This is a genomic window from Parasphingorhabdus sp., assembly GCF_036964565.1.
GTDB lineage: Bacteria > Pseudomonadota > Alphaproteobacteria > Sphingomonadales > Sphingomonadaceae > Parasphingorhabdus.
Genome location: NZ_JBALTN010000006.1, coordinates 57,672 through 113,559, shown reverse-complemented (window position 1 = coordinate 113,559; position 55,888 = coordinate 57,672). Strand labels below are relative to the sequence as shown.

Genomic DNA, 55,888 nt, shown 5'->3' with positions numbered 1-55,888 from the left:
CTGCTGCAGCCCAGCGACCGCATGCAGGTCAAGTTGCTGGCATCCTATGAAAACAGCAAGCCGGCGGATTCGGGACTGACCAATCCCAATCTCGGCAAGTTCGTGCGCAATTCCGACCGGCCCGACCTGTTTCAGGGCGAGCTGATCAATTTCAACGCGACGATCAACTATGAATTTGATTTCGCCGAGTTGATCAGTTCTACGACCTTGTCGACCTATGACGCGTCCTTCTTTGTCGATCTGGCCGGCACCTATAACCAGGCCTTTCCCTTCGCACTCGACGCCTTCGGCTCGGACGACCTGTTTGTGCAGGAAACCCGGCTGGTATCGCGCGGTTCGGGTCCGTTCGAGTGGGTCGCCGGCTTTTTCTATTATGACAAGCGGCGCAGCGTTGATTTCGACTATCGATCGACCCAGGAGTATCTGGATGCCAATGGCCTGGTCGGCTTGCCGGATGAATATTATTCCCGCTTCAACGCCTATACCGACCAGACCGAGATCGCCGGATTCGGTGAGTTGACCTACCGGTTCAGCGACAGTTTCTGGGTTACCGGCGGCCTGCGCTATGGCAACACCGAGGTGCAGAGCTTTACCCGCGGCGGCGGCTACAACAGCAACTATCTGACAGCGGCCTTTTGCAGGGAACTGTTCCCCGCCTGCGGCTTTTTCTTTCCACAGATTGCCGTAACCCCGGTCAATTATGCCGAGGGCCTCAAGGTGTCTGATGACCGCATGTCTTGGAAGGCTAGCGTGTCGTGGAAGCCGAATAGCGATCTGACGACCTATGCCACCGTCTCGACCGGTTTCCGTACGCCAGTCGTCAACGCCCGGGCTGGTCTCGCCCCGCCTGCGGCGTCTCCGAACGACATCGTCATCCCAGACGGCGCAAAGTCGGACAGCGTCACCAATTATGAAGTAGGTCTCAAGGGAAGCTGGCTTGGTGGCGACCTGACTGCGAATCTTGCTGCCTATTATATCGACTGGAAGAACATCCAGGTGCAGGCCAACCGGGTATCGGATTCGATCCAGTTTGCCACCAATATCGGCGGCGCGGAAAGCTATGGTCTCGAATTCGAGTTCCTGGCACGGCCGCTGGATGGCCTCAGTCTGGCGCTGAACGGATCGTTCAATCGCGCGAAGGTCACCAAGCTCTCGGCGGTCGAAGCCGCGATATCGGGCGCGGTGCCGGGTGTCCGCCTCGCGTCACCACGCTTCCAGGGATCGACCACCTTGCGCTACGATTTTGCGGTAGGGGGTGGCCACACCGCCTTTGCCGCTATCAATGCGTCGCATGTCGGGTCGTTCCCGAACCAGTTTCCGAACGTGCCGGGCAATCCGAACGCGGTCAGTCCGACCTATGATTTCACAGAGGCCTGGACCAACGTGAACCTGTTCGCCGGGGTGAAGCTGGGCTCGCTGGATCTGACCGCCTATGTCGAGAATGTCTTTGACGATTCATCGATTACCTATATCCATCCGGAAGCGTTCCTTGATGGCCGTTATGCCCGGCTGCGCCCGCGCACTGCTGGCATTCGCGCCAATTATCGCTTCTGATCGGATAGCCAGCCATGAAAGCCAAGATGATCCGCCGCCTGATGTCGGTCGCTGCAATGGCAGCGGCGTCGCTTGCAGTCCCTGCTGTCGCTGCGACCGGTCCTGTGGTTGACGCACCAGCGGGCCAGGTGGAAGGCAAGGTCGCAAAGGGGATGCGCATTTTCAAAGGCATCCCCTATGCCGCTGCGCCGGTCGGCCCGCTGCGCTGGAAGCCACCGCAGCCAGCAGCGTCATGGCAAGGCGTGCGGGATGCCAGCAAATTTGGCGCTGCGTGCCCGCAACCCAAGGCTCGGGGCCCGAGTATCTACGCCTGGGATCTGCCGGAGATGAGCGAGGACTGTCTGTCGCTCAACATCTGGGCACCGGAAGATGCCAAAAATGCCCCGGTCTTCGTCTGGATACATGGCGGGTCGCTGACCACCGGGTCGGGTGGCGATCCGCTCTATGACGGCAGCGCGCTGGCAGCGCGAGGCATGATCGTGGTCTCGATCAACTATCGGCTTGGCGCGCTTGGCTATCTCGCCCATCCCGCCCTCAGCGCTGAATCGGCGAACGGTGTGTCGGGCAATTATGGCCTGCTCGACCAGATAGCAGCGCTTGGTTGGGTCCAGCGCAATATTGCTGCCTTTGGCGGTGATGCCGGCAATGTTGCGATCGCCGGGGAATCGGCGGGCGCACTAAGCGTCATGTATCTCATGACAGCGCCAGAAGCGCGTGGGCTGTTCCACAAGGCGATCGCCCAGAGCGCCTATATGGTTTCGGCGCCGGCGCTGCGCGAGAAGCGCAACGGCATGATACCCGCAGAAGAGCAGGGCGTCGATCTGGCAACCAAGCTCGGCGCGACCGATCTGGCTGACCTTCGAACTATGTCGGCAGAAGAGATTGTGAACATGGCGTCCACCTCGGGCTATTTTCCCTCCCCGGTCATTGATGGCAAGGTTGTGCCACGCCAACTGGTTGAAACCTTTGACCGCAACGAGCAGGCACCGGTGCCAATCCTGGCCGGATTCAATGCCGGGGAAATCCGTTCGCTGCGTTTTCTGCTGCCCAAGGCTCCCGATGATGCAGCGGCCTATGAGGCGGCAATCCGGAAGAATTACGGAGAATTTGCGGACGCCTATCTGAGCCGCTACCCAGGCAAGAATATTGACGAGAGCATGTTGGCGGCAACGCGCGATGCCATGTATGGCTGGACATCAGAGCGACTGGTATCCAACCAGGCTGCGCTGGGCCAGCCGGCCTATCTCTATTTCTTCGATCACGCCTATCCGGCCACCCAGCAATGGAAGTTGCACGCGTTCCATGCCGCCGAATTGCCGTTTGTCTTCGATACCGCGGGCAAGACACCGCCGCTGTGGCCAAAAATTCCTGACAAGTTGGCGCAGCACAGATTGATCGACGCATTGGGCGATTATTGGGCAAGCTTTGTCCGCGACGGGCGTCCGCAGGCTGATGATCAGCCGGACTGGTTGCCCTATTCCGAGGACAAGTCGTTCATGCACTTTGCTGAAAAGCCGGAAGTTCGGCGCAATCTCTTGTCCGGTACCGCGGCGCTGCACGAAGCGGTTGTTTGCCGCCGCCGCGCGGCCGGCGACATCGCATGGAACTGGAATGTCGGTGTGATATCGCCGCCCCTCCCTCCCAAAGCCGAGGGGTGCCAATGATCGACGGTTCAATGCAGGACTATGCACTGACGCTCGACAAGTTTCTCTCCCACGCAGCAAAATGGCACCCTCTCGCCGAGGTGGTGTCGGCAGCGCCGGACGGAACGGTCGACCGCGTCGGATATGCCGAGCTCCATGACCGCTCTCGCTCGGTGTCCGGAGCCCTGTACCGGCTCGGCGTCCGCGGCGGTGACCGGGTGGCGACGCTTGCCTGGAACAGCCAAGGCCATTTCGAGGGCTGGTACGGGATCATCGGCATGGGCGCCGTTTGCCATACGCTGAACCCCCGGCTTACGGCCAAGAGTCTCGGGGCGATGCTGGCGCAGTCGGAAGCGGCTATCCTGCTTGTCAGCCCCGATCTCCTGCCGCTGGCCTGCGCAGCGATCGCCGAAGGCGGCGCGGTACGCCACATATTGTTGCTCGACAAGGGTGCGGCGATCACGGCGGCTGAAACCACCGTACCGGTCGGCTCGCTCGAAGTCGAAATGGCCCTCGAATCTCCAGACATCGCATGGGGAGAATTCGATGAGCACAGTCCGTGCGGACTCTGCTTTACATCGGGTACCACCGGCGCGCCCAAAGGCGTGACCTACACGCATCGCGGCTGCTATCTGCATACGATGCGCCAGCTGAGCGCCGACGTGATGGGCGTCAGAGGCACGGATACCGTACTTGCAGTCGTGCCGATGTTTCACGCCAATGCCTGGGGCCTGCCGTTTACGGTTCCCGCTGTGGGTGGCAGGCTGGTCCTGCCCGGTCGTCACAGCGACGGGGCGCATCTCGCTGCGCTGATCCGGTCCGAAGGCGTGACCCTGGGCGTGGGCGTGCCGACGGTCTGGCTCGGGCTGGTCGAGCATCTGGAGAAAGAAGGCGGCGATGTGCCGTCGCTTGAGCGGATACTCGTCGGAGGAGCGTCGATGCCCCCTGCGTTGATGGAACGGATCGAGCAGCGGCTCGGGGCCGAGGTGCAGACGAGCTGGGGCATGACCGAATTGTCGCCGCTTGGAACGGCGGCGGCTCCCGGTGACCCGCGACGCGCACCGGGCGTGTCGGGCCGTCCGGCGATAGGGATAGATTTGCTGCTGACCGACAGTGCAGGACTGCCGCTTGCGGATCAGCGCGGACCGGAAGGGCATTTGCGGGTGCGCGGTCCGAGCGTCGTCGACCGGTATTTTGGTGAGGCGGAGACGGCGACCGACGCGGATGGCTGGTTCGATACCGGCGATCTCGCTCGGATCGATACCGACGGCAATCTGCGGATTACAGGTCGTGCCAAGGATCTGATCAAATCCGGTGGCGAGTGGATCAACCCCGCAGAAATGGAGACGCTCGTAGGCGCCCTTCCGCAGGTGTCTCTGGCGGCGGTGATTGGCCGGGCCGATCCCAAATGGGGTGAACGGCCGATTCTGCTGGTAGAAACCGGTGATGCCGAAATTGAGGATGAGGCTTTGCTCGCGCCTTTGCGCAAGGGCGTGGCATCCTGGTGGATTCCTGACGCGATCATCCGTGTCGACCGGATGCCGCTCGCTGCAACCGGCAAGATCGACAAAATACAATTGCGAGCAGATTACGGATAAGTGTAGGGCATAGGCAAGTGTGGCCGCGCAAGAGAATGTTCAGAAGGGTATGAATTCGGTGTCAAAAGCTAAAACCGCGGTGAAGAAACCGTCGAAGGCCGAGCAGCGCGCCGAAATGATGGAGCAGATCCTCGACACCGCCGAACTTCTTTTTTCGACCCACGGTTTTTACGGCGTGACATTGAAAGATGTCGCCAAGCAGGTCGGTGTGCACCACACCTTGCTCAACTATTATTTCGACGACAAGCAGACATTGTTTGAAGCGGTTTTTGCCCGGCGAGCCGTCGTCACGATTGAAAAGCGGATGAAGGCGCTGGATGACTATGACCGTGCCGCCGGGGACAATCCCACGGTGGAGGGCGCGCTGCATGCCTTTCTCGACACCGATCTTGATCTGTACATCGAAGGTGGGGAAGGCTGGAAAAATTACGGTGCCTTTGGCGCGCAGGCTTCCAACAGTCCGGACGGTGCCGAATATATGGACAAATATTTCGACCCGGTTGTCCTGCGGCTGATCGGCATATTGAAAAAGGCCCTGCCGGATTCCGCCGAAGAGGATATTTTCTGGGGCTATCATTTCGTCACCGGCGCGCTGATGCTCACCTTGGCCCGGACCGGGCGGATTGACAAATTGTCGGACGGGCTTTGCCATTCGGAAGACTATTCCGCGGTCAAGCAACGCATGGCGCGGTTCATGGCGGCGGGCTTCAAGGAAATCTGCGAACAGCGAAGCAACTCGAGAGGCTGAAAGCGGGCAAGATTCTGCTGTTCGCGGAAGCACGGGAATAACACTCACTCACTGGTGAGTTACTTGGTAGGAAGGAAATCGGCCGAACAATGGTTTCGGCGTCGGTGGCGTTTAGCGACCGTAGCAAGACGAGGGTTTCGGGGGCGAGCCGCTGCAAGCAATGTCCGTGCCGGAGGCCCGGCACCGCACAGGAATAATTGTCGCCGCGCGCTGGCTGGTGACCAAAGGGAGAAGGACATTGAGTAGCAATACGGACGCTCTGCCTGACGGCGGCGGCAAGAAGCAGAACGAGAAGCTGGTGATCACCGCTTCGTCACTCGGGACGGTGTTCGAATGGTATGATTTCTACCTCTATGGTCTGCTCGCGAGTGTCATCTCGGCGAAATTCTTCTCCGGTGTCAACGAAACCACCGGCTTCATTCTTGCCCTGATGGCCTTTGCCGCCGGTTTCGCTGTGCGCCCCTTTGGCGCGCTGGTCTTCGGCCGCGTCGGCGATATTGTCGGGCGCAAGAAGACCTTTCTTGTCACCATGGCGATAATGGGCCTGTCGACCTTTGCCGTGGGTTTGCTTCCCGGTTATGACAGCATAGGCATCGCGGCGCCCATCATACTGATGGCCCTCCGGCTGCTCCAGGGCTTGGCGATTGGCGGAGAATATGGCGGTGCCGCCGTTTATATTGCCGAACACGCCCCCCCGGGAAAGCGTGGCTTCTATACTGGCTTCATCCAGACAACCGCCATGCTGGGCCTCATTCTCGCGTCCATGTTTGTCGTCGGATTGCGCACCGTACTGGACGCCGATGAATTTCTAGCATGGGGTTGGCGCTTGCCCTTTCTGTTTTCGGTTGTCCTGTTGCTGGTTGCGCTCTGGATACGCCTGCAACTCAACGAGAGCCCGGTTTTCCAGAGGATGAAGGCCCATGGTGCAACCTCCAAGACACCATTGAAAGAGGCATTTGGCCAGTGGAGGAACTTGAAGATCGTGCTGATTGCCTTGTTCGGCGCGGTTGCAGGCCAGGCAGTCATCGGTTTCTCGGGCCATCTCTACCCATTGTTCTTTCTCGAGAAAATTGCCAAGGTCGATGGTGCGACCGCTAATTTCCTGGTGGCCACCGCGCTGACCATCACCATTCCCCTCTATGTCTTCTGGGGCTGGCTCAGCGACAAGATCGGTCGCAAGCCGATCATGATGACGGCGTGCGTGATCGCCGTTTTTGCCTATTTCCCGCTCTATAATGCGCTGGTGGGGGCGGCAAATCCGGCGATGGCCGCCGCTGTCGAGCGGGCACCGGTCAAAGTGATTGCCCATGGCGGCGAATGCGCCTTCCAGTTTGACCCGATCGGCAGCAACAAATTTGACGAGACAAGCTGCGATATCGTCAAATCCTATCTGGCCAAAAGCGGCGTCAATTACGACAACATTTCTGCACCGGAAGGGACAATCGCATCGGTCCGCATCGGCGACACGACCATTGTGTCTCCTGATCCCGCAGGACTGCAACCGGAAGCGAAAGCGGCAACCATCGCCGCCTTTGGTGTCACCGTGCAGACGGCCCTGAAGCAGGCCGGTTATCCGACCATCGCGGACCCTGACAAGATCGATCGCTTCAAGGTGATCCTGATTCTCTGTGCATTGGGAACGCTGGGCACGATGGTCTATGGTCCGCTGGCCGCTCTCTTGGTCGAACTGTTCCCCGCGCGCATCCGGTACAGTTCGCTCTCGTTGCCCTATCACATCGGCAATGGCTGGGTTGGCGGCTTCATGCCAACGGTTGCCTTTGCGATGGTCGCGGCGACCGGCAATATTTACCAGGGGCTGTGGTATGCCATCATCATCGCCGGGATGACTGCGGTGGTGGGGATCCTGTTTCTTCCGGAAACCTACAAGCGGGACATCGAAGCCTAAGACAGCGAGTCATGGCTGCGCCCGCTCCCGGCGCAGCCAGCGATTGACAATGCTAGCGAAAGCCCGCCCCGCTGTTTCTAGATATCGTCAATCATCTCGGCCAGGGTAGCGAGGCATTCGCGGGCCAGAAGCGTGCAGCGTTCGGGTGACCATCCCTGCTCGGCATCGGGCAGGTCGCGATTGTCCTTGAACGGCATTTCAAGGGTCATCGCGACCGCACCGAAGCGTTCTGCCAGCTGATTGGTCGACATCGCCAGATTGGCCTTGCCCTCGGCGGCGGTGGGATAGCCGAGTTCGGTCTGGAAATCCGGCGTGCGCTGAGCCAGACGGTTGCGATAGGCGTGATATTTTTCAAGCTGCGCGTCGGTGATCGAAGGAATGCCTTCGAATCCCGCGATAAACACCGCCGGAATCGCCTCGTCTCCGTGAACATCCATGGCAAAGGCGACACCGCTTTCATCCATCGCATCGCGGACGCACAGCACTTCGGGTGACTTTTCGGCACTGGGTTCCTGCCACTCCCGGTTGAGATTGGTTCCGGCGAAATTGGTTCGCAAATGACCTCTGCACGAACCATCGGGGTTCATGTTGGGGACAATATGAAAGCGACATTGCTGCAACAGCAGCCGTGCGTGTGGATCAGCGGGGTCGGTCAGCATTTCGAGGGCGCCTTCCATCCACCATTCCGCCATGCTTTCACCGGGGTGCTGGCGGGCGTAGAGCCAGACCTCCTTGTCGCCGCTGCCCAGCTCCAGGCAGTCAATCGGCTGGCCTTCGAGGCTGTGGCCCAGCGTCCGGACGCTAACCCCCTCAAATCCTGCCGTCTCTGCGATCAGGTCGTGGTGGCGTTCGATGCTGTAGGGGGCAAAATAAGCAAACCATATGAGGTTGCTGCTTGCGGTGTAGCGAATGGTCAGGGTGCCGCTGCTCTCGTCGTAGCTGCTCGGTGCACGGCCCCAATATTCCCGGTCTTCGCTGACGCAAGCGTCATAGTCGGGCCAGCCTTGCGGATAGGCAGATTCCTTCAATCCCCCGATGTGCAGTTCCAGCTCCTCGCCAATCTCGCACGTTACGCGAAAGTGAAACCACTGGAAAAAGTCGCTGTCCTTGTCCTTGCGGATCGACAGTTTTGCGGAGGTGCCTTCGATGGCTTGAACTTCGATATTGCCGCTATCGAATGCGCTGGTGATCTGAATGGTCATGGCACCCTGATAGTGGTTCCGGACGCGCCGGGGAAGTCCCTGAATAAGGCCTCCGCCAGTTTCGCGGCGGCGAGGCCTGGCTGCGACGCCGGAGATCCCTCCTTGGCCTCCACCGAGGCCCGCCCTTCCCAGATGACGTTGCCATCGGCGCGGTTCGAGATGCGGACCGACAGATCGGTCGCAATCTTGTCCTTTGGTGGCCCGCTGAGATTGATGCCAATGCCCAGACCGACCCCCGAGCCATAGCTCCCGGTGCTGCCCCCAACGCCGACAGAGACGGGCGACCGCGATCCCCCAGCGCTCAAAATTGCTCTGTCGAGCGTGTAGCTGGCAATATACTGGCTGCCGTTGCCGGCATCGCGGGATTCGGAGAAACCGACTCGCTGCAGCTCACGCAACAGCGCGGCGCGGTAAGTTGCATATTCCAGGCTTTTCCGGTCCTCTTCGCTTGGCACATTGGCCTCGACCGCGATGCTGCCCGGTACGATCGGCGCGACCTGCGCATTGTGAAACCGCGTCACCTCGACCGGTGGCGTCATCGCCGTGCATCCCGGCAGCACGATAGCCGCTGCGACGACCGCGGCAATTGAGGGAAAACCGGACATAATACACACTCCTCTAAACGCCCCGGGCCATGTTAGCGCATAATGGCGGCAACTGCGGTAAAAAATTGCATCGCTTTGCGCGCATCTTTAACCGGTTGGGAATATCGACGCACTATGCCGATTATATTGGGAATTCAAAGGGGTTTGGAATGATGGCGAAACCGTTCACCGTCCTGGTCACCGGCGGGGCCGGCTATATCGGCAGCCATGCGGTGCTGGCGCTGCGCGACGCCGGCTGGTCGGTGGCAGTGGTCGACAATCTGACGACTGGGTTTCGCTGGGCGGTGCCGGAGGGCGTCGCCTTTCATGAAGGCGACATCGAGGACAGCGCGCTGCTCGCCCGAATCATCGCCGACGAGAATATCGGCGCCATCATGCATTTCGCGGGTTCGATCATCGTACCGGAATCGGTGGAAAATCCGCTCAAATATTATCACAACAACAGCGCGAAGAGTCGCAGCCTGATCGAATCGGCGGTGACCGGCGGGGTCCGTCATTTCATTTTTTCGTCGACCGCCGCGACCTATGGGATCCCCGAAGAAAGCCCGGTCAGCGAAAGCACGCCGCAGTTGCCGATCAATCCCTACGGCATGTCAAAGCTGATGACCGAACATATGCTGCGAGACGTGTCGGCGGCGCATGATCTGAATTTCTGCGCCTTGCGCTATTTCAATGTTGCCGGGGCCGATCCGCTGGCGCGGACCGGGCAGTCGACCGCCGGTGCCACGCATCTGATCAAGGTCGCGGTGGAGGCGGCGCTCGGCAAGCGCACCAGCGTTGCCGTGTTCGGGACCGACTATGACACACCCGACGGCACCGGCGTGCGCGACTATATCCATGTCTCGGATCTGGCGGCCGCCCATGTGCTGGCGCTGGAAGCGCTGATTGCCGACCCGGATCGCAACCATCTGCTCAACTGCGGCTATGGCCGGGGCTTTTCCGTGCTCGAGGTGCTCGATGCAGTCGACCGGGTCACCAACCTGAAGATCGCAAGGAAAATGGAAGGTCGGCGCGCGGGCGACCCCGATTCGCTGATTTCCGACAATCGCGCGATCATGGAGCGCTTCCCGTGGCAGCCGAAACATGCGGATCTTGACGAAATTGTCGCGCATGCGCTGGCCTGGGAGCGCAAACTGTCAGAAATTCGGGGCGAATAGCGCTGGTCGCTTGACTTTGGCGGCGTGCCTGCCTAATTGCCCTGCTTCAACGCAGCATGGCTGCTTTCAAGAAATTCAGATAATCAAGGCGTGGTACCAAAATGAAAGTCCGCAACTCTTTGAAGTCGCTTAAAAACCGTCACCGGGATTGCCGCGTTATCCGTCGTCGTGGTCGCACCTATGTGATCAACAAGACGAATCGCCGGTTCAAGGCACGCCAGGGCTAATAACCTGCTGGTGGCAGAAGCATCTGCCATTTCCAAAATTGATACCGTCATCTTCGATATCGGCAACGTCCTGTATCGCTGGGATTTGCGCTGCCTGTTTGAAAAGCTGATCGACGATCCCCAAGAGCTGGACTGGTTTCTCACCCATGTCGTGACGCCCGAATGGCATTTCCAGCACGACGCCGGCCGGCCTTTTGCCGCCATGGTTGCGGAACGCAGCCGCGAACATCCCCGATATGCCGACCATATTCTGGCCTATTCCCGACGGTTTCCCGAGACAATACCGGGCCCGGTCGACGGTATGCTCAACCTTGTACAGGCGCTGGCGGATCGCAAGGTGCCGCTGTTCGCGATCAGCAATTTTGGCGCCGAATCCTGGGCCCAGTTCCGTCCGACGGCACCCATATTCGGGATATTTTCCGACATTGTGATCTCCGGCGAAGAAAGGTTGATCAAGCCGGACATTGCCATTTTCGAACTGGCGCTCGACCGTTTTGGCCGTCGCGCGGAGCAATGCCTGTTCATCGACGACCGTGAGGACAATGTCGAGACGGCCGAGGCGCTTGGCATGGCGGGACACCATTTCCGGGATGCGGTTCGCCTGGAGAGTGATTTGAAAGCCTTGCGACTACTCTAGTGGCGCTTGAGCTCGTCCCCAGTCAGCCGCACCACATGCAGCAGATTGGTCGACCCTGGCGTGCCGAAGGGTACGCCGGCGCAGACAATCAGCCGCGACCCAGCCTCGCCCAACTTGTGCCGCAAGGCCATGCGCTTGGCCTTGGCGATCATTTCCTCGAAATTGGACACATCGCGGGTCACAACCGCATAAGCCCCCCACAGCAATCCGACGCGGCGGGCGGTGTGGCGGTTCGGAGTGAGCACCAGCAGCGGTACCGAAGGCCGTTCCCGCGCCATCCGGCGAGCGGTTGAGCCCGACGACGTGTAACAGACGATCGCCGAGGTCGCGACCGTCCGCGCGATGTTGAAGCTGGCCGCGGCCAGTGCATCTGCCGTGGTCTCGTCGGGCACGGTTTCGGTGAAATGCACGCGATCGGCATAGGAAGGATCATTTTCGACCTGCATCGCGATCCGGTCCATCATCGTCGCTGCCTCGATCGGCCAGTCACCGACCGCCGATTCGGCCGACAGCATGATCGCGTCGGCACCGTCATAGATGGCGGTGGCAACATCGGACACTTCCGCCCGGGTCGGCGTCGGCGACTTGATCATCGATTCCAGCATCTGGGTGGCGACCACCACCGGTCGCCCGAGCTTGCGGGCAGCCGCTACGATTTTCTTCTGCAGCGGTGGTACCTGTTCTGGCAGCAGTTCGACGCCGAGATCGCCCCGGGCCACCATCACCGCATCGGACAGCTCCAGGATCTCATCGAGCCGGTCGATGGCGGCGGGTTTCTCGATCTTTGCCAGCAAGGCGGCCCTGCCGCCAATCAGGCGACGGGCCTCGGCGACATCTTCCGGCCGCTGGACGAAGCTAAGTGCAATCCAGTCGACATCCTGCTCCAACGCGAAGGTCAGATCCTTGCGATCCTTTTCGGTGAGCGAGCTTACCGGCAGCACCACTTCCGGTACGTTCACGCCCTTGCGGTCAGAAATCATGCCGCCGACAATCACTTCCGTCTCGACGCTATCGCCGTCGGTGCGGATCACCTGCAGCCGGATCTTGCCATCGTCGAGCAGCAGGCTGTGCCCGGGCTGCAGCGTGCTCAATATTTCCCTGTGTGGCAGGGTCACCCGGGTGGCGTCGCCTTTTTTCTGGAGCATATCGAGTGTGAAACGGCTTCCGTCATGCAGCATCACCGCTGGTTCGGCAAACGTGCCGATGCGAAGCTTTGGCCCCTGCAGGTCGGCCAATATGGCAATCGGCCGGCCTATTTGCTTTTCCAGTGCGCGGATCGATTTAACATTCGCGGCATGGGCCTCATGCTCGCCGTGGCTCATGTTCATGCGGAAGGCGTCGACCCCGGCGCGATACATTTTCTCGATCATTTCTGGGCTGCCGCTAGAGGGGCCAAGCGTGGCCAGAACCTTGACTTTGCGGTTGCGGGAGAAGATCGGCGATGCCATTTTACAATTCCTTTGTGGCGCTTTACCTGCGCCGTGCCTATTCCTATTTCATGACAGGTTAACAACAAAAAACAACGGAAACGAACATGACCGAGCAAATATCCGATGCCGCTGCGGCTGCCGCCTTTCGCCGGCTGGTCACCCATCTCCAGCACCGCCACGACGCCGAGAATATAGATTTGATGGGGCTCGCCGGCTTCTGCCGCAATTGTCTGGCGGACTGGGTGATGGAAGCGACGAACGAGGCCGGTGGCACGATGACAAAGGACGAGGCCCGCGAAGCGATTCACGGCATGCCGGCAAACGAATGGAAGAAAAAATACCAGACCGAGGCGACGCCGGAGCGGCTCAAAAAGATGAAGGAAAGCGTGGCCAAAAACGCTGACCCATCCTAAAGACGGGCTCCGAATCCGAACACCATAATCAAGGGACTGAAAGAATGAGCGAAGGCAATGTTGCCGCAGACCAGTTGCGTCTGTTCATCGAGCGTATCGAGCGGCTGGAAGAAGAGAAAAAGGGCATGGCGGACGATATTCGCGATGTCTATTCCGAAGCCAAGTCGCAAGGCTATGATGCCAAGATCATGCGCCAGATCGTCCGCCTGAGGAAAATGGAAACCCATGACCGGCAGGAAATGGAAGCGATACTGGACACCTACAAGTCGGCGCTTGGCCTGGCCTGATGCTTGCAATTCGGTCCGCGACGGTCGCCGATGCGCCCCGCTGTGCCGAAATCTACGCGCCGTTCGTGACCGAAAGCTGGGTCAGCTTCGAGCTGGAAGCCCCCGGCACCGAGGAAATGACTGCCCGAATAGCCGGGGCTCTCCACTCGCATGACTGGCTGGTGGCCGAAGTGGACGGAACGGTGGCGGGCTATGCCTACGGTTCCGAGCATCGCACACGTGCGGCCTATCGAACCAGTTGTGACGTGGGGGTCTATGTCGATCCCGGGCAAGCGCGCCGGGGCATAGGACGGGCCCTGTACGAATCCCTTTTGCCGCGACTGAAGGATGCTGATATCCATGCTGCCTTCGCCGGCATAGCCCTGCCCAACGAAGCCAGCATCGCGCTCCACCGGGCGATGGGCTTCCAGCTTGTCGGCACCTACAGGCAAGTAGGCTGGAAGATGGGTGCCTGGCGCGACGTATCCTGGTTTCAGCGTTTGCTCTGAGGAGCGCGGGAGATCGCCATCCGGTTGGCAACAGGGCGAAACGGACAAGCTATATGGCCATCCGGTTGGCAACAGGGCGAAACGGACAAGCTATATGATCGTCGGCGAAAAGGGCTCGATGATGATGGTGTCGGCGTCGGGCACCGCAGTTCTTGTCGGCTAGCCGACGCCCGGCCCGGTGACCAGCACATAGAGCAGCCCGCTGGTGGCCAGAAGATTATAGGCCATGTGCATGAGGATATTGGACCACCAGCCGTAGCGGATGCGGGCATAGCCCCAGATCAGGCCGCCGACGAGTTGCGGCAGGATAAAAGGCAGCAACGTGGCCGGATTGGCGCCGGTATAGTTGAAGACATGCACAAGGCCGAAGAGCAGGGCCTGGCCCCAGAAGACAAGCGGGAAGATGCTGCGATACCAGCTTGGCACCGGTGCCTTCCAGAGTCTGACCAGGCCGGCGAGACTCGCGAGGGCAATAGCCGCGCCAAGGCCGATGGCGAGGCCCTGATTCCAATCGACGAGGCCGGACTGTTCCAACCCACTGGAGCCGCCGATCCAGGTGACGAGGCCGCAGACCAGGATCAGCCAGCGCGGATTGCCGACAATCCAGACGCGAAACATCAGTTCTTCTGCGATCGGCCCGACGATTATCACGATCAGCACCATCTGCCAGAGCGGACGATCGAAGAGCGCGGACATGTCGCTCGACATTTCAACGCCAAACAGCATCATCATCGGAAAAAGCACCATCGCGATGGCCAAGACAATCAGGCAGTTCAGCAGGAACAGCCAGGCGACATCTGCCACCGGCCTGCCGCGGTCGCTCTCCCGCGGACCGAGCGTCGGCGCGCGGACAAAAGCGAGCAGGTCCAGGGCGGTTGACCGCAATCGACCGATCGACCATCCAATGGTTGAGTTGGGCTCAAACATGCGCCAAAGAGCCTCGATAAGAATATAACAGGTAACGGACGAATCCTATGGCAGGCCACAGTAAGTTTAACAATATCAAGCACCGCAAGGGCGCGCAGGACAAGAAGCGCGCGGCTCAATTTTCCAAGCTGTCGCGCGAAATCACCGTCGCGGCCAAGTCCGGCATGCCGGATCCGGATTTCAATCCGCGCCTGCGCCTCGCGGTCAACAGCGCCAAGGCGGTGTCGATGCCGAAGGACAATATCCAGCGCGCGATCGACAAGGCGTCGGCCAACGAAGGTGACGACTATAGCGAGGTCCGCTACGAGGGCTTTGGTCCCGGCGGCGTGTCGCTGATCATCGAGACTCTCACCGACAACACCAACCGGACTTTTACAAATGTCCGCACGATCATGTCGCGAAATGGCGGAAATCTTGGTGAAAGCGGTTCGGTTTCCCACGGTTTCGACCGGGTCGGCTATATCCACTATCCAGCCAGCGCCGGCGACGAGGAAAAGGTCCTTGAGGCCGCGATGGAAGCGGGCGCGGAGGATATTTCCTCCGACGACGACGGGCATGAAATCTGGACCGCTATGGAGGACCTGCACGAGGTTTCCGGTGCGCTGCAGACGGCGCTTGGCGAGGCGGAAAGCGTCAAGCTGGCATGGCGCCCTTCGGTGCAGGTGGAAGTGGACCAGGAACAGGCAGAAACGCTGCTCAACCTGATCGACCTGCTGGAAGAGGATGACGACGTCCAGACGGTCTGGGGCAATTATGACGTGTCCGACGAAATCATGGAAAAACTGAACGCCGGCTGATGTGGGAATTTGCCGCCAAGGCCGCGCTCGCAGGGGTGATCGTCGCACTGGTGGCCGGAATCGCACAGCGCCAGCCGAGCTTCGGCGCGCTGGTCGCCTCGCTGCCGCTAATCTCGATCCTGGGGATGATCTTCCTGTGGTGGGCGCGCCCCGACGGGGAAAACATGGCGCTGCACGCCGAGGCGACCTTCTGGTATGTGCTTCCATCCCTTCCAATGTTCCTGCTGATTCCGACGCTGCTGCGCAGCGGCATCGGCTTCTGGCTGTCGCTTGCTGCCGGATGCCTGCTGACGATCAGTCTCTATCTGATCATGGTCTTTGTCGGTCGTCGCGTTGGAATACCGATCTGATGCGGGCGTTCTGAAATGATCATTCTCGGCCTCGATCCGGGCCTCGGCACCACCGGCTGGGGGGTAATCGCCGCCGACGGCAACCGCCTGTCCCATGTCGCCAATGGCCAGATCAAGACCGATCCGAAAACCGCACTCGCCAGCCGGTTGCTGCAGCTCGATCTCGCGCTGACCGATCTGTTGCTGGAATATCAGCCGGAGGCGGCGGCGGTGGAGGAGGTTTTCGTCAACAGCAACCCGCAGAGTACACTGAAACTGGGGCAGGCGCGGGGCGTGGTGCTGCTCGGTGCCTCCCGGACGGGAATCGATGTCGGCGAATATTCGGCGCGGACGGTGAAGAAATCCGTGGTCGGTGTCGGCAAGGCGGACAAGGATCAGGTACAGGCGATGATCAGGATCCTGCTACCCGGCGTCAAGCTGGCCGGGGCCGATGCGGCCGATGCGCTGGCTGTGGCGATTACGCACGCGCATCACCGGAAGCGATAGACGAACGGAACTGGACTTGTGCGGCCCTTGCATTAATAAGATTTCATGATCGCGAAACTCACCGGTACCATTGATGAAATCGGCATGGACACTATCGTGCTCGATGTGCAGGGCGTCGGCTATCTGGTGTTCTGCTCCTCGCGGACCATCGGCGCGATCGGCGGAGTTGGCGACAGGGCGACCATCTATACCGAGATGCAGGTCAGCGAAACCGACATGCGGCTGATGGGCTTTGCCAGTGGCTCGGAACGCGACTGGTTTCGCTTACTGATCTCCGTCCAGGGCGTTGGCGGCAAGGTCGCGCTGGCGATATTGTCGGCGCTGGAACCCGGCGATATTTCCCGCGCGATTGCCACTGGCGACAAGGCGATGGTGACGCGGGCCAATGGCGTCGGGCCGAAGCTGGCGCTCAGGATTGTCAACGAGTTGAAGGACAAGGCGGGCGGCATTGCGGTTGATCCGGTGGCCGGTGCAGGCGGTGTGATCCATGCGCCCTCGAGCAACAGCGCCGATGCCGTCAGCGCGCTGCAGAATCTGGGCTTCAAGCCAGCCGATGCCAGCGCGGCGGTGGCGGCGGCGGATGCCGAGGTCGGCGAGGATGCGACACTGGATGCACTGGTGCGGTTGGCGCTGAAGAAGGCGGCGCGGTAAAATAATATCGCCAGTCGACCAAAAGAAATCATTCAGGTGAAATTGCCCATGAATGGCGTTATTCGTTGCTCCACGTTTCGTCATATAATCGCATCAGATTCCCGCCGAACAATTTCTCGAGCCGTGTCGTAGTCCAGCCCCGTGCGGCGAGCGCCTGCGACAACCGCTGGAACCGGTCGAGCGAATTATAGTCATGCACTATGGTTAGGATATCCGGCCCTTCGCCGGGTGCATTAATCCCCCGGGAGGAACGCATTTCGTGCATTTCGCGCGCGCGCTTCCATGTCTCCTCACTAATCTCCATAGGTAGCAAATCACCATCGGTGCCGAGCGAGACATGATCTTCGCCGCAGACATTGGCGGCATGTTCGATATGTCGCACCAGATCCTCTCCGCTCGGTTTGCTGTCGGCCGTCAGGAACGGCATGAAATAGATGCCCGCCACACCGCCTTTGTCCGCGAGAGCGCGCAGTTCGGCATCATATACGTTGCGGGGATTATCATGGAGCGAACGGCAGCCGGTATGGCTTATCGACATCGGACGCTTGGCCACAGCGATCGCTTGGGCGATGGTTCGCTGGCCACCATGGCTTAGATCGAGCAAGACATTGGCTGCTTCGATCCCTTCTATCATGGCATGCCCCAGTCGCGACAGGCCGGCGTTGGCCGGTTCCAGCGCACCATCGCCGCACAGATTGCGAAGATTGTAGGTCAACTGCATGATCCGAACGCCCTGTTGGCGAAATGCCTCGATCCGGTCGAGTTGGTTGCCGACCATGCTGGTATCTTGGGTGCCGTAAATAAGCGCAATCTGTCCATTTGCCTTGGCATGCCGGATATCTGCGGTGCTCTTCACATGGATCAGAAAGTCTGGATTGTCCAAAATGACCTTGTTCAATTGCCCGATGGATTCCTCGGTCTGGGAAAAAACGTCCGGATCATTGCCGACTCCGCCCACCGTCATATTGACCGAGGTCACTCCTGTTGCGAGCAGCTCGGAGCGCGCGCGCGAAGAGACAAGGATATCTTCCTCCGCACCATATGGATCGGAAAAGGAGCCAAGACCGTTGATCACGATGGCCTTGTCATACCATGTTGGCATACCTTTCCCGACTGCCGCGGCCAATGGATCGACAGTCGAAAAAGCGGCAAGCATTGCCGTTTGCTGAAGCAGGCGGCGGCGGGAAAGATGCATGATGGCTATGCTCCGATAAATGTTGCACCGGGGAATAGCTTCTTTGTTGAACGAAAGCTACATAGGGACGATGAACGACGAAGATCGCCTCCAATCGCCCGAACGCAAGGTCGAAGATATAGACGCAGCCTTGCGCCCCAAAACGCTCGACGAATTTATCGGGCAGGAAGCGGCGCGCGGGAATTTGCGGGTGTTTATCGAGGCGGCGCGGTCGCGCAAGGAGGCGCTGGACCATGTGCTGTTCTTTGGTCCGCCGGGGCTGGGCAAGACCACTCTGGCGCAGATCATCGCCCGGGAGCTGGGGGTTGGGTTTCGGGCCACCTCGGGGCCGGTCATTGCCAAGTCCGGCGACTTGGCGGCGCTGCTGACCAATCTCGAGGAAGGCGATGTCCTGTTTATCGACGAAATCCATCGGCTCAATCCGGTGGTCGAGGAAATTCTCTATCCGGCGATGGAAGACCGCGCGCTCGATCTGATCATTGGCGAAGGACCGTCGGCTCGCTCGGTCCGGATTGATTTGCCTGCCTTCACACTGATCGGAGCGACTACGAGGCAGGGGTTGTTGACTACGCCGCTGCGCGACCGGTTCGGCATTCCGGTTCGGCTCAATTTCTATTCGACCGGGGAACTGGAACAGGTGGTGCACCGGGCGGCCCGGCTGCTCGGACTCGATATTGCCCCCGATGGTGCCACCGAAGTGGCGCGCCGGGCGAGAGGGACGCCGCGGATCGCCGGCCGCCTGCTGCGCCGGGTGCGGGATTTTGCCAATGTTGCCGGGACCAAGATTGTCGACAAGAAGGTCGCCGATGATTCGCTGACCCGGCTGGAGGTCGACCATATCGGCCTTGACGCCATGGACCGGCGCTACCTGCATATGATCGCGGATATCTACAAGGGTGGTCCGGTGGGCGTGGAAACGCTGGCCGCCGGTCTCTCGGAGCCGCGCGACACGATCGAGGAAGTGATCGAGCCCTATCTCATCCAGCTCGGTCTGATCGCGCGCACGGCGCGGGGGCGGGCGCTCAATGACCGGGGGTGGAAGCATCTCGGGCTGAATCCGCCAGTCAGCAAGGCGAGCGACGGGGAATTATTTGATTGATGACAACGGGGTTGGCCATGCTTGTTATTACCAGTCTTCTGGTCAGTGGATGTTCAACCAGCTCTGAATCAGAAGTCGTATCGCCCATTGTGCAATGGCATTCAGCCGATCAAATCGACCCCCCTCATCTCAATATAGAACATGTTGTTGAATTGGCGGGAGAGGGAAAGATTGTTCTGGACGGCAGAACAATGGGTGCAAGCAAAGCTATAAAAGCCTTTTCAAAAATCGCCGATAACGAGACCTTGGCATTCATTGATTTTGCACCTGCTTGTTCTGATCAGTCGGAAACTGTTCTTAAGTTCAGGAATATCATCGAGGCCAGTGGTGCTTGCGCAGATAATTTCTGCATCTGCGGTGGGTACTTCAACTCCCAAGAGCGTCCCCTGAAGCCCAGGTAGCGTGTGTCCCGCTTGATATCCTGTGTGGCAGGACAATTGTGCAGACAGGTCCTGCTGACAGATTTTTTGCATCGATGATTATACATTCCGACCGATCCTGTTTCATGTCGGTGATGAAGCTGATCAGATAGCCGTCATCCTCTGACCAGGCATTGGCGCGCGGGATGAAGGGAGCTTCGGAGCCGAAGCGCTGCTCGCCGAACGAGACATGCTCCGCCTCGCCGGTTTCCAGATCATGCTTGGTCAGGCCATTGAAAAGGAACCAGCCGGGCTCGCCGGTGACGCTGTAGACATAGCGATAGGGCCGGCCGGCATATTGGCCATTGAACATGCCGAATTCGACCGGATAATCGTCAAAAAGCGTCTCTTCCCTAGTCTCGCCGGTCTTTAGATTGAACCGCCAGCGGTGCAGCTCCGGTTTAAAACTGTGCAGGTCGAGGCTGGCCCCCATGCTTTCGTAGCCGGGCGGAAAATCGGTCAGCGGCGGCGGCACCGGGTCGTTCTGGAAATAACCGTCGAGCACGACTTCGTCGCCCTCCTCAAAGGCATTGGCCCAGTGGAGGACATAGGTCGGCTGCGCCTCGAACCACTGGATTTCTTCCGGTTGCCCCATTCTTGGCAGGATGCCGAAACGCGTCGGCATGTCCGGATGATAGGCGGGGATTCTGAGCTTGCGCTCGAACAGCTCCTCTTTCCAGAACAGCGGACAGTCATTGAAAATGGCGAAATTTTCGGTGAACGCCATGTCGTGTGGCAGGCGCGGTCCGGGAAGGTCGATCGCGACCAGATGCTTCAGCCGGTTGTCGGGACCGACGACGCCATATTGCAGATGAGGTTTCTCGATCGCATAGTTGAAGAATAATAGCTCCCCGGTCGCCTCATCGACCTTGCAATGGGCCGAGATACCGTGCGCCGGCACCCAGTCGGCGGGGCCGAGCGTCGCCAGCGTTTCCGGATCGAGCCGATAGCCCTCTCCGCACAGGTAGAAGGTCGAGAGGATGGCGCCGGCGTGGACGACGACATCGGTCGAGCTGCTGTCCTTGACGCTGCCGTGGGCGGTCATTCCGGGCTCCAGCGCGTCGTGCGGATTGCCCATCAGCCCCGGCCAGAGCGGGACGCCGGCCTGCTGTTCTGCCTCGAACCCTTCGGTGCGGACAAAGCGGTTGCGATAGGTTGCCTTGCCATCCTTGATCCGGACGGTGTGGATCATTCCGTCGCCGTCAAAGGGATGATAGCGCCCGAGGCTGCCATGCACCGGATTTTCGGTGTTGCGGACATAGAGACCGTCGATATCGGCGGGGATGGTGCCGATCACTTCCAGCTGGTCGGTGTCGAGTTCCTCGAATACCGGCGTCCAGGCACCGTTGCGGTAGGGGTGGTCATTCGGTTCCAGCGTTACCTTCACCTGGTTGACCGGCGTGCCCATCAGTCGCGCAGCAATTCGTTGATGCCGGTCTTCGACCGGGTCTGCGCATCGACGGTCTTGACGATCACGGCGCAATAGAGGCTTGGACCCGGCATGCCGTCGATATTGACTTTGGGCGGCAAGGTGCCGGGCACCACAACGGAATAAGGTGGTACTTCGCCGATCCAGATCTTGCCGGTGATCCGGTCGACGATCTTGGTCGACGCCCCGAGATAGACGCCCATCGAAAGCACCGCGCCCTCGCCGACGCGGACGCCTTCGGCGACTTCTGCGCGGGCGCCGATGAAGGCGCCATCCTCGATGATCACCGGGCCGGCCTGCAACGGTTCGAGCACACCGCCGATGCCGGCGCCGCCCGAGATATGAACGTTCTTGCCGATCTGTGCGCAGCTACCGACCGTGGCCCAGCCATCGACCATCGTGCCTTCATCGACAAATGCGCCGATGTTGACGAAGCTCGGCATCAGCACGACGCCCTTGCCGATAAATGCGCCCTGCCGCACGATCGAGCCGGGCACCGACCGGAAGCCGGCTTCGCGAAAGCGGTTTTCGCCCCAGCCAGCGAATTTGCTCGGCACCTTGTCCCAGTGGTTGGCACCACCGGGGCCCTCAATCACATGATTGTCGTTGAGCCGGAAGGAAAGCAGCACCGCTTTCTTGAGCCACTGGTTGACCACCCACTGGCCGTCCTTTTTCTCCGCGACCCGCGCCGTGCCGCTGTCGAGCATGGCGAGGGCCTGGTTGACGGCGTCACGTTCCGCTCCCTGAGTCGAGAGGCCGAGCGATTCGCGCTTGTCCCAGGCGGCGTCGATTACAGTCTGCAATGCTTTGGTCATGCTGGCGTTTCTTCCTTCTCGCGGTGGAGGCCGGTCACCCAGCTTTCCAGATCGGATATTTCATGGTCAATATAGGACGGATCATGTTCCCGGCCAGCCCATTCTGCCCCGGTGTTGATCCACACGGTGGTCATGCCCAAATCTTTCGCGGGACGCAAATTGCGCGCCGTGTCTTCGACAAAAAGCGCGCGGGTCGGATCGATGCCCGTTGCGGCAATCATGCTGGTATATGCGCCAGACTGGGGTTTGGGAATCAGGTCCGCATCCAGAATATCGTGCATCTGGTGAAACAGGTCGCCCAGCCCACGCAGTTCCAGCACCCGTTCGGCATAGGGCCGGTCGGCATTGGTGAAGACCAGCTTTTCGCCCGGCAAGGCTTCTATTGCTGCCCTTACAAGCGGCGCGGGTGACAGACGGTCCATGTCGATATCATGGACATAGTCGAGGAAATCTGCGGGATCCGTGCCATGATGATGCATCAGGCCGGCCAAGGTCGTGCCATGATCGTGGAAAAAGCTTTTCTGAATTTTGCGGGCTTCGGCAAGATCACAGGCCAGAGCCTTGGCAATATATTCGCCCATCCTGATGTCAATCAGTGCAAACAGGTCGCAATCGGCCGGATATAGCACATTGTCGAGATCGAAGATCCAGTGATCGATATGGGAAAGTTCTGGGGCCATGGCGCAATCGCCTAAAGGCCGTTTCCCTCAATCACAAGGGGCAACATGATTGAAGCGCAGAACGGACATTTCCGTTCTCACTGCTGTTCAAAATTGGGCAAGCCGTTCGCCGTTCGTTGCCGGGCCAGTTTCGGGCGATCACGCTCAATAGACGCTGCGAGACCTAGAAGGCCCTCTCGCTGCTTTTCGATATGCGACCTGCATTTTTCGATATTCCGAAGTTCAGAAGGATTGGCCCGGTCCCATTCAACGACCCGCCGGATCGTTTCCACCCATTTGCTGGGATATCCCCCCACATATTCATTGATGGCAATGCCTATTTGCTGGTTCATAGCGCCAAAGAGGGCCGCTTCGCCTCCAGGGTCGCTGCCAAAACAACTCAATCCAATACGCCAACGCAACTGGCCAGCATAGAACCAAAAGACCGCGGCGTCTTCTTGCTCATCCTGGAACAGACGGGCGGCCAGCACATAATAGTCGACGGGGTGACGGTTTGATATGCCGGACTCCAGCTCTTCAAGCGGCATGTTGGTGGCGTCGACGATACCCAGACATCTTGCGACCGCCGCATCATCATTTTCATGATTCTCGCTGCAGGCTTTTTCCGCGGCCATAAGTTCAGGGTCTTTTTCGAGACACGCTAGTACAGACTCCGCGATAGCCGCTTCTGAGCCATTTTTTCCAAGCTGTGCTTCGCAGGCCTCCATTTTTTGCTGATATAGCCCCGGATATGTCGTGTGGGGTGCTTCCGAAGCAGATGATTGCAATACTGCAACCAAGGCCAGAGCGGCGATCAAGCGCGAGCGCCTGCGTCCTCGACACTGGCACTGTTATGGCGCAGAGCCTTGAGGACCGTATCGACAATACCGTCGGCATCCAGCCCTGCCTCTGCATATTGCAATTCGGGCTTGTTCTGGTCCTGGAAAATATCGGGCAGGCGCATGGTCCGGATCTTGAGCCCCGCATCGGTCAGGCCATTGTCGGACGCATAAGTCAGAACATGCGCCCCGAGACCGCCGACCGCAGCCTCCTCGACCGTCACCGCGACTTCATGGGTGGTCAGCAATTTGCGGATCAGGGCTTCGTCGAGCGGCTTGGCGAAGCGCAGGTCCGCGACGGTGGTGCTCAGGCCCCTTGCTTCGAGCCGCTCTGCTGCCTTTTTCGCTTCTTCCAGCCGCGCACCCAATGACAGGATCGCGACCTTGCTGCCCTGCTTGACGATCCGGCCCTTGCCGATTTCAAGCCGCTCCAGCTTTTCCGGTATCGGCACGCCGGTGCCATTGCCGCGCGGATAGCGGAACGCGATCGGGCCGCTGTCATGCAGCGATGCCGTATAGGTCATATGGGCCAGTTCCGCTTCGTCGGCGGCAGCCATGACCACCATATTCGGCAATGTCGCCAGATAGGTGACGTCGAAACTGCCTGCATGGGTGCTGCCGTCCGCGCCGACCAGTCCGGCGCGGTCGATGGCAAAGCGCACCGGCAGATTCTGGATCGCCACGTCGTGGACGACTTGGTCGTAGGCGCGTTGCAGGAAGGTCGAATAGATGGCGCAGAAGGGCCGCATGCCTTGCGCAGCGAGGCCGGCGGCAAAGGTTACACCATGCTGTTCGGCAATGCCGACATCAAAGGCCTTGTCGGGATGGGCCTTGGCGAATTTGTCAACGCCCGTCCCCGACGGCATGGCTGCGGTGATCGCGCAGATCAACGGATCGCTGTCGGCCAGCTTGGCCAGCGTTTCGCCAAAGACATTCTGATAGGCCGGCGGCCCGCCGCCCGGTCCTTTGTCCTGCTTGCCTGAGACGACGTCGAACTTGGCGACCCCATGATATTTGTCGGCGGCTTCCTCGGCAAACTTGTAGCCCTTGCCCTTCTCGGTGACGACGTGGATCAGGCAGGGGCCTTCTGCGGCGTCGCGGACATTTTCCAGGACCGGAATGAGATGCTCGAGATTATGGCCGTCGATTGGGCCGACGTAATAGAAGCCGAGTTCCTCGAAAAGGGTTCCGCCCATGGTCATGCCGCGGGCATATTCGTCCGTCTTGCGCGCGGCATCATAGAGCGCCTTGGGCAGCTTGCTGGCGATGCGACGGGCCAGCTGGCGAACGCCGAGAAATTCGCGCGACGAGACGATCCGGGCGAGATAGGCGGAAAGCCCGCCGACCGGCGGTGCGATCGACATGTCATTGTCATTCAGGATGACGACCAAGCGGTTGCCAGCGGCCTCCGCATTGTTCATCGCCTCATAGGCCATGCCCGCGCTCATCGCACCGTCGCCGATCACGGCAATGCCGCGGCCGGGTTTATTGTTCAGCTTGTTGGCGATCGCGAAGCCGAGGGCGGCGCTGATTGAGGTCGAGCTGTGCGCCGCACCAAAGGGATCATATTCGCTTTCCGACCGTTTCGTAAAACCGGACAGGCCGCCCCCCTGGCGCAAGGTGCGTATGCGGTCGCGGCGGCCGGTGATGATCTTGTGCGGGTAGCATTGATGGCCGACATCCCAGATCAGCCGGTCTTGGGGTGTGTTGAACACATAGTGGATGGCAGTAGTAAGCTCAACAACACCAAGCCCGGCACCGAGATGGCCTCCGGTGGTGGACACCGTGTCGATCACTTCGGCGCGCAGTTCGTTTGCGAACTGGCGCAGCTGTGAAGGCTTCAGCTTGCGCAAATCGGCTGGAAAGGAGATATCGTCCAGCAATGGTGTATTCGAAACCGGCATATTCACTCCCTGTTGGACTCCAGCTTTAACGGCTTCAGCCTGTCCTGTCGAACTTTCAGCAGACTGGCCGTGAACAGTAGCTGACAGGCGGGAGGGATCAATTGCATTTCTGGCAAATGCCGCGCACCTCGATCACCGGGCGGATCGATTTGAACCCCTCTCCGGATGCGACTTTGCGAACCTGCTGAGACAGAGAATCATCGTCAACATGGGTTGCCTCGCCGCACCGGTCGCAGACCAGAAAAATACAGTCATGCTCGCAGCCGGGATGGCTGTTGGCCAGATACGCGTTGGCACTCTCGACCCGCATGGCAAGGTTGTTGGCGACAAACAGGTCGAGTATCCGATAGACGCTGTTCGGCGCGACACGTTTTCCGCGCGCCGCCGAAACCAGTTCCGCTATATCATAAGCCGAGGCAGGGCGCGAGAAATCGGCGAGTGCGTCAAAGATAGCCGCTCGTGTGTCCGTCCACTTTTCACCGGATTTCTCCAGATTGGCGCGTGCGGCATCGGCCAAAGAATCGCCCTGATGCTCATGATGATCATGTTGTCCCATCGGGATAATTTAGGGATGTTTCGCCGCAAGGGCAATGGGTGGCGATCAATGGGTGGCGCGGTAGTTCAAATCATGGGCCAGCGCGAGCAGTCCGACGCCAAGCATCGTATAAAAAATTTCCGCAGCGCCATGACCGATATCATGGCCAAGCGTGATGGCACCCATCATCATTCCCAGTCCCAGGCTGCCGATCGCTACGGGCATGATATAGCCATGATCCAGAACGCCACGGCCCAAGGTGAAAAAGCCGAGTGCGATTGCAATGCCAAGACCGATTTCGTGGATCAGCGGATCGAGCAGCATACCACCGGCTGATGAGAGAATCGCGACAAAGGCGATGGTAGACACGCAATGCACCAGGCAAAGACCCGAAACCAGCACGGCCAAGCGGTCCCACAGCCCATCCCTGACCAGCAGGCTATCCTTGTCCCAGAATTTTGCTGTCGTGAACACGACTCACTGTCTCGCTTTTTGCTGTGTGGGCAGGATATAGGCAAAAGCGTGTTAAGATACAACATATCATTCTGGGATATTCGGCCTGTGGCGGTGTTTCCGGTTGTCAGGTCCGAAATTTGATTCCACATAGCGGCGCATGACCGATCCGATCGCTCCCCCGCCGTCAGCTGGCGCCGCAAGTTTTAAACCTATAATGATATCCAACTGGCTTTATTCGGTCGCCTTTCTGGTGTTCATCATGGTCGTCGTCGGCGGGATCACTCGTCTGACCGAATCGGGACTGTCGATTACCGAATGGAAACCAGTTACCGGCGCACTGCCGCCGCTGAGTGAAGCGGACTGGCTATCGGAATTCAGGAAATATCAGCAGATTCCGGAATATCGGGAGATCAGCGGACCAGCCGGGATGACCTTGGCGGACTTCAAGTTCATTTATTTCTGGGAATGGGTGCATCGTTTGCTCGGAAGGCTGATCGGCGTGGCCTTTGCGGTGCCGCTGCTGTGGTTCGCGGTCAAACGGGCGATTCCGTCCGGCTACGGCTGGCGGCTGGTCGCCCTGCTCGCGCTCGGCGGCCTGCAGGGCACGATTGGCTGGTGGATGGTCAGTTCGGGTCTCAGCGAGCGAACCGATGTCAGTCATTTTCGTCTCGCCGTGCATCTGCTGACCGCGTTGTTTATCCTTGGCGGACTGGTCTGGACTGCCCTCGATCTGCGACAATTGGCGCGTGGCAACGTCAGGCCTTCGCGGGTAACGGGATGGGGAGCGGCGGTTTTTATAGTGTTGCTCATTCAGTTGCTGTTCGGTGCCTATACCGCCGGACTGAACGCGGGCAATGTCTCCAACAGCTGGCCGTTGATGAATGATTATTTTGTGCCGGGCGGAATCAACTGGGCATCGGGGATTTGGGCCGCGCTCAACAACGATCCCTATCTGATCCATTTCATCCACCGATGGTGGGCGTGGGTTGTTGTCGGTTTCCTGCTGGTGCTGGCGCGCAAGGTTCGGTCGATCGACCGCCGTGCGTCAGTGGCAATCCATATTGCGTTTGGCACCCAAATTCTGCTCGGAATAGCTACGGTGATGACCGGTATTGACCTCCATTTGGCGGTACTGCACCAGGCGGTGGGCGCGCTTGTGGTCGCCTCGACGGTCTGGGGCGTCCATCTGCTTGGCGCCGCACAACGGTGATGGGAAGAGCCTGCAGATATTAATCCCGGCGCGCGCACGCAGATACAGGGATCGGGCGGACCAGAAGCGCTCTTGGGTATCATTATACCCGTTTGCAAAGCCCCACTTTCGCTTGACTTGCGGCGATAACAGCGCCAATAGCGCCCCAGTTTGCCGGACTCCTGCGAATCAGGATCGTTCGGCATTTGTTATTTTGAATCCCATTCTCCAAGAAGGAGCCACCCCATGAAGGGTATCACCAAACAGACCCAGTCGGCCAAGCCAGCTGAAGTCGAAAAGAAATGGCATATCGTTGATGCCGAAGATCTGGTTGTTGGCCGGGCCGCCTCGATCATCGCCAACATCCTGCGTGGCAAGCACAAGCCGAGCTATACGCCGCATGTGGACTGCGGCGATCATGTCATCGTGATCAATGCCGAAAAGGTGAAGTTCACCGGCAACAAGACCAAGCAGAAAACCTATTACAAGCACTCCGGCCATCCCGGCGGCATCAGCGGCACGACTGCCGAGAAGGTCCTTGAAGGTCGTTTTCCTGAGCGTGTTATGGAAAAGTCCGTCGAGCGGATGATACCCAAAGGACCGCTTGGCTTCGCCCAGATGCGTGCTCTTCATGTTTTCGCTGGCACCGAGCATCCTTATGCCGGCCAGAACCCGGTGGCGCTGGACGTCGCTTCGATGAACCGTAAGAATAAGGTGGGCGCATAATGTCTGATGTAAAAACCGATCTCGCTGATCTGAAAGATATCGCTGGCGCGGCTGTGGCCGATGCCCCAGCCACGGCCGGAGGCGATGCTGCTCCTGCAGCTGCTGAACCAACAGTATCGACCATGCCGCTGCGCGAGCAGGAGCTGGACAAATTTGGCCGGGCCTATGCAACCGGTCGCCGGAAAGATGCGGTTGCCCGCGTTTGGCTGAAGCCGGGCAAGGGCAAGATCACGGTCAACGGCCGCGATCAGGAAACCTATTTTGCCCGCCCGACCCTGCGTCTGGTGCTCAATCAGGTATTTGCCATCACCGAACGCGAAGGCCAGTATGACGTTGATGTCACCGTCAAGGGCGGCGGTCTTTCGGGACAGGCCGGAGCGGTCAAGCACGGCATTTCGCAAGCGCTGACCAAATATGAGCCCGCGTTGCGATCGGCGGTCAAGGCAGAAGGCTTCCTGACCCGCGACAGCCGCAAGGTAGAGCGCAAGAAATACGGCAAGGCAAAAGCGCGCAAGAGCTTCCAGTTCTCCAAGCGCTAAGACCAGATACGTTGAAGTTCAAAAAGGCGGCCCGAGGGTCGCCTTTTTTTTAAACCGGCCTCAAGATCTCTTCGCTATAGAAATGCGGCGCCGGGGCTGCGTAATCACGGCACGACTGGACATGAATAATATTACCGTCGTAAGCAGGGCCGATATCAGCATTACCCAAGCTGCCCCGACGGTGCCAAAGGTCGGCAGAGACACGACCAGGAGCAATCCCAGCACAACCAGACCGGCAACGCGCGCGATGAGCGCATTTCGTGCCTGCCCGGCGGCCTGCAGCAGAGGTTCAAGACCCAGTCCGGCCAGGCTGATGATCGTTGCAGCTCCAAGCAGCAACAGGATGGGATAGGCTGCCAGAAATTCCGGGCCCGAAATAAGGCTGATCAGGTTTTTGCCCAGCAACAGCAATCCCATGAAAAGAATTCCGCCGCTGATTGCCGAAACGCGGAGCGAGCGCCAGAACAACGCGCGCGACTGACGCGACTGACCGATCGCGAACAAGCGTGACAATTCTGAAAACAGCGGACGCGCAAATACCTCCGCGAGCCGGTTGAGGCTGTTGGCAATCTGGTCGGCAAGCCGGAATAGCCCTGCTGCGGCGGGGCCGACAAAGAATCCGACAATCACCACCACCAAGCGTTCGCGAACCACGCTCACCAGATAGGCGAGATTGGTAAACAGCAGGAATGCCACGAATTCCCTCCGCGTCGGGTTTGTGATTCCGATCGTCGCCGCCCGTGCCGGCGTGGCGGCGCTATCCTGCCGCCGCCAGACCATCAGCCACATCACTACAAAACTGACAAACTCGGAAAGCCCCCAGACGATCAGAAATCCGGTTATAGAGGGCAGGGTGGCGAGCAATATCAAGGCTCCAAAAAAGCGCACAATGGGAATGATGGCGTCGCCAAAGGCGTTGCCGCCAAAGCGGTCCTGCGCGCGCAATATCCCGGTCGGTGTGGATCGAACGGACAGGAAAACAATCACTCCATATCCCATGATCGCCTGCTGGACGGGCTCGCTCCAGCCAAATTGCGATGCGCCATAGGGAAGGATAAGCCACAGCACGCCGCAGGCTGCCAGGCCGCCAATAAATTCAATCCAGAAATTTTGTACTGACAATTTTCTGAAAGCCCGGTGCTGGCCGGCAAGCAAATAAGGCACACCGAATTGTACGACGGCTTGCCAGGTCTGAAGCTTCAGAATCGCCGTTAGCACCTGGATTGCGCCAACAATGACCATGAATTCACCAAATCCCGACACACCCAAAGTTCGTGTCAAAATGGCCAGATAGAAAATACTGAGGATAGCCCCCACGCCTTTGGCCGAAAAAAGCCAGCTACTGTTGCGGAACACGCGGATGAGCGAGTCTTCACTGCTGGCCCATCTGGAGAGTATTTTTCGTGGCACAGGTTTCAACTTTTTCAATGGGGTTCCAGCGATCGTGCCTGTCTTTATCTCAAATCCCAGACAATTCCATATTTCTATCGCAGAGTCTGTCTTGAAAAAGTCATATGGGGCCGCCACAAATATGGGATGGACAGTCGATTTGATGTGATCGTTCTGGCAGCGCAACGCGCCGGGACAACCAATCCGCTGGCGGACGCGCATGGCGTCAGCCACAAATGCCTGATTCCGGTTGCGGGCGAAACCCTGATCGCGCGCACCCTGGCTTCGGTGTCGTCGCATCCCGGGTGCCGTGCTGTCCATATCTTGATCGAACCCGACGGCGAGCTTGCCGTACGTCCGATTGCAGAATCATTCGCAACCGAAGAGCTGCCGATCGAGTTCATCGTCTCGGACAGCAATATTGCGGGCAGCGTCCTGCGAGGCTGCGACAACGGAACCGCGCCCTTTGTCATTACGACCGCCGATAATGTGCTGATCAGCCACGACAGCATGAACCGCGTGCTGCGGGCAATGGATACAGGCGCTGATGCAGTCGCTGCGCTCGCCAACAAGGACGATATTCGCGCCGTCCATCCGGCGGCCCAGAGATTTTTCTATGAGTTCCGCGATCACGGCTATGCCAATTGCAACCTTTACGGGCTTGCGGGCGAACAGGCGCTCAATGCGGTCGAAATTTTCAGGGAAGGCGGCCAGTTCATGAACCACCCCCGGCGTCTCGTGAATGCCTTCGGCCTGTTCAACATCCTGCTGATGCGGTTGGGCTGGGTCAGCATCGATCGCGCCTTCGAGCGACTGTCGAAACGGTTCGGTATCACCATGCGCCGGGTGGCGCTCAGCGATGGCACACAGGCGATCGATGTCGACAACGAAAGAACCTACCGGATAGTGGGGCGATTCTGGAAGATCGTGTCCAGCAGCTTGAAATATGATTGTTTGAACCGAAATGTGAGAATATAATTCGGAATGACGCCGAATCAGAATGATACGAAGAAGAACCATGATGTCGAAATCGGTTGATATCGAACCACTGATCATACCCGATGAAGCCAAGGCGCGCCTGAAATTCCTGTATATGGCGAAACATGCCCTCTGGGGCGGCGGGATGCATCCGGAGGACGGCAATCACGCCATCTACCATCATGAAGTGAGAACAAGCCTCGAGAGCCTTGGCATCCATTTGATGGTTTCTGATCGATACGATGTGCTGTTCACCAATCCGGGTGTCGATTTCGTTTTTCCGCTGCTCAATCGCGGCGGCTTTGTAAACAGTGAAATGCTGATCCCGCTTTTGTGCAACATGCACGGGATCGCCTATGTCGGAGCCATGCCTTTCATTCGCGGATTGGGCGATGACAAGTCGGTATCCAAACTGGTGGCTGCTCATGCCGGCGTGCCGACCGCGGCATGGTTCTGCTATCGCAAGGGCGCACCCGTCAACGAGTCCGATTGCCCGAAGGCCGAGCGATGGGTCATCAAGCCCAATGCCAGTTCGGCGAGTTGGGCGATTTCCGATGCCTTTGACTGGGCTGGCGTCGCCAATGCCGTGGCCGGGATCCATGCCCAGGGGCATGATGCAATAGTGGAGCCCTATCTCGACGGCTATGACGTGCAGGTGGCATTTATCAGCGCAAATGGTCCGAAAATTCTGCCGATGCTTATCTATGAGCGGGAAGACACGCAAAAGCTATGGACTTATTTCGAGAAGCGCGATCTGGTTCCCAATACCGAGAAAGCGACGCTGAAACGCTTTGATGACGCGGAATTTGCTCCCAAGATCCAGCAGATGGCAGAGAGAATCGCCCGGGAATTCGAGCCGTTCGATTATGGCCGGATTGAATTTCGGCTGGACAGGAATACGGGTGAAATCAATTTCATCGAAATCAATCTGAACTGCAATCTGTGGTCCGAAAAAGTGGTCGCAAAATCGGCCGCGGCGGCAGGCTTCAGTCATGCGCAACTGCTCGAGACAATCATAGCGGAGGGGCTGAAGCGCAACGGGATGATTGCGTGATACATGATCCAATGCAAATTTTAGGGTGGATTGCGTGGCAGTGACTGCTAGCAAGCCTCGATGACCCAAGACAACCGCACCGCCGATATCGCGAATTACGTTACCCATCTGGAATGCTCCAAGACCGGCGGGCTTTTGCCAGCCGGCACGATCCAGAACCTGTCGCCCGCCGGCGCACCGATCCTGGTGCGTTATGATCTCGCCGCTATCGCAAAAACTCTGACCAAGGAAAAGCTGGCCGCTCGCCCCACCGACCTGTGGCGCTATCGCGAGCTGCTGCCGGTTGCCAGCGCCGCCAATATTGTCTCGCTGGGCGAGGAGATGACGCCGCTGATCTCCTTGGACAATTCGCTGGGATCGCAGGTGATCGTGAAGGACGAAGGGCGTTTGCCAACGGGATCGTTCAAGGCGCGCGGGCTTGTGATGGCGGTGTCGATGGCAAAGGAACTGGGACTGGCCCGGCTCGCGATGCCAACGAATGGCAATGCCGGCGCCGCCATGGCTGCCTATGCCAGGCGCGCAGGCATGGAGGCCTTCGTCTTTTGTCCTGATGATACGCCGGAAGTGAATGTCCGCGAGATCGCGTTGCAGGGTGGCAAGGTCTGGCGGGTCAACGGCCTTATCAATGATTGCGGCAAGATCGTTGCCGATGGCGAAGCGGAAATGGGCTGGTTCAACCTGTCGACGCTGAAAGAGCCCTACCGGATCGAGGGCAAGAAGACGATGGGCCTGGAACTGGCGGAGCAGTTGGGATGGGAAATGCCCGATGTGATATTCTATCCCACCGGTGGTGGTACCGGTCTGATCGGCATGTGGAAGGCATTCGACGAACTGCAGGAGATCGGCTTCATCGACTCGAAGCGGCCGCGGATGGTCGCGGTGCAGGCGACGGGTTGTGCGCCGATCGTCGATGCCTGGGAAAAGGGACTGGAACACGCGCCGCTATGGGAAGACGCCCACACGGTTGCCGCAGGCATTCGCGTGCCAGTCGCCATCGGCGATTTCCTGATATTGCAGGCGGTGCGCGATTCGGGAGGCTTTGCAATTGCGGTTGACGACGACGCTATCATCGCGGCGCAGCAGAGGATTGGGCATGAGGAGGGGCTGCTGCTCTGTCCGGAAGGTGCGGCTACCGCTGCCGCCTATCTGAAAGCGCTCGACGAGGGCCTGGTCGACAGGTCCGACCGAGCGGTCCTGTTCAACTGTGGCAACGGGCTCAAATATCCCATGCCTGCTGCCGATGCCGCGTTGGATCGCCATCAACCGATCGACTGGAGCGCCATTGCCAGCGCTTGAGCGACTGGCCAGGGCTCTTCGATGAAGTGGTTCTTCTTCTTCGCGACGCTTTTGCTGACGGCTGGCGGCTTTGCCTGGTGGTTTTTCTCGCAGCCGGGACCGAAGCAGCTGGACATGGTCAACAATGTCTTTCCGGGTGACAGCAACGCGAAACTGCTGGTGCAGGACCGGCTCTACGACGAGAAGCTCGGGCTCGGGCTCAATATCTGGACACCGAAGGACGCCGGTACCCGACCGCTTCCGGTTATCGTCTTCATCTACGGCGGAGGATGGCGCGATGGCGCCAAGGATCAATATGCCTTCACAGGCCGGGCGCTCGCCAACCGCGGCTATATGGTCGTGTTGCCGGATTATCGACTCTTTCCCAGAACGCGCTTCCCCGGTTTCCTCGAAGACAGCGCCAAGGCGCTTGCCTGGGTCGACGACAATATCGGTCAATATGGCGGCGATACGCAGCGGATATTCCTGTCCGGCCAGTCTGCGGGTGCCTATAATGCGATGATGCTGGCGCTCGATCCCCAGTGGCTGGGCCGGGAAGGAAAATCACCCGGTCTGATCCGCGGAGTGGCAGCGCTGGCCGGGCCATATGACTTCTATCCGTTCGATTCAGAGACGACCAAGCAAAGCTTTGGCGAATATGCTGAGCCGGACATGACCCAGCCAATCAATTTTGTCCGGGCGGACGCACCGCCGCTTTGGCTTTCGAGCGGAACCGATGACACGCAGGTTAAGCCTCGCAACAGCAAGGTTTTGCGCGACAAGATTGTCGAGGCGGGCGGCAGGGCGGAATATGTGGAATATCCGGGCGTCGATCACCTTGAGATCATGATGGCTGTTGCCAAACCGTTTCGGTACAAGGCTCCAGTGCTGGATGACATGGTCGCGTTTTTTGAGCGCCTTGACTGATTGTGCGCTTCGAGGGAGCGAGCGTCGTTTTTTGCAGTGCAAAACGGTTGAGATAGCTGCGCTTCTTGGTTATGCCGATCCCGAGAAAAAGGGAATCCGACAGACATGGCCACTTTCACGCTGCCCAAGAATAGCAAGATTCGCAAAACGGGCGAATTGCACCAAGCGCTGACCAGCGGCAGGAAGCGGCCGTTCAAAGTCTACCGCTATGATCCCGACACGGGCGAGAACCCGCGCTACGATACGTTCGAAATCGACACGGACGAATGCGGACCGATGGTACTCGACGCCCTGATCAAGATGAAGTCCGAGCAGGACGCCACATTGACCTTTCGCCGGTCCTGCCGCGAGGGCATTTGCGGATCCTGCGCGATGAACATCAACGGCAAGAACGGCCTGGCTTGCACCACCGCGATCGAGGATTGCGGCAACAAGGTCACGATCACGCCGCTGCCCCATATGGAAGTCATCAAGGACCTGGTGCCCGATTTCACCCATTTCTACGCGCAATATGCCTCGATTCAGCCTTGGTTGAAAACGGTAACGCCGACGCCGTCCGGCAAGGAGCGGCTGCAGTCGCCGGAGGACCGCAACAAGCTGGACGGACTTTACGAATGCATATTGTGCGCCTGCTGCCAGACCAGCTGCCCGAGCTACTGGTGGAATAGCGACAAGTTTCTGGGTCCCGCCATCCTGTTGCAGGCCTATCGCTGGCTCGCCGACAGCCGTGACGAAATGACTGGCGAGCGGCTCGATGAGCTGGAAGATCCGTTCCGGCTTTATCGCTGCCACACGATCATGAACTGCGCCAACGCCTGTCCCAAGGGCCTGTCCCCGGCCAAGGCGATCGCCGAGATCAAGAAGATGACCGCATCCCGCGAAATCTGATCGCCCGCTAGTAGCAATGGCCGAGACCGAGCGCAATTTTGTCATAAGCGATCCTGACCCCGACCATCCCGGCTGGAACAGCTGGGTGCTGACCGATCCGGATTGCTACAACAGCTTCCTCGGCCGGATGATTGTCCGGCGCGGCGGAGACGGGCTTGGCGACAATATCGCCAGGGTCCGGATGTTTCCGGAACGCAAGCACCGCAATCTCGGCGATGTCGTCCACGGCGGCACGATGATGGGCTTTATCGACTGTTCGCTGTTCGCCGCGATGCGGGTGCTGGAACTGGGTCCGTCCGGCTTTGCTGTGACGATGGAATTGCAGACCCATTTCATTGGCGGCGCCCGGCTGGGCGAACCACTCGAAGCGCAGGTCGAGATTGCGCGCGAAACCGGACGTTTTCTGTTCATGCGCGGACTGGTCGTTCAGGGTGATGAGGGGCAGGACAATATGGCCTCGTTCACGGCAATCGTGAAAAAGGCGCCGAATCAGAAGACCGATCTGCAATGAGCGAATTTTATCAGCGCTACCAGGCGCTGATCGCGCAGGGCGAATTGCAGCCCGATGCGGATCAGCAGGGGTGTGCCAAGCGGCTAGCGCAATTGCAGGAGGAGCTGGAAGCGGTGCCGCCCCGCGGCAGCCTTCTATGGCGCACATTTGGCAAGAAGCCGGAGCCCCCAAGAGGTGTCTACATGTGGGGCGGGGTCGGGCGCGGCAAGTCGATGCTGATGGACCTGTTCTACGAAAATCTGGCGATCAAGCGGAAGAAACGCGCCCATTTTCACGAGTTCATGATCGATGTGCACGCACGGATCCGCGAGGAGCGCAAGAAGGAGCTTGGCGATCCGATCCTGCCGGTCGCGGCGGATCTGGCGGGCGAGGCCCGCTTCCTCGCCTTCGACGAGATGGTGGTCAACAACAGCGCCGACGCGATGATCATGTCGCGCCTGTTCACCGCTCTGGTGGAGGCGGGGGTGACGATCGTCACCACGTCGAACCGGCCGCCCGCTGATCTGTACAAGGACGGTCTCAACCGGGAGCATTTCCTGCCCTTTGTCGAATTGCTCAAGACGCGGCTTGATGTGGTCTCGCTCAATGGTCCGACCGATTACCGGCGGGAGCGGCTAAGCGGCGTTGATCTATGGCATGTGCCCAATGGCGAGGGCGCGACCGAAGCTTTGCGTGAAGCCTTTTTTCGGCTGACCGATTATTCCCCAGACGACGCCGCGAATGTGCCGAGCGAGGAGCTGTCGGTACCGGGTGGGCGGACCTTGCATGTGCCCAAGTCGCTGAAGGGCGTGGCGGTCTTTTCCTTCAAGCGGCTTTGTGCCGAAGCGCGGGGCGCGCAGGATTATCTGACGATCGCGAGGCGCTTTCATACGGTTATCGTGGTCGGCATTCCCCGGCTTTCTAAGGACAATCGCAACGAAGCGGCACGCTTTGTCACGCTGATTGACGCGCTGTACGAATATCGCGTCAAGCTGCTGGCCAGCGCGGAAGCCGAACCGGATGCGTTATATCCGGAAGGCGACGGATCGTTCGAGTTCGAACGCACCGCCTCCCGCCTGATCGAGATGCAGTCGGAGGAATATCTGGCGCTGGGCCATGGTGAGGGAGACAAGGTTCGGGCCTGAACTCCAACCTTGGATGTGCACCATCCTGCCGTCCCCTGACCGGTTCGGCATTCCCTAAATCAAGCTCAAACTGTCAAGATCAAGCGCCATTTGCGCCGGTCGCTCGGCCATGGCGGCGAACATCCGGTCACCGCGTTCGGTCTGCTCGACGTGCAGGGAGGCGTTGATCGCCATGATGAAGCCGGAAAAGGCATGGCGGCGATATTCCTGCCAGAACGCGTCCGGATCGGGCGCGGATGACCGGGCAGCAAGATAGTCCGTGACCAGCTGCCGCTCTAGCGTGCGACGCTCCGCGGGGTCGGCAAAACTGGTGCCGATCATATAGGCAATATCATTGGCCGGATTGCCGAGCGAGCAGGTCTGCCAGTCCACCAGAGCCGCCACCCGGCCGTCGGCGTGGAAGAGAATATTGTCGAGCCGCATGTCGCCGTGGGTGACGGTCAGTTCTGGTGGTTCGTGAGCGACATAGCGGGCCAGCCGATCGATCAGTTCTTGCCCGAGATCCAGGATGTCGGGCGACAGCAGGTCGCGAAATCGCTCGCGGAATATCGGGTAACCTGCGGGCAGGCTGTTCTGCATGAAGGCGCTGTTGCCGGCGCCGTGGTGCAGCCAGCGATAGGCTTCAAAGCCCTGATCCGGCTGGATATCGTGAAGGCTGGCGGCCGCCGCCAGCGTCGTTTCCACCTGCAGCAGCGAAGCACCGGCCAGCTGGTCGCCCTGGCAGGCGGGCGACATGTCCTCGAGCAGCAGGACAAATTCCTGCTCGTTCTCGGTGATATCCGCATGATAGCTTGCCGGGCAGCGCACGCCCGAGCCGGGGGCCAGATCGCGATACCAGCCGACCTCCATGTCATAGAGGTGGAAGATCGCTGCGGCCCCCCGGCTGACCGGGTCGGTGCTGGGACATTTGGCGATGAACGAGGCTGGTCCCTGGCCATCGGCCCAGTCGCAGGTGAAGCGATAGCTGTCGCAGACCTGACCGGTGCCGACCGGTTCGTGGCTAAGGGAGCGGAGTGCCCCCGCCGGCGCACCGAACACCGTTTCGATGAATGCCGTCTCGAATTCGTCTGGGCTGATCGGGAAATCGCGGCTCATGGAGCGGGGTCCATGAGGCCGGTCAGCCCGCTGGTCGCGTGGGGGCCGATGAACAATTGCTCGACCACCCCGATGCCGTGATGCTCTTGGCCGTCCACCGTCAGCACCGCGTCGCTGAGCGCCTGGACATGGATGGTGGTCATGTCGATCGCAGGCACCGGGTCGAGCGAGATCACGTCATAGCTGGTCTCCAGTTCGCCATGATCCATGCCATGGCCCCAGGCGGGATGGAGATAGCCGAGGCCGGACATGTAGAAGGTTCGTGCCTGGTCGCCGCTGCGCGGGGTGATGCTGAGCTGACCGGAACCGGTGTCGAGCGTCACCTGCCTGATCCGGCGCGACCCGCTGTGATAGCCGAGATCGATGGATCCCGGTTCGAACTCGATCATATTGCTGTCGAAGGAGTCGACCACGCCGCGCCGGTTCCAGGGCTTGCCCTCGCCATCATCATTGCTGTGGAAGAAGCAGGCGTGCCGGTCGAAATTGAGCGGGGTCCAGAGCCACCAGAATTGCGGGAAGGCACCAGCGGGGGGGGGCTGCGATTCCGCGGCGCCGATCGGGCGGATGCCCCAGCTGCGGTCGCGGGTGCCGCGGCAATGGCCGATGTCGAGATCCTGGCCATCAACGGTAATCGTTCCCGACCAGTCGCCATTCTGGGTCATTCTGGTATAGTCCATCATCAGCCGCGGCCCGTCGCGGCGGGTGAAGCGGGGCTCCTCGATCGGGTGATGGCGGGCGCTGAACAGGATGTCGGCGGTAAACGGGCTGTCGTTGCCGGCCACGGTGAGGCGGAGCTGCTGCAGCGGTTCGAGGATGCTGATGGTGATCGGTCCGACGGTCAGATCGAGCCGCTCGCTGCCCATTCTTTTGGAGGCGCGCAGATTGTGCTGCTTGCCGTCGATCGACAGGCAGAAGGCGGCGTCCATGATGTCGAGCTGCGGATAGATGCCGAGCGCGGCGGCGAAGAAGATGCTGCCGTCGGGGGAATAGCCGTTGAAGAAATAGCGGTCGTAGAAATTGCGGTTTCCGCCCGACAGCGCCATCGGTTCCGGCGTCTGGTGCAGCGGATATTCATCGCCTTTTGTCAACATGTTGGCATCCTCTTTTCCTTGCATCATGGCGGGGGAGAGGGGCTTTGGAAAGCGAAAAGCTGGAAGAATTGGAGGCTTGGGCGGCTATGGCCAAATTCCCGAACCGCTGGCAGGCTGGCCGGGGGCTTTCCCAGGGCCGGGGTCCGGCAACGCGCTCAGCATGACGAAAGTGATAGCCAATTATTGCTACTGCGAACCAGTTGCAAAGATACCCACCAAAATGGCACTTTCTGCGGTTGAAATTGTCATGAATGCGGCCTAATCCGGCCAGCAATACCCTTTTCGACTCTATTTCAGGAGAATTTCCCAGATGGCCCGTAACAAGATTGCGCTGATCGGCGCAGGCATGATCGGCGGCACGCTCGCCCACCTCGCTGCTTCCAAGGAAATGGGCGATGTCGTCCTGTTTGACATTGCCGAGGGCATGCCGGCCGGCAAGGCGCTCGACCTGAGCCAGGCCGCGCCGGTCGACGGGTTCGACTCCAAGCTCAAGGGCACCAGCGACTATGCCGATATCGCCGGCGCCGACGTGATCATCGTGACCGCAGGCGTGCCGCGCAAGCCCGGCATGAGCCGTGACGATCTGCTCGGTATCAATCTGAAGGTGATGAAGGCCGTTGGCGAGGGCATCAAGAGCCACGCGCCGGATGCCTTTGTCATATGCATCACCAATCCCCTGGATGCCATGGTCTGGGCCCTTCGCGAATTCTCGGGTCTGCCGCACAACAAGGTCGTCGGCATGGCCGGCGTGCTCGACAGCGCTCGCTTCCGTCACTTCCTCGCCGAGGAGTTCAACGTGTCGGTTGAGGATGTCACCGCTTTCGTGCTTGGCGGCCACGGCGATACGATGGTTCCGGTCCCGGCCTACTCGACGGTTGCCGGCATCCCGATCCCCGATCTCATCAAGATGGGCTGGACCACGCAGGAAAATATCGACGCGATCGTCCAGCGCACCCGCTCCGGCGGCGGCGAGATCGTCCAGCTGCTCGGCAACGGATCGGCTTATTATGCGCCGGCGACCAGCGCGATCATGATGGCGGAAAGCTATCTCAAGGACAAGCGCCGGGTGCTGCCGGCTGCGGCGCATCTGACTGGCCAATATGGCGTCGACGATCTTTATGTCGGCGTGCCGTGCATCATCGGCAAGGACGGCGTCGAGAAGATCATCGAGATCGAGCTCAATGACGAAGCGCAAGGCAATTTCGACGTGTCGGTCGATGCGGTGAAGGAATTGCTGGAAGCCTGCAAGGCATTGGATAGCTCGCTGGCATGACATAACCGTAATCCTGGCGGGTGCCGGGATTTCATCCGACAACACAGCGCGCTGGAAAAGCAATTCCAGATTTTGCTGGAATGACGAGGACATAATATGAGCATATTAATCGACAAGAACACCAAGGTGATCACCCAGGGCATGACCGGCAACACCGGCACGTTCCACACGGAGCAGGCTTTGGCTTATGGCACGCAGATGGTTGCGGGCGTTACGCCGGGCAAGGGTGGCACGACCCATATCGGGCTGCCGAACTACAACACCGTGGCGGAAGCCAAGGAAGCCACCGGCGCGACTGCCAGCGTTGTTTATGTTCCACCGCCATTTGCAGCGGATTCGATCCTTGAAGCGATCGATGCCGAAATCGAGCTGATCGTTGCGATTACCGAAGGCGTTCCCGTTCTCGACATGGTCCGCGTCAAGCGCGCGCTGCAGGGCAGCAAGTCGCGCCTGATCGGGCCCAACTGCCCCGGCGTATTGACCCCCGACGAATGCAAGATCGGCATCATGCCCGGCAGCATCTTCAAAAAGGGCTCGGTCGGCGTGGTCTCGCGCTCCGGCACTTTGACCTATGAAGCGGTGCACCAGACGACGGCGGTTGGCCTCGGCCAGACCACGGCGGTCGGCATCGGTGGTGACCCGGTCAACGGCACCAATTTCATCGACGTGCTCGAACTGTTCCTTGCCGATGACGAAACCAAGTCGATCATCATGATCGGTGAAATCGGCGGCAGCGCGGAAGAAGAAGCGGCGCAGTTCATTGCCGACGAAGCGAAAAAGGGCCGCTCGAAGCCGATGGTCGGCTTCATCGCCGGTCTGACGGCGCCTCCGGGACGCCGCATGGGCCATGCCGGTGCGATTGTTTCCGGCGGCCAAGGCGGCGCGGAAGACAAGATCGCGGCGATGGAAGCGGCGGGCATCCGGGTTTCGCCTTCGCCGAGTGAATTGGGTACCACGCTGGATGCGATGTTGAAGGAGCGGGTTTGAGTTATTTGAATTTCCTCGACTTTCTGTGCCCCGCCGCAGGGCGGGGCCCAGACGATCGGACAGGACGGTTCTGGACACCGGCCTTCGCCGGTGAACAGTGACGGCTCGGTGAAGGAAAATGGGCAAGCCCGGATATGTCTATATCATGGCGAGCCAGAGGAACGGGACGATCTACCTGGGTGTCACGAGCAATCTGCCCAAACGCGTTTATGAGCATCGAGAAGGATTGAGCGACGGGTTCACCAGAAAACACGGATGCAAATTACTGGTCTGGTACGAGGGTTACGACGACATTCAGGAAGCAAGGGCTACCGAATTGCGGATAAAGAACTGGAACCGTCAGTGGAAGCTCAAGCGGATCGAACGGATGAATCCGGATTGGAATGATCTGTGGGACGAGATTGTGAAGTGAATAGCCGCCGCTTTCTTGTGTTCCCCGCCGCAGGGCGGGGTCCAGACGATCGGACGGGACAGTTCTGGATACCGGCCTTCGCCGGCACACAAAAAGGATGATCTGGTTTGAGGTCGAAAAATGAACTGACATCAGGATTCTGGTTCTACGCACAGGGCGGGGCACAGACGATCGGACAGGACAATTCTGGGCACCGGCCTGCGCCGGTGCACAGCAACCGGTGGGCACACAAGGTAGCATATTATGGGTTTTGAGAATCAGGATTTTATCGGCGCCGAGCACGAAAAGGGCCCGAGCTGGCAGCGGCGGCACTGGCCGATTGACGAGGCTGACGAGCTGAACAGCGCGCTTGATCCGACCCGGATGGGTCTGGAGATCAAGGAAGTCGCGGCCAAGGCCGGCAAGGCGATGTCCGACGAGGATGTGGCGGAAGCCGCCGAAAAGTCGATCCGGGCGATGATGCTGATCCGCACCTACCGGGTGCGCGGGCACCTCGGCGCGAATCTGGATCCGCTGGGATTGTCTAAGCTGGAAGAGCCGGCCGACCTGACACCCGAATTCCACGGCTTTACCGCCGACGAAATGGACAAGCCGGTCTATCTCGGCGGCGTGCTCGGTTTTCAGACCGCTTCGATCCGCGAGATCGAGGCGGTGCTGCGGGCCAATTATTGCGGCTCGGTCGGGCTCGAATATATGCACATCGCCGACACCGTCGAACGGCGCTTTCTGCAGGACCGGATGGAGGGCAAGGACGCCGCGATCCAGTTCACCCCGGAAGGCAAGAAGGCGATCCTCAACAAGGTGATTGAGGGCGAGGAATATGAGAATTTCCTCGGCAAGAAATATGTCGGGACCAAGCGGTTCGGCCTCGACGGCGGCGAATCGATGCTGCCGGCGCTGGAAAATATCATCAAATATGGCGGCCAGTCGGGCGTCCGCGACATCGTCTACGGCATGGCCCATCGCGGCCGGCTGAACATTCTCGCCAATGTGATGGCCAAGCCATACAAGGTGATCTTCCACGAATTTCATGGCGGTTCGGCCAATCCGGAAGATGTCGGCGGATCCGGCGATGTCAAATATCATCTCGGCACTTCCTCCGACCGCGAATTTGACGGCATCAACGTCCATATGAGCCTGGTGCCCAATCCGTCGCACCTGGAAGCGGTCGATCCCGTGGTGCTCGGCAAGGTCCGCGCCCAGCAGGTCGCGCGCGACGATCTCGAAAAACATGACCAGGTGCTGCCGGTGCTGATTCACGGCGATGCCGCCTTTGCCGGCCAGGGCATTGTCTGGGAATGTCTCGGCTTCTCCGGCATTCGCGGCTACAATACCGGCGGCTGCATCCACTTCGTGATCAACAACCAGATCGGATTCACCACCAGCCCGCAATTTGCGCGCTCCTCACCCTATCCGTCCGACGTTGCCAAGGGCGTGCAGGCGCCGATTTTCCACGTCAACGGCGATGATCCGGAAGCGGTGACCTTTGCCTGCAAGATCGCGATCGAGTTCCGCCAGCGCTTTGGCCGGGATATCGTCATCGACATGTGGTGCTATCGCCGCTTCGGTCACAACGAGGGTGACGAGCCGAGCTTTACCCAGCCGCTGATGTATGCCGCGATCAAGAAGCATCCCAAGGTCAGCAAGCTGTACGAAGCGCGGCTGGTCGAGGAAGGCGTGATCGACGCCGACTGGGCCGATGCAACCCGCAAGGCCTTTGCCGACCATCTCGAGACCGAGTTCCAGGCGGCGGCGGACTACAAGGCCGACAAGGCCGACTGGTTTGGCGGGCGCTGGCAGGGTCTGCATATTCCGGCCGACCCGGAAACCGCGCGGCGCAATGTCGAGACGGCGATCGACGGGAAATTGTTTGACAGTCTTGGCCGGACCCTGACCACGGTGCCCGAGGGTCACAAGATCCACAAGACGCTGGGCCGGGTGCTCGAGGCCAAGGCGCAGATGTTCAAGAGCGGCGAGAATTTCGACTGGGCGACCGGCGAGGCGCTGGCCTATGGATCGCTGGTGTCGGAGGGCTATAATGTCCGCCTGTCGGGACAGGACAGCGGGCGCGGGACCTTTTCCCAGCGGCATGCGGTCTGGGTAGACCAGGAAACCGAAGAAAAATATGTGCCGCTGAGCACGGTGCGCCACGGCCGGTTCGAGGTGCTCGACAGTCCGCTTTCGGAATATGGCGTGCTCGGCTTCGAATATGGCTATGCCGGTGCCGATCCGAAAACGCTGGTCCTGTGGGAAGCGCAATTTGGCGATTTCGCCAATGGCGCGCAGATCATGATCGACCAGTTCATTGCCTCCGGCGAAGCCAAGTGGCTGCGCGCCAACGGCCTCGTCATGCTGCTGCCGCACGGCTATGAAGGCCAGGGGCCGGAGCATAGTTCGGCGCGGCTGGAACGGTTCCTGCAGCTGTGCGCGCAGGACAATATCCAGGTCGCCAATATCACCACGCCGGCCAATTATTTCCACGTGCTGCGCCGGCAGATGCTGCGGTCTTTCCGCAAGCCCCTGATCATCATGACCCCGAAATCGCTGCTGCGGCACAAGATGGCGGTGTCGAAGGCGGCGGATTTCCAGGGCGACCAGCATTTCATGCGGATATTGTCCGACACCAATCCGCCCGCCGACAAGGACGTCAAGCGGCTGGTGCTCTGCTCGGGCAAGGTCGCCTATGACCTGATCGAGGCGCGCGACGCGGCGGGAGACAAGAATACGGCAATCGTGCGGATCGAGCAGCTCTACCCATTCCCGGGCGAGCCGCTGGTGGTCCGGCTGAAGCGAATGACGAATCTCGAGACTTTGGTCTGGGCGCAGGAAGAACCGAAGAATAACGGCAGCTGGCATTTTGTCCGGCCCTATCTCGAGGATTGCCTGACGCAGGCGGATGTCGGAGCGGCCGAACCGATCTATGCCGGACGCGCGGCCTCGGCTTCGCCGGCAACCGGACTGGCGTCGCGGCACAAGCAGCAGCAGGAGCAGCTGATTGCAGAGGCGCTGGGGCACAAGACGAGTTGAGGGAGCCGTTCCCCCGCGCAGGCGGGGGTCCATCTCCCGATGGTTAGGCGAGGCGAGGACAGGAGATGGGTTCCTGCCTTCGCAGGAACACAGTAAGCTACGAAAGCAGAGTTGAGATTATGGCAACAGAAGTGAAAGTCCCGGTACTGGGCGAATCGATCACCGAAGCAACGCTGGGCGAATGGCTCAAGCAGCCGGGCGACGCCGTCGCCGCCGATGAACCCATTGCCAGCCTGGAAACCGACAAGGTGGCGCTGGAAGTGCCGGCGCCGGAAGCCGGCGTCATGGGCGAGCACAAGGTCGCGGTTGGCGACACGGTCGAGGTCGGCGCGGTGATCGCGACGATCGAATCCGGCAGCGGTTCGGCGGCGAAAGCGGCCCCGGCCCCGGCGCAGGCCAAGGATGATGGCGAGGCAGAAGCCAAGGCAGAGAGCAAGCCGGAAGAGCCCGATGCCTCGATCACGCTGTCGCCCTCGGTGCGCCGGCTGGTGCTGGAACATGGCGTCGACCCGAGCCAGATCAGCGGCAGCGGCAAGGACGGCCGGCTGACCAAGGCGGATGTCGAGCAATATGTGAAATCCGGCGCAAAGCAGCCGCCTCTGGCCGAAAAGGGAACCGCAAGCGGCGCCCAGACGCCGGCGCCATCGTCACCCTCCGGCAACCGCAACGAGGAGCGGGTACGGATGACGCGGCTGCGCCAGACCGTCGCCCGGCGACTGAAGGAGGCGCAGGACACCGCAGCTCTGCTGACCACGTTCAACGATGTCGACATGAGCGCGGTGATCGAGACGCGCGGCAAGTACAAGGACCTGTTCGCCAAGAAGCACGGCATCAAGCTCGGCTTCATGGGCTTTTTCGTCAAGGCGGCCTGCATGGCGCTGAAGGACGTGCCTTCGGTCAACGCGCAGATCGACGGCGAGGAAATCGTCTATCACGATTATGCCGATATCTCGGTAGCGGTGAGCGCGCCGCAGGGCTTGGTCGTTCCGGTGATCCGCAACGCCGAAGCGATGAGCTTCGCCGATGTCGAGAATACGATCGGCGATTTCGGCAAGCGCGCCAAGGATGGCAGCCTGACCATGGCCGACATGCAGGGCGGCACCTTCACCATTTCCAACGGCGGCGTATTCGGGTCGCTGATGTCGACGCCGATCATCAACCCGCCGCAGTCGGCGGTGCTCGGCCTGCACCGGATCGAGGACCGCGCCGTGGTCGTCGACGGCGAAGTGGTTGTGCGGCCGATGATGTACATGGCGCTGAGCTATGACCACCGGCTGATCGACGGGCGCGAGGCGGTGACTTTCCTGGTAAGGATCAAGGAAGCGATCGAGGATCCGGCGCGGCTCTTGATCGATTTGTGAGCTGTTTAACAAACACAACTCGTCATCCTGAACTTGTTTCAGGATGACGAACGAGAAGGTGAACTATGACCGACAATTTCGACTATGATCTTCTGGTAATCGGCTCCGGCCCGGGCGGCTATGTCGCGGCGATCCGGGCGGCGCAGCTGGGGCTGAAGACCGGCTGCATCGAGAGCCGCGAGACGCTCGGCGGCACCTGCCTCAACGTCGGCTGCATCCCGTCCAAGGCGATGCTGCACGCCTCGGAACTCTATCACGAGGCCCATTCGGGTGCGCTGGAGAAATTCGGCGTCAAGCTGAGCGGCGCCAAGCTCGACCTGAAGCAGATGCTGGCCGAGAAAGAAAAGGCGGTCGAGGAGCTGACCGGCGGCATTGCCTTCCTGTTCAAGAAGAACAAGGTCGACTGGATCAACGGCCGCGGCGCGTTCGAGGATGCGCATACCGTCAAGGTTGGCGACAAGAGCTATACGGCGAAGAATATCCTGATCGCCACCGGATCGTCGGTGACGCCGCTGCCCGGCGTCGCAATCGACAATGCCAAGCATGTCGTGGTCGATTCGACCGGCGCGCTGGAATTGCCGAAGGTGCCTGGCCATATGGTGGTGATCGGCGGCGGCGTGATCGGGCTGGAACTGGGTTCGGTGTGGCTGCGGCTTGGCGCCAAGGTGACCGTGGTCGAATATCTCGACCAGATCCTGCCCGGCATGGACGGCGATATTCGCAAGGACGCCAACCGGATATTCAAGAAACAGGGCTTTGACATCCGGACCGGGACCAAGGTCACCGGCTGCAGCGTCAAGGGCAAGAAGGCGGTGCTGACCATGGAGCCGGCCAAGGGCGGCGACAGCGAGACGCTGGAAGCGGATGTCGTGCTGGTGGCGATCGGCCGCCGGCCCAATATCGACGGTCTCGATCTCGACAAGTCGGGCGTCGAAACCAACGAACGCGGGCAAATCGAGGTCGGCCATGACTTCCAGACCGGGGTGGCGGGCGTCTATGCGATCGGCGACGTGACGCCGGGACCGATGCTGGCGCACAAGGCCGAGGACGAGGGCATTGCCGCAGCGGAATTCATCGCCGGCCAGCAGGGCATCGTAAACCACGATCTGATCCCGGGCGTGGTCTATACCTATCCGGAAATTGCCAGCATCGGCAAGACCGAGGAAGAGGTCAAGGACAGCGGCACCGAATATAAGGTCGGCAAATTCCCCTTTTCCGCCAACAGCCGCGCCAAGACCAACCGCGACACCGACGGCTATGTGAAGATCATCGCCGACGCCGAGACCGACCGGGTGCTGGGCGCGCATATCATCTCGTCGCTTGCCGGCACGATGATCGCGCAGGTCACCCAGGCGATGGAATTTGGCGCGACCTCGGAGGATATTGCTTACACCTGCCATGCGCATCCGACCCATTCGGAAGCGATCAAGGAAGCGGCGATGGCGGTGCAGGGCAAGCCGATCCACATGTAGCCAGACAGGTTTCAGCACAGGCGGGAGTAGGCGTATGCAGCATCACAAACTCATGCGCTGGCATGTCTGGCTGGGCTGGCTGATCGGGGTGCCGATCATATTGTGGACGGCGAGCGGGCTGCTGATGGTGACCCAACCGATCGAGGAGGTGCGGGGCGAGCATCTGCGCCGCGCAGCGCCGGCGCTGGACGCGATCAGGCCGGTGGCGCCGCTGCTCGAAGGGCGGCGGGCGAAAAGCCTGACCCTGCAGCAGGACCGTGCCGGTCCCTTCTGGGTGGTTGCCTATGCCGATGGCGGCAAGCGGCGCGCGGATGCGCTGACCGGGGCGCTGCTTCCCCCCGTGTCTGCGGCGCAGGCCAGCGCGGCCGCGACCGCGGCCCGGTCCGAGGCCGTGCCGATTCGCTCGGTCACCCGTTTTGCCGGCGATGCCGCGCCGATCGACCAGCGCAGCGGCCGGCCGTCGTGGCAGGTGGCGTTCGACGATGGTGCGCGATTCTATATCGATGCCGACACCGGCGAACTGCTGTCGGTGCGCACCCGGTTCTGGCGGCTGTTCGATTTCATGTGGGGGCTGCATATCATGGACCTGCAGACGCGGGAGGACAGCAGCCATCCGGTGCTGATCGGATCGGCGGCGCTGGCCCTGATCGGCGCGATTCTGGGCTTTGTCCTGCTGTTCACGCGGCGCCGACGGCGGCGGGGGCAATGAACGCCGCCATCCTGTACAGTGCACTCGGCTGGCTCGACCTGTTCGGCATCGCGGTATTCGCCATTTCCGGCGCGCTGGTGGCGGCGCGCAACCGGCAGACGCTGGTCACCTTTGCCTTTTTTGCGCTGGTGACCGGGGTCGGCGGCGGCACGGTGCGCGATCTGCTGATCGGTGCGCCGGTGTTCTGGGTGCAGGACACGCGGGTGCCGCTGCTGTGCCTAGCGATTGCCCTGCTGGTCTGGGTGACTCCGGTCAAATTCTGGCGCCCGGCAGCAGTCGACTGGTTCGACGCCGTCGGCCTGGCCGCCTATTCGGTCTTCGGTGCCGCCAAGGCGATGCAGCTTGGGATCGATCCGCTGCCGGCCGCAATCATGGGCGTCATCACGGCCAGCGTCGGCGGGGTCATCCGGGACCTGATCTCGGGAGAGCCGTCGATCATCGTCCGTCCGGAACTCTATGTCACCGCTGGTGCGCTGTCCGCCTTCGCCTTTGTGCTGCTGGCCCAAACCGGCATGCCCGGGATCATCGCCGCGCTGATCGCCTTTGTCGCCGGATTTACCCTGCGGGCGCTGGCGATCGTCAAGGGCCTGTCGCTTCCCGCCTATCGCGGAGCGGAAGAGAAGGAATAGGCCAAGAGCCGGTCCAGCAGGCCGGCCGAGGCATTTTGGCCGCGGCGCAGATCGGTCCCGCATTCCAGGCACAGGGCCTGAACATCCTCGCGCACCATCAGGCCTTGGGCGGTTGCCAGGGCCTGATCGAAGACCGATTTTTGCCGCTGCGCGGCCCAGCCAACGATGCCCGTAACCGTTGCCCGTTCCTGCCGGACGAAGGGGATTCCGTCAAACGGGAGCCAGGAGAAGCCAGAGTCCGGGTCGAGATAGCGCGGGTGATAATCGCCTTCTGCCAGACCGGCCCGCTTGGCGGCCTCCGCGAGAGCGTCACTGATGCCGCCAAACGCGTCGACCAGACCCAGCTGGCGTGCGGTGCCGCCGTCCCAGACACGGCCCTGTCCGATCGCATCGACCTCTGACGGGGTCTTTTTCCTGGCCGTGGCAACCAGCTTGACGAAGTCGGCATAGCTGTCCTCAACCCCCGACTGCAAGATCAGGTTGAGGTCCTCGCCGAAGCCGCCGACGAAATCGGGCTCGCCGGACAGCGGAGTGGTCTGGACGCCGTCCGCGGTGACGCCCCATTTGGCCAATGCCTTTTCGAAGCTGGGGAGCACCGCAAAGACGCCGATGGATCCGGTTATCGTGTCCGGTTCGGCAAATATCCGGTCTCCGGCGGTCGCGATCCAATAGCCGCCGCTGGCCGCTACGTCGCCCATCGAAACGACAATCGGCAGCTTCTTCTTCTTCGCCTCGAGCAAGGCCAAGCGAATTTCCTCGCTGGCAAAGGCCGACCCGCCGGGAGAATCGATGCGGACCACCAGCGCCTTGATTTCGTCCTCGTCGAGCGCCTTGTAGATTTGCTCGGCGATCCGGCCGCTGGCGGCCATGCCGGGGCCGGTTTCGCCGTCGACAATTTCGCCGGCGACGGTGATCACCCCGATCGGCGAGCCGTCCGTGTCTGCCGGATTGGCCGCGACAAAATCATCATAGTCGATGCTCTTGAAGCTGTCCGGCGATGGCGCTTCATCGATTCCGACCTGTTCCGCGACAAACCGGTCGAAGGCGAAGCGGTCGCCCAGCTTGTCGACCAGCTTCTGATCCGTTGCGACCTTGGCCAGATCACCCCGGGCGGTCTTGACATAGGTGGCAGGATCGTCGGCAAAGGAAGCGATTGCCGCCTGTGGCCGGGCCTTTTTCACTTCGGCGAGCCAGCTGTCCCAGAGCACCCCGTACAGGGCCTGCGACGCTTCCCGCGCGGCTGGCGACTGGTCAGCCCGCATATAGGGCTCGACCGCGCTCTTGTAGGTTCCGACCCGGTAAATATTGGCGGTTACGCCGAGCTGGTCGATCAGGCCCTTGTAATAGAGCCGGTTGCCACCCGGCCCGGCAAAGATGATGCCGCCCATCGGGTCCATCCAGATTTCCGTGGCATGGGCGGCCAGCTGGTAACTGTCGTCGCTGTAGAAGCTGGCGAAGGCGTAGATCGGCTTGCCCGCCTTTTTCGCGCGATCCAGGGCCTCGCCGACATCGGTCAGGCTGGTCTGGCCGCCGCCGGCAAAGCTGCCGAGGTCCAGCACGATGGCCTTGACCTGGTCATTTTTTGCGCTGGCATCAATGGCGTGCACGACATCCCGCAGCCGATATTCGCGCGGGCTATCGCTGGCACCGGCCAGAAAATCCTCGAACCTCGGGGCTGCCGGCTCCTCGACAATCACGCCGTTCAGGTCCAGCAACAGCGCGCCATCCCGGATCGCGGCGCTGTTTGGCTGCGATGACAGCAGCGCATAAAGCGCACCGAAAAACAGCAGCATGGCGATCAGCACCATGCCATCCTTTATGGCGACCAGAAATTTCCACGCCGCGCGCGCAAATTGCATATATTTTTCCCTGTCTCGATCGGATGGACCCCTTCTATATGGGATCGGGCGGCCATATTACCAGCGGATAAGGCGGGGGACGACAAGCCTTCCCAATATCGCGGCGACCACGACGGGAATGGTGAACCACAAGCCGATATAATAGATGTCGTTGAACGGGCAGTGGAGATTATAGGCTGCCGCGCCCAGCGCACCCGATGCGATTCCGACCAGCCAGCCGGCGCGCTCCGGCGAGGTGGGGGCTCCCTGCCGCAGCCAGAGGGTCAGGCCGCTGCCAATGGCCAGCGCCGCGACACCGCTGACGCTCAGGCATTTCAGTCCTTGCATCGGCCGCAGCGCCTCGACCGGCGGCATGTTGATCGCGCTCATGATCGCCGCGGTCAGGGGGAAAAGCGCAGCGGCGATCAGCGCCCAGATCCAGCCGCGATTCAATTTCCCGACCCCGGGACGGGCCATGTTGACCACCGCCAGGGCGGTCGCGATGCCCAGCATCAGCAGCACGCCGCTGCGCAGGAAAAACATCTCGTCGGCCATGCCGGTCATCAGGTCGTTGCGCACGCCAAGGAAGGTGGCCACGGCGGCCGCTGCCACCATTGCGAGGCCGCAGACAATCGCCATCCCGTTTTTCGGCTGTAATGCCCGGACCGGCTCCAGCTCTTCGACCAGTCCTTCGATCAGATGATTGGCAGATACACTCATTTCACTCACTCTCGATGAGGGCGCTCATTTTCTTGAGACCCCGATGGATATTGACTTTGACCAGAGATTCCGACTGGCCGGTTCTGGCGGCGGCCTCGATGATGCTGAGTCCTTCGATCCGGACCAGGCTGATCGCGGCCGCCTGCCCGGGAGGGATCATGCCGAGCAGCCGTTCGAGGCTGACCTTGGCGGTCACATCCCCGTCTTGCGGATCGGCGACCATCTCTTCGTAAAGCTGGTCATGCTCGTGCCGGTAGATCTTGCGCAGGCTGTCGATCCAGCGGTACCGGCCAATGGCGGCAAGCCAGGGGAGAAAGGGTCTGGCCGGGTCGTAGCTGGCTCGCTTGCGGTGGACCGAGATCAGGGTCTCCTGCACCAGATCATCAATTGCTGCCGGGTTGATCTTGCGGGCGAAATAGCGGCGCAGCCATTTTTCGCATTCGACCAGCAGGCTGGAATAGCAGATCTTGTCGCCGCCCTGCGCCCGGACCATCAGCTGCCGAAATGTTTCTTCACTGGCGATCATCGGATCAGCCCAGCCTGTGCCCGATCAGCCGGTCCAGAGAGAACAGGCCGCCGCCGCGCACGATCAGCACCAGTGCCATAGCCACCCAGATTATATGGGTCTGCCACCAGACCGCCATGTCCGGGAAAACGAAGGTCTGGATGACCAGAGTCATGGCCAGCACGCCGAGCGCGCCCAGCCGGGTCGCGAGATCAAACAGCAAGAGAAATGGCAGCAAATGTTCGGTGTAGGTGGTGACATAGGCACCGAGGTCGCCGTTGAGGATCGGCACCTGGTTGAACGGCGCATCGGAAAACTGGAACAGCGTAGTGTCGCGGATCGTCAGCAGGCTGCCGTCCTCGACCTTGGTTCGGGCCGAACGCCAGAAAATGCCGGCGAGGGCGATCCGGGTGAACAGCAGCGCGATTCCCTCGGGCACCGGGCCACCCAGTCGCTCCGTCAGATTTGCCACCCTATCGGTCATGTCGCTGCCCCTCGTCCCGGATCATCGCCCCGGCCTGAATCAGCATCATGACATGCTGCATTGCCGCTGCTTCTTCACCCAGTTCGAGGGCATGGTCCAAAAGGTTACCCATGGTAGCCGAGCCGACCATTTTTTCGGCTATGGCCGCTACCTCTGCGGTCAGCGGATGGATCAATATCTGCGCTTGCGGGCGGACGATCATCAGCGCGTGCGGATCTGTCTGGCACAATTCTGCCAGCTCCGTCGAAAGCGGCGCGGTCAGGGTGATCAGGCGCAAGGCCGGGTGCGGGGCAATGGGCAAGGCGAGCAGCTCCGCTTCGGCGATGCCGGCGATTTCATCCAGGCCGAGTGGCTCGGCTTCGGCGCTGCGATAGCTTTCCAGCCAGGCCCATTCGATGCGGGCCAGATCAACGGCGCTGCCGTCGCAGGCAGCGGCTGCCAGGAACGCGGCGAAGCCTTTGCCGATACCGTTGATGTCGCAGGCCATGGCATGGTCCTGTTCGACATAGTCGCGGGAAAGGGCGTGGAATTGATCGTGCCCCAGATGGCGGTGCAATTTCGGATAGGCCTGTTCGATCGCCACCAGCCGGGCGTGGGATATGGTGTTGGCATGGGCCTTCAGCCCGAGCAGCGCCCGCTCGCGGTTCTGGCTGAACAGGTCAGCGGGAAAAAGCGCCGGACCCTTTTGCAGGCAGGCCACAAAGCGTGCCTGGCTTTCAGCGAGCGAGGGCATGGCGGCGCTCGCTTGCTTGCCCGTCGCCGAGGATGGTTTCGACCTTGGCAAGCTCGGCCATCAGCACGGCATAATCCGGAATATTGCTGTCCCATTCGATGAGCGTCGGCCTGGCGCCTGCGCGGTTCACGAACCGGCGATACAGGTCCCAGCTTGCGGCGCTGACCGCGGAGCCGTGGTCGTCGATCAGCAGCGGGCCGCTTGGATGATCTTCGCGGGCATGGCCGGCGAGATGGATTTCGCCGACGATGGCCGGGTCGATGGCGTCGACATAGGCATCCATGTCGAGACCGACATTGGTCGCGGTGACCTCGACATTGTTGATATCGAACAAGAGGCCGCAGCCCGCCTTTCGACACAGGGCGTGGATGAATTCGGGTTCGGTCATCTCGTCGTCGCGGAAGCCGAGATAGCGGGACGGGTTCTCGATCAGAATGGAACGACGCAGGCGGTCCTGGACCTTGCCGATTTCGCGCACCAGATGGTCCAGCGCTTCGCCTGTGTAGGGAATCGGCAGCAGATCGGGGTAGCGGTCATGGGCATTGCCGCTCCAGCTGAGATGGTCGGAGACCATCGCCGGCTGGTAGCGATCGCAGAGCGTGGCGAGCTGGTCCAGATCGGCGGTGCGGAGACCGTCGGCGCTGCCCAGCGACAGGCCGACGCTGTGGAAGCTCAGCGGGTAAACCCCGGCGATGGCGGTGAGCCAGCGGTGCGCCGGACCGCCATCGCCGAAGTAATTCTGTGGATGCACCTCCACCCATGAGGGTCGCCCCGGCTTTGCGGCATCGTCCAGCACATCCTGGTAATGCACCGACTTGAGACCTATGCCGCCCGATCGGGGGAGAGAGCGAGGCACGGTGACAGCCGACGAGGCGCGAGGATCAGGGATAGCGGCCATCCACGGAATTTAGCGGCATCAGCTCTTCTTGGGAACCGGTTTCGCATTACCGGCCTTGGCGGTCAGCGATCCGCCCATCTTGACGCATTGGCCGCTGGCTACATATTTCCAGGCATTGCCCTGATAGTTGGAGGTCGAGGTGCCGGCGCAGCTGGTGCCCGGCCCGGCGGCGCAGTCATTCTTGCCGGCGAGCGCGACGCCGAAGCATTTTTCCTTGGCACCGGCGGCCTCGGCTGCGGTGGCTGACAGGGACAGGGTGGCAGCAACAGCCAGGGCAGCGGCGGCGGCGGTGGTTTTGATCATGGCAGACATTTTATTTCCTCTCTGGAAACCGAGATTGGGATGAACCCGCCAATGCGGGCTCGCAAATCCATTCGCCGGCCGCAATGATCCGGTTACACGATCGCTCCGGAGCAATACGGATTGCCAGCATATTGATTCGCAATGCCTTGGAAATCCAACAAAAATTGAATCAAATATTTTGTGTCCAGTCCCTTGACGGCAGATGAATAGGCACTACATGGGCTTCGTTAGCACTCGAAAGGAGAGAGTGCTAATTCACACAGATTCTGCTCTTGCGGCCGGCAGCGAAAGCGCCGGTCTGGAGAGATTTGGATTGGACAAGAAAGGGAAATCTATGAAATTTCGTCCATTGCATGACCGTGTACTGGTGCGCCGCGTCGAAGCGGACTCCAAAACCGCAGGCGGTATCATCATTCCGGATAGCGCGCAGGAAAAGCCATCCGAAGGCAAGGTCGTGGCCGTTGGCCCGGGCCTGAAAGACGAGAGCGGCAAGTCGACTGCACTTGACGTGAAAAAGGGCGACAAGATCCTGTTCGGCAAATGGTCCGGCACGGAAGTCACCGTCGACGGCGAAGAACTGATCATCATGAAGGAAAGCGACATTCTCGGCATCATCGAGAAGTAGGCGCTTACCCCATCACAATTTCAATCAATTAAGCAGGAGACACTATCATGGCTGCTAAAGACGTAAAATTCGGCCGCGACGCCCGCGAGCGCATCCTCAAGGGTGTGAACACGCTGGCCGACGCCGTTAAGGTAACCCTCGGCCCCAAAGGCCGCAATGTCGTGCTCGACAAGAGCTTTGGCGCACCGCGCATCACCAAGGACGGTGTATCGGTTGCCAAGGAAATCGAACTGAAGGACAAGTTCGAGAATATGGGCGCGCAGATGCTTCGCGAAGTCGCATCGAAAACCAACGATGTGGCCGGCGACGGCACCACCACCGCCACCGTTCTCGCCCAGGCGATCGTCAAGGAAGGCATGAAGTCCGTTTCGGCCGGCATGAACCCGATGGATCTGAAGCGCGGTATCGACCAGGCCGTCCTGGCCGTGGTTGCGGATCTCAAGAAGCGTTCGAAAGACGTCAAGGGCAGCGAAGAAATTGCCCAGGTCGGCATCATCTCCGCCAATGGCGATCGCGAAGTTGGCGAGAAAATCGCCGAAGCGATGGAAAAGGTCGGCAAGGAAGGCGTAATCACGGTTGAAGAAGCCAAGGGTCTCGACTTTGAACTCGACGTTGTCGAAGGCATGCAGTTTGACCGCGGTTACCTGTCGCCTTATTTCATCACCAACCC

The 55,888-nt window shown here is 60.2% G+C and carries 59 protein-coding genes (2 of these 59 only partly in view); 37 read left to right on the top strand and 22 right to left on the bottom strand.

All coding sequences use genetic code 11. The annotated features are described in order from the left end of the window. The 5 genes from V7650_RS10025 to V7650_RS10005 form a co-directional block, all read left to right on the top strand. A protein-coding gene (locus V7650_RS10025) for a TonB-dependent receptor (RefSeq protein WP_335656105.1) crosses the window boundary here: on the top strand, window positions 1-1,554 show its 3' portion. It extends 744 nt beyond the left edge of the window; 1,554 of the gene's 2,298 nt are visible here — the last part of the coding sequence; its start codon lies off the left edge, out of view; its stop codon occupies window positions 1,552-1,554. Between the two features lie 14 nt (window positions 1,555-1,568). Further along, on the top strand, window positions 1,569-3,218 hold the full coding sequence (locus V7650_RS10020; protein WP_335656104.1) for a carboxylesterase/lipase family protein: 1,650 nt from the start codon (window positions 1,569-1,571) through the stop codon (window positions 3,216-3,218). Then, window positions 3,215-4,795 carry an AMP-binding protein gene (locus tag V7650_RS10015; protein WP_335656103.1) on the top strand — a complete coding sequence of 527 codons (1,581 nt, stop codon included), beginning with the start codon at window positions 3,215-3,217 and terminating at the stop codon, window positions 4,793-4,795. Before V7650_RS10020 ends, V7650_RS10015 begins: the two co-directional genes overlap by 4 nt. Window positions 4,796-4,853: 58 nt before the next feature. Beyond that, window positions 4,854-5,543, top strand: coding sequence for a TetR/AcrR family transcriptional regulator (locus V7650_RS10010; protein WP_335656102.1), 690 nt, complete (start codon window positions 4,854-4,856; stop codon window positions 5,541-5,543). Window positions 5,544-5,781: 238 nt separating this feature from the next. After that, window positions 5,782-7,449, top strand: coding sequence for an MFS transporter (locus V7650_RS10005; protein WP_335656101.1), 1,668 nt, complete (start codon window positions 5,782-5,784; stop codon window positions 7,447-7,449). A gap of 77 nt (window positions 7,450-7,526) precedes the next feature. Here V7650_RS10005 and V7650_RS10000 read toward each other — a convergent pair whose 3' ends face one another. Then, window positions 7,527-8,651, bottom strand: coding sequence for a M14 family metallopeptidase (locus tag V7650_RS10000; protein WP_335656100.1), 1,125 nt, complete (start codon window positions 8,649-8,651; stop codon window positions 7,527-7,529). Beyond that, window positions 8,648-9,256, bottom strand: coding sequence for a DUF4136 domain-containing protein (locus V7650_RS09995; RefSeq protein WP_335656099.1), 609 nt, complete (start codon window positions 9,254-9,256; stop codon window positions 8,648-8,650). Before V7650_RS09995 ends, V7650_RS10000 begins: the two co-directional genes overlap by 4 nt. 152 nt (window positions 9,257-9,408) lie before the next feature. On the opposite strand from V7650_RS09995, the gene galE reads away from it, so the two are divergent. The 3 genes from galE (at window position 9,409) to V7650_RS09980 (ending at window position 11,277) form a co-directional block, all read left to right on the top strand. Then, window positions 9,409-10,413: a UDP-glucose 4-epimerase GalE gene (gene galE, locus V7650_RS09990; RefSeq protein WP_335656294.1), complete on the top strand. Its 1,005-nt coding sequence runs from the start codon at window positions 9,409-9,411 to the stop codon at window positions 10,411-10,413. Between the two features lie 101 nt (window positions 10,414-10,514). Further along, entirely contained in the window at window positions 10,515-10,640 is a 126-nt protein-coding gene (gene ykgO / locus V7650_RS09985; protein ID WP_011415100.1) for a type B 50S ribosomal protein L36, read from the top strand. Window positions 10,641-10,650: 10 nt separating this feature from the next. Beyond that, window positions 10,651-11,277, top strand: coding sequence for an HAD family hydrolase (locus tag V7650_RS09980; RefSeq protein WP_335656098.1), 627 nt, complete (start codon window positions 10,651-10,653; stop codon window positions 11,275-11,277). Here V7650_RS09980 and pyk read toward each other — a convergent pair. Then, window positions 11,274-12,725, bottom strand: a complete 1,452-nt coding sequence (pyk, locus tag V7650_RS09975) for a pyruvate kinase (protein ID WP_335656097.1) — start codon at window positions 12,723-12,725, stop codon at window positions 11,274-11,276. The two genes, V7650_RS09980 and pyk, sit on opposite strands and share 4 nt — an antisense overlap. A gap of 86 nt (window positions 12,726-12,811) precedes the next feature. Here pyk and V7650_RS09970 point away from each other — a divergent pair, with 86 nt between their 5' ends. From V7650_RS09970 to V7650_RS09960, 3 genes are read left to right on the top strand one after another with little or no spacing between them, the layout of a single operon-like run. Continuing rightward, window positions 12,812-13,120: a DUF1244 domain-containing protein gene (locus tag V7650_RS09970; protein WP_335656096.1), complete on the top strand. Its 309-nt coding sequence runs from the start codon at window positions 12,812-12,814 to the stop codon at window positions 13,118-13,120. A 44-nt stretch (window positions 13,121-13,164) separates the two neighbouring features. Beyond that, complete coding sequence (locus V7650_RS09965) at window positions 13,165-13,407, top strand: DUF2312 domain-containing protein (protein ID WP_100093000.1); 243 nt, start codon at window positions 13,165-13,167, stop codon at window positions 13,405-13,407. Continuing rightward, a complete protein-coding gene (locus tag V7650_RS09960) occupies window positions 13,407-13,895 on the top strand; it encodes an arsinothricin resistance N-acetyltransferase ArsN1 family B (protein WP_335656095.1) in 489 nt (162 codons plus the stop codon). Before V7650_RS09965 ends, V7650_RS09960 begins: the two co-directional genes overlap by 1 nt. A gap of 159 nt (window positions 13,896-14,054) precedes the next feature. Here V7650_RS09960 and V7650_RS09955 read toward each other — a convergent pair whose 3' ends face one another. Further along, window positions 14,055-14,822: a CPBP family glutamic-type intramembrane protease gene (locus tag V7650_RS09955; RefSeq protein ID WP_335656094.1), complete on the bottom strand. Its 768-nt coding sequence runs from the start codon at window positions 14,820-14,822 to the stop codon at window positions 14,055-14,057. 47 nt (window positions 14,823-14,869) lie between these two features. Between V7650_RS09955 and V7650_RS09950 the strand changes: the two genes are divergently transcribed. Genes V7650_RS09950 through ruvA form a run of 4 tightly spaced genes read left to right on the top strand, consistent with a single transcriptional unit; the run spans window position 14,870 to window position 17,106 of the window. Beyond that, complete coding sequence (locus V7650_RS09950; RefSeq protein ID WP_335656093.1) at window positions 14,870-15,619, top strand: YebC/PmpR family DNA-binding transcriptional regulator; 750 nt, start codon at window positions 14,870-14,872, stop codon at window positions 15,617-15,619. Beyond that, on the top strand, window positions 15,619-15,969 hold the full coding sequence (locus tag V7650_RS09945; RefSeq protein WP_335656092.1) for a DUF3147 family protein: 351 nt from the start codon (window positions 15,619-15,621) through the stop codon (window positions 15,967-15,969). Before V7650_RS09950 ends, V7650_RS09945 begins: the two co-directional genes overlap by 1 nt. 15 nt (window positions 15,970-15,984) lie before the next feature. After that, entirely contained in the window at window positions 15,985-16,455 is a 471-nt protein-coding gene (ruvC, locus tag V7650_RS09940) for a crossover junction endodeoxyribonuclease RuvC (RefSeq protein ID WP_335656091.1), read from the top strand. Window positions 16,456-16,500: 45 nt separating this feature from the next. Then, window positions 16,501-17,106, top strand: a complete 606-nt coding sequence (gene ruvA, locus V7650_RS09935; RefSeq protein WP_335656090.1) for a Holliday junction branch migration protein RuvA — start codon at window positions 16,501-16,503, stop codon at window positions 17,104-17,106. Window positions 17,107-17,164: 58 nt separating this feature from the next. Here ruvA and V7650_RS09930 read toward each other — a convergent pair whose 3' ends face one another. After that, window positions 17,165-18,208, bottom strand: coding sequence for a dipeptidase (locus V7650_RS09930; RefSeq protein ID WP_335656089.1), 1,044 nt, complete (start codon window positions 18,206-18,208; stop codon window positions 17,165-17,167). Window positions 18,209-18,371: 163 nt separating this feature from the next. Between V7650_RS09930 and ruvB the strand changes: the two genes are divergently transcribed. Continuing rightward, window positions 18,372-19,400, top strand: coding sequence for a Holliday junction branch migration DNA helicase RuvB (gene ruvB / locus V7650_RS09925; protein WP_335656088.1), 1,029 nt, complete (start codon window positions 18,372-18,374; stop codon window positions 19,398-19,400). 17 nt (window positions 19,401-19,417) lie between these two features. Continuing rightward, window positions 19,418-19,801 carry a hypothetical protein gene (locus V7650_RS09920; protein WP_335656087.1) on the top strand — a complete coding sequence of 128 codons (384 nt, stop codon included), beginning with the start codon at window positions 19,418-19,420 and terminating at the stop codon, window positions 19,799-19,801. Here V7650_RS09920 and V7650_RS09915 read toward each other — a convergent pair. The 7 genes from V7650_RS09915 to V7650_RS09885 form a co-directional block, all read right to left on the bottom strand. Then, complete coding sequence (locus V7650_RS09915) at window positions 19,767-21,227, bottom strand: carotenoid oxygenase family protein (RefSeq protein WP_335656086.1); 1,461 nt, start codon at window positions 21,225-21,227, stop codon at window positions 19,767-19,769. The genes V7650_RS09920 and V7650_RS09915 overlap by 35 nt on opposite strands. Next, window positions 21,227-22,063, bottom strand: coding sequence for a 2,3,4,5-tetrahydropyridine-2,6-dicarboxylate N-succinyltransferase (gene dapD, locus V7650_RS09910; protein WP_335656085.1), 837 nt, complete (start codon window positions 22,061-22,063; stop codon window positions 21,227-21,229). Before dapD ends, V7650_RS09915 begins: the two co-directional genes overlap by 1 nt. Then, on the bottom strand, window positions 22,060-22,743 hold the full coding sequence (locus V7650_RS09905; protein ID WP_335656084.1) for a pyrimidine 5'-nucleotidase: 684 nt from the start codon (window positions 22,741-22,743) through the stop codon (window positions 22,060-22,062). The genes dapD and V7650_RS09905 overlap by 4 nt, the downstream gene beginning before the upstream one ends. A gap of 77 nt (window positions 22,744-22,820) precedes the next feature. Then, entirely contained in the window at window positions 22,821-23,540 is a 720-nt protein-coding gene (locus V7650_RS09900) for a hypothetical protein (protein ID WP_335656083.1), read from the bottom strand. Continuing rightward, window positions 23,537-25,465, bottom strand: a complete 1,929-nt coding sequence (gene dxs / locus V7650_RS09895; RefSeq protein WP_335656082.1) for a 1-deoxy-D-xylulose-5-phosphate synthase — start codon at window positions 25,463-25,465, stop codon at window positions 23,537-23,539. Before dxs ends, V7650_RS09900 begins: the two co-directional genes overlap by 4 nt. A 97-nt stretch (window positions 25,466-25,562) precedes the next feature. Beyond that, window positions 25,563-26,021 carry a Fur family transcriptional regulator gene (locus V7650_RS09890; protein ID WP_335656081.1) on the bottom strand — a complete coding sequence of 153 codons (459 nt, stop codon included), beginning with the start codon at window positions 26,019-26,021 and terminating at the stop codon, window positions 25,563-25,565. 45 nt (window positions 26,022-26,066) lie between these two features. After that, the gene (locus V7650_RS09885) at window positions 26,067-26,474 is read right to left on the bottom strand and encodes a MerC domain-containing protein (protein WP_335656080.1); all 408 of its coding nucleotides are present in this window, start codon (window positions 26,472-26,474) and stop codon (window positions 26,067-26,069) included. Between the two features lie 139 nt (window positions 26,475-26,613). Between V7650_RS09885 and V7650_RS09880 the strand changes: the two genes are divergently transcribed. The 3 genes from V7650_RS09880 (at window position 26,614) to rpsI (ending at window position 28,910) form a co-directional block, all read left to right on the top strand. Then, window positions 26,614-27,666: a COX15/CtaA family protein gene (locus V7650_RS09880; RefSeq protein WP_335656079.1), complete on the top strand. Its 1,053-nt coding sequence runs from the start codon at window positions 26,614-26,616 to the stop codon at window positions 27,664-27,666. 225 nt (window positions 27,667-27,891) lie between these two features. Further along, window positions 27,892-28,371 (top strand): 50S ribosomal protein L13, encoded by a 480-nt coding sequence (gene rplM / locus V7650_RS09875; protein ID WP_335656078.1) that lies wholly within the window; start codon window positions 27,892-27,894, stop codon window positions 28,369-28,371. Continuing rightward, complete coding sequence (gene rpsI, locus V7650_RS09870; RefSeq protein WP_335656077.1) at window positions 28,371-28,910, top strand: 30S ribosomal protein S9; 540 nt, start codon at window positions 28,371-28,373, stop codon at window positions 28,908-28,910. The genes rplM and rpsI overlap by 1 nt, the downstream gene beginning before the upstream one ends. Window positions 28,911-28,970: 60 nt before the next feature. Here the strand turns inward: rpsI and V7650_RS09865 are convergent, their stop codons facing one another. After that, complete coding sequence (locus V7650_RS09865) at window positions 28,971-30,521, bottom strand: lipopolysaccharide biosynthesis protein (protein WP_335656076.1); 1,551 nt, start codon at window positions 30,519-30,521, stop codon at window positions 28,971-28,973. Between V7650_RS09865 and V7650_RS09860 the strand changes: the two genes are divergently transcribed. The 7 genes from V7650_RS09860 to zapE all read left to right on the top strand — a co-directional run bounded on the left by V7650_RS09860 (window position 30,465) and on the right by zapE (window position 37,056). Next, window positions 30,465-31,277, top strand: a complete 813-nt coding sequence (locus V7650_RS09860) for an NTP transferase domain-containing protein (RefSeq protein WP_335656075.1) — start codon at window positions 30,465-30,467, stop codon at window positions 31,275-31,277. The genes V7650_RS09865 and V7650_RS09860 overlap by 57 nt on opposite strands. A gap of 40 nt (window positions 31,278-31,317) precedes the next feature. After that, on the top strand, window positions 31,318-32,331 hold the full coding sequence (locus V7650_RS09855) for a phosphoribosylglycinamide synthetase (protein ID WP_335656074.1): 1,014 nt from the start codon (window positions 31,318-31,320) through the stop codon (window positions 32,329-32,331). A 60-nt stretch (window positions 32,332-32,391) separates the two neighbouring features. After that, entirely contained in the window at window positions 32,392-33,627 is a 1,236-nt protein-coding gene (locus tag V7650_RS09850; protein ID WP_335656073.1) for a threonine synthase, read from the top strand. 21 nt (window positions 33,628-33,648) lie between these two features. Next, the gene (locus V7650_RS09845; RefSeq protein ID WP_335656072.1) at window positions 33,649-34,533 is read left to right on the top strand and encodes an alpha/beta hydrolase; all 885 of its coding nucleotides are present in this window, start codon (window positions 33,649-33,651) and stop codon (window positions 34,531-34,533) included. A 105-nt stretch (window positions 34,534-34,638) separates the two neighbouring features. Further along, window positions 34,639-35,421 carry a succinate dehydrogenase iron-sulfur subunit gene (locus tag V7650_RS09840; RefSeq protein WP_335656071.1) on the top strand — a complete coding sequence of 261 codons (783 nt, stop codon included), beginning with the start codon at window positions 34,639-34,641 and terminating at the stop codon, window positions 35,419-35,421. Between the two features lie 16 nt (window positions 35,422-35,437). Beyond that, a complete protein-coding gene (locus V7650_RS09835; RefSeq protein WP_335656070.1) occupies window positions 35,438-35,932 on the top strand; it encodes a PaaI family thioesterase in 495 nt (164 codons plus the stop codon). Further along, a complete protein-coding gene (gene zapE / locus V7650_RS09830; RefSeq protein WP_335656069.1) occupies window positions 35,929-37,056 on the top strand; it encodes a cell division protein ZapE in 1,128 nt (375 codons plus the stop codon). The genes V7650_RS09835 and zapE overlap by 4 nt, the downstream gene beginning before the upstream one ends. Before the next feature lie 54 nt (window positions 37,057-37,110). On the opposite strand, the gene V7650_RS09825 is transcribed toward zapE, so the two are convergent. Continuing rightward, window positions 37,111-38,151, bottom strand: a complete 1,041-nt coding sequence (locus V7650_RS09825) for a phosphotransferase (RefSeq protein ID WP_335656068.1) — start codon at window positions 38,149-38,151, stop codon at window positions 37,111-37,113. Further along, window positions 38,148-39,242, bottom strand: a complete 1,095-nt coding sequence (locus tag V7650_RS09820; RefSeq protein WP_335656067.1) for a hypothetical protein — start codon at window positions 39,240-39,242, stop codon at window positions 38,148-38,150. The genes V7650_RS09825 and V7650_RS09820 overlap by 4 nt, the downstream gene beginning before the upstream one ends. A gap of 310 nt (window positions 39,243-39,552) precedes the next feature. On the opposite strand from V7650_RS09820, the gene mdh reads away from it, so the two are divergent. The 8 genes from mdh (at window position 39,553) to V7650_RS09780 (ending at window position 49,112) form a co-directional block, all read left to right on the top strand. After that, complete coding sequence (gene mdh / locus V7650_RS09815; protein ID WP_335656066.1) at window positions 39,553-40,515, top strand: malate dehydrogenase; 963 nt, start codon at window positions 39,553-39,555, stop codon at window positions 40,513-40,515. A gap of 96 nt (window positions 40,516-40,611) precedes the next feature. Then, entirely contained in the window at window positions 40,612-41,502 is an 891-nt protein-coding gene (sucD, locus tag V7650_RS09810; RefSeq protein ID WP_335656065.1) for a succinate--CoA ligase subunit alpha, read from the top strand. A gap of 118 nt (window positions 41,503-41,620) precedes the next feature. Next, window positions 41,621-41,914 (top strand): GIY-YIG nuclease family protein, encoded by a 294-nt coding sequence (locus V7650_RS09805; RefSeq protein ID WP_335656064.1) that lies wholly within the window; start codon window positions 41,621-41,623, stop codon window positions 41,912-41,914. A 243-nt stretch (window positions 41,915-42,157) separates the two neighbouring features. After that, entirely contained in the window at window positions 42,158-44,941 is a 2,784-nt protein-coding gene (locus V7650_RS09800) for a 2-oxoglutarate dehydrogenase E1 component (RefSeq protein ID WP_335656063.1), read from the top strand. Window positions 44,942-45,060: 119 nt separating this feature from the next. After that, entirely contained in the window at window positions 45,061-46,302 is a 1,242-nt protein-coding gene (gene odhB / locus V7650_RS09795; RefSeq protein ID WP_335656062.1) for a 2-oxoglutarate dehydrogenase complex dihydrolipoyllysine-residue succinyltransferase, read from the top strand. 65 nt (window positions 46,303-46,367) lie between these two features. Beyond that, window positions 46,368-47,774, top strand: coding sequence for a dihydrolipoyl dehydrogenase (gene lpdA / locus V7650_RS09790; protein ID WP_335656061.1), 1,407 nt, complete (start codon window positions 46,368-46,370; stop codon window positions 47,772-47,774). Between the two features lie 34 nt (window positions 47,775-47,808). Further along, a complete protein-coding gene (locus V7650_RS09785; RefSeq protein ID WP_335656060.1) occupies window positions 47,809-48,483 on the top strand; it encodes a PepSY domain-containing protein in 675 nt (224 codons plus the stop codon). Continuing rightward, window positions 48,480-49,112: a trimeric intracellular cation channel family protein gene (locus V7650_RS09780; protein WP_335656059.1), complete on the top strand. Its 633-nt coding sequence runs from the start codon at window positions 48,480-48,482 to the stop codon at window positions 49,110-49,112. Before V7650_RS09785 ends, V7650_RS09780 begins: the two co-directional genes overlap by 4 nt. On the opposite strand, the gene sppA is transcribed toward V7650_RS09780, so the two are convergent. The 7 genes from sppA to V7650_RS09745 are packed head-to-tail and all read right to left on the bottom strand — an operon-like array spanning window position 49,085 to window position 54,593. Continuing rightward, a complete protein-coding gene (gene sppA, locus V7650_RS09775; protein ID WP_335656058.1) occupies window positions 49,085-50,971 on the bottom strand; it encodes a signal peptide peptidase SppA in 1,887 nt (628 codons plus the stop codon). The genes V7650_RS09780 and sppA overlap by 28 nt on opposite strands. Window positions 50,972-51,028: 57 nt before the next feature. After that, window positions 51,029-51,670 (bottom strand): DUF1109 domain-containing protein, encoded by a 642-nt coding sequence (locus tag V7650_RS09770; RefSeq protein ID WP_335656057.1) that lies wholly within the window; start codon window positions 51,668-51,670, stop codon window positions 51,029-51,031. Between the two features lies 1 nt (window position 51,671). Then, window positions 51,672-52,196, bottom strand: a complete 525-nt coding sequence (locus V7650_RS09765) for a sigma-70 family RNA polymerase sigma factor (protein WP_335656056.1) — start codon at window positions 52,194-52,196, stop codon at window positions 51,672-51,674. Between the two features lie 4 nt (window positions 52,197-52,200). After that, window positions 52,201-52,659, bottom strand: a complete 459-nt coding sequence (locus tag V7650_RS09760) for a DoxX family protein (protein WP_335656055.1) — start codon at window positions 52,657-52,659, stop codon at window positions 52,201-52,203. Beyond that, a complete protein-coding gene (locus V7650_RS09755; protein ID WP_335656054.1) occupies window positions 52,649-53,392 on the bottom strand; it encodes an HvfC/BufC family peptide modification chaperone in 744 nt (247 codons plus the stop codon). The genes V7650_RS09760 and V7650_RS09755 overlap by 11 nt, the downstream gene beginning before the upstream one ends. Continuing rightward, the gene (gene bufB / locus V7650_RS09750; protein ID WP_335656053.1) at window positions 53,376-54,248 is read right to left on the bottom strand and encodes an MNIO family bufferin maturase; all 873 of its coding nucleotides are present in this window, start codon (window positions 54,246-54,248) and stop codon (window positions 53,376-53,378) included. Before bufB ends, V7650_RS09755 begins: the two co-directional genes overlap by 17 nt. A 60-nt stretch (window positions 54,249-54,308) precedes the next feature. Further along, complete coding sequence (locus tag V7650_RS09745; RefSeq protein WP_442955285.1) at window positions 54,309-54,593, bottom strand: BufA1 family periplasmic bufferin-type metallophore; 285 nt, start codon at window positions 54,591-54,593, stop codon at window positions 54,309-54,311. Window positions 54,594-54,927: 334 nt separating this feature from the next. Between V7650_RS09745 and groES the strand changes: the two genes are divergently transcribed. After that, a complete protein-coding gene (gene groES / locus V7650_RS09740; protein WP_335656051.1) occupies window positions 54,928-55,218 on the top strand; it encodes a co-chaperone GroES in 291 nt (96 codons plus the stop codon). Window positions 55,219-55,265: 47 nt separating this feature from the next. Beyond that, window positions 55,266-55,888, top strand: the 5' portion of a protein-coding gene (gene groL, locus V7650_RS09735; RefSeq protein WP_335656050.1) for a chaperonin GroEL. The gene runs 1,030 nt beyond the window's last position; 623 of the gene's 1,653 nt are visible here — the first part of the coding sequence; it begins with the start codon at window positions 55,266-55,268; the stop codon falls past the right edge of the window.

Excerpts from the sequence above, each read along its gene's own strand:
- V7650_RS10020 (WP_335656104.1), top strand. The coding sequence starts at position 1,569 with ATGAAAGCCAAGATGATCCGCCGCCTGATGTCGGTCGCTGCAATGGCA.
- V7650_RS10015 (WP_335656103.1), top strand. The coding sequence starts at position 3,215 with ATGATCGACGGTTCAATGCAGGACTATGCACTGACGCTCGACAAGTTT.
- V7650_RS10000 (WP_335656100.1), bottom strand. The coding sequence starts at position 8,651 with ATGACCATTCAGATCACCAGCGCATTCGATAGCGGCAATATCGAAGTT.
- V7650_RS09995 (WP_335656099.1), bottom strand. The coding sequence starts at position 9,256 with ATGTCCGGTTTTCCCTCAATTGCCGCGGTCGTCGCAGCGGCTATCGTG.
- galE (WP_335656294.1), top strand. The coding sequence starts at position 9,409 with ATGGCGAAACCGTTCACCGTCCTGGTCACCGGCGGGGCCGGCTATATC.
- ykgO (WP_011415100.1), top strand. The coding sequence starts at position 10,515 with ATGAAAGTCCGCAACTCTTTGAAGTCGCTTAAAAACCGTCACCGGGAT.
- pyk (WP_335656097.1), bottom strand. The coding sequence starts at position 12,725 with ATGGCATCGCCGATCTTCTCCCGCAACCGCAAAGTCAAGGTTCTGGCC.
- V7650_RS09970 (WP_335656096.1), top strand. The coding sequence starts at position 12,812 with ATGACCGAGCAAATATCCGATGCCGCTGCGGCTGCCGCCTTTCGCCGG.
- V7650_RS09965 (WP_100093000.1), top strand. The coding sequence starts at position 13,165 with ATGAGCGAAGGCAATGTTGCCGCAGACCAGTTGCGTCTGTTCATCGAG.
- V7650_RS09960 (WP_335656095.1), top strand. The coding sequence starts at position 13,407 with ATGCTTGCAATTCGGTCCGCGACGGTCGCCGATGCGCCCCGCTGTGCC.
- V7650_RS09955 (WP_335656094.1), bottom strand. The coding sequence starts at position 14,822 with ATGTTTGAGCCCAACTCAACCATTGGATGGTCGATCGGTCGATTGCGG.
- V7650_RS09950 (WP_335656093.1), top strand. The coding sequence starts at position 14,870 with ATGGCAGGCCACAGTAAGTTTAACAATATCAAGCACCGCAAGGGCGCG.
- V7650_RS09945 (WP_335656092.1), top strand. The coding sequence starts at position 15,619 with ATGTGGGAATTTGCCGCCAAGGCCGCGCTCGCAGGGGTGATCGTCGCA.
- ruvC (WP_335656091.1), top strand. The coding sequence starts at position 15,985 with ATGATCATTCTCGGCCTCGATCCGGGCCTCGGCACCACCGGCTGGGGG.
- ruvA (WP_335656090.1), top strand. The coding sequence starts at position 16,501 with ATGATCGCGAAACTCACCGGTACCATTGATGAAATCGGCATGGACACT.
- V7650_RS09930 (WP_335656089.1), bottom strand. The coding sequence starts at position 18,208 with ATGCCAACATGGTATGACAAGGCCATCGTGATCAACGGTCTTGGCTCC.
- ruvB (WP_335656088.1), top strand. The coding sequence starts at position 18,372 with ATGAACGACGAAGATCGCCTCCAATCGCCCGAACGCAAGGTCGAAGAT.
- V7650_RS09920 (WP_335656087.1), top strand. The coding sequence starts at position 19,418 with ATGCTTGTTATTACCAGTCTTCTGGTCAGTGGATGTTCAACCAGCTCT.
- V7650_RS09915 (WP_335656086.1), bottom strand. The coding sequence starts at position 21,227 with ATGGGCACGCCGGTCAACCAGGTGAAGGTAACGCTGGAACCGAATGAC.
- dapD (WP_335656085.1), bottom strand. The coding sequence starts at position 22,063 with ATGACCAAAGCATTGCAGACTGTAATCGACGCCGCCTGGGACAAGCGC.
- V7650_RS09905 (WP_335656084.1), bottom strand. The coding sequence starts at position 22,743 with ATGGCCCCAGAACTTTCCCATATCGATCACTGGATCTTCGATCTCGAC.
- dxs (WP_335656082.1), bottom strand. The coding sequence starts at position 25,465 with ATGCCGGTTTCGAATACACCATTGCTGGACGATATCTCCTTTCCAGCC.
- V7650_RS09890 (WP_335656081.1), bottom strand. The coding sequence starts at position 26,021 with ATGGGACAACATGATCATCATGAGCATCAGGGCGATTCTTTGGCCGAT.
- V7650_RS09880 (WP_335656079.1), top strand. The coding sequence starts at position 26,614 with ATGACCGATCCGATCGCTCCCCCGCCGTCAGCTGGCGCCGCAAGTTTT.
- rplM (WP_335656078.1), top strand. The coding sequence starts at position 27,892 with ATGAAGGGTATCACCAAACAGACCCAGTCGGCCAAGCCAGCTGAAGTC.
- rpsI (WP_335656077.1), top strand. The coding sequence starts at position 28,371 with ATGTCTGATGTAAAAACCGATCTCGCTGATCTGAAAGATATCGCTGGC.
- V7650_RS09865 (WP_335656076.1), bottom strand. The coding sequence starts at position 30,521 with ATGCGCGTCCGCCAGCGGATTGGTTGTCCCGGCGCGTTGCGCTGCCAG.
- V7650_RS09855 (WP_335656074.1), top strand. The coding sequence starts at position 31,318 with ATGATGTCGAAATCGGTTGATATCGAACCACTGATCATACCCGATGAA.
- V7650_RS09850 (WP_335656073.1), top strand. The coding sequence starts at position 32,392 with ATGACCCAAGACAACCGCACCGCCGATATCGCGAATTACGTTACCCAT.
- V7650_RS09845 (WP_335656072.1), top strand. The coding sequence starts at position 33,649 with ATGAAGTGGTTCTTCTTCTTCGCGACGCTTTTGCTGACGGCTGGCGGC.
- V7650_RS09840 (WP_335656071.1), top strand. The coding sequence starts at position 34,639 with ATGGCCACTTTCACGCTGCCCAAGAATAGCAAGATTCGCAAAACGGGC.
- V7650_RS09835 (WP_335656070.1), top strand. The coding sequence starts at position 35,438 with ATGGCCGAGACCGAGCGCAATTTTGTCATAAGCGATCCTGACCCCGAC.
- zapE (WP_335656069.1), top strand. The coding sequence starts at position 35,929 with ATGAGCGAATTTTATCAGCGCTACCAGGCGCTGATCGCGCAGGGCGAA.
- V7650_RS09825 (WP_335656068.1), bottom strand. The coding sequence starts at position 38,151 with ATGAGCCGCGATTTCCCGATCAGCCCAGACGAATTCGAGACGGCATTC.
- V7650_RS09820 (WP_335656067.1), bottom strand. The coding sequence starts at position 39,242 with ATGTTGACAAAAGGCGATGAATATCCGCTGCACCAGACGCCGGAACCG.
- mdh (WP_335656066.1), top strand. The coding sequence starts at position 39,553 with ATGGCCCGTAACAAGATTGCGCTGATCGGCGCAGGCATGATCGGCGGC.
- sucD (WP_335656065.1), top strand. The coding sequence starts at position 40,612 with ATGAGCATATTAATCGACAAGAACACCAAGGTGATCACCCAGGGCATG.
- V7650_RS09805 (WP_335656064.1), top strand. The coding sequence starts at position 41,621 with ATGGGCAAGCCCGGATATGTCTATATCATGGCGAGCCAGAGGAACGGG.
- V7650_RS09800 (WP_335656063.1), top strand. The coding sequence starts at position 42,158 with ATGGGTTTTGAGAATCAGGATTTTATCGGCGCCGAGCACGAAAAGGGC.
- odhB (WP_335656062.1), top strand. The coding sequence starts at position 45,061 with ATGGCAACAGAAGTGAAAGTCCCGGTACTGGGCGAATCGATCACCGAA.
- lpdA (WP_335656061.1), top strand. The coding sequence starts at position 46,368 with ATGACCGACAATTTCGACTATGATCTTCTGGTAATCGGCTCCGGCCCG.
- V7650_RS09785 (WP_335656060.1), top strand. The coding sequence starts at position 47,809 with ATGCAGCATCACAAACTCATGCGCTGGCATGTCTGGCTGGGCTGGCTG.
- V7650_RS09780 (WP_335656059.1), top strand. The coding sequence starts at position 48,480 with ATGAACGCCGCCATCCTGTACAGTGCACTCGGCTGGCTCGACCTGTTC.
- sppA (WP_335656058.1), bottom strand. The coding sequence starts at position 50,971 with ATGCAATTTGCGCGCGCGGCGTGGAAATTTCTGGTCGCCATAAAGGAT.
- V7650_RS09770 (WP_335656057.1), bottom strand. The coding sequence starts at position 51,670 with ATGAGTGTATCTGCCAATCATCTGATCGAAGGACTGGTCGAAGAGCTG.
- V7650_RS09765 (WP_335656056.1), bottom strand. The coding sequence starts at position 52,196 with ATGATCGCCAGTGAAGAAACATTTCGGCAGCTGATGGTCCGGGCGCAG.
- V7650_RS09760 (WP_335656055.1), bottom strand. The coding sequence starts at position 52,659 with ATGACCGATAGGGTGGCAAATCTGACGGAGCGACTGGGTGGCCCGGTG.
- V7650_RS09755 (WP_335656054.1), bottom strand. The coding sequence starts at position 53,392 with ATGCCCTCGCTCGCTGAAAGCCAGGCACGCTTTGTGGCCTGCCTGCAA.
- V7650_RS09745 (WP_442955285.1), bottom strand. The coding sequence starts at position 54,593 with ATGATCAAAACCACCGCCGCCGCCGCTGCCCTGGCTGTTGCTGCCACC.
- groES (WP_335656051.1), top strand. The coding sequence starts at position 54,928 with ATGAAATTTCGTCCATTGCATGACCGTGTACTGGTGCGCCGCGTCGAA.